Here is a 57671-nt window from a genome sequence, read left to right as displayed (position 1 = left end):
GGATGTTCGCCACGGAGGGCCCGGTGCTCCTTCACGTCGAGCAGGACGGGGCTCTGCTGTGAGGTCGTTCCTCGATGCCTGAGGTCGAGTTCGGGAACCTCCTCGGCGTGCTGGCGATAGCCCTGCTCGCGCCGCTCGCGCTCGGGTTCGTCCCGAGGCTCCGGGTGCCGGCCGTCGTGCTCGAGATCGTGCTGGGGATCGTCGTGGGTCCGGCGGTCCTCGGCTGGCTCGAGGCTGACCTGGCGGTGCAGGTGATCGCGCTGGTCGGGCTGGCCATGCTCCTGTTCCTGGCCGGCCTCGAGATCGACCTCGCCAGCCTCCGGGGGCGTGTCCTCGGCGTCGCGGTGGCGGGATACGCCATCTCGCTCGGGATCGGGCTCGCGGGCGGGCTCGCGCTCGACTCCGTCGGCTGGGTCGACCACCCGCTGCTGGTCGCCGTGACGCTGTCTGCGACCTCCCTGGGCCTGGTGGTGCCGGTTCTCAAGGATGCCGGGGCCGTCGACGGTCGCCTGGGACAGGCCGTGATCGCGGCGTCCTCGGTCGCTGACTTCGCCGCCGTGCTGCTGCTCTCCCTGCTCTTCTCCGGAGGCGATACCGACACCGGAGCGAAGGTCGCCCTGCTGGTCGCCTTCGTCGTGCTCGTCGTGGTGGTCGCCGCGGCGGTCCGTTGGTCGGGGCGGTCGATGCGGCTCGGCGACGTACTGGTGAGGCTGCAGGACACGACGGCGGAGATCCGGGTGCGAGCCGCGATGGTGCTGCTGCTGGCCTTCGTGGTGCTCGCCGAGCAGTTCGGGCTCGAGAGCATCCTCGGCGCCTTCATGGCCGGGGCGGTCGTGGGGCTGATCGACCGCGGCTCGACGACCCATCCGCAGTTCCGGACCAAGCTGGAGGCCGTCGGTTACGGGTTCCTGGTCCCCGTGTTCTTCGTCTCGAGCGGGCTGCGCCTGGACGTCGCCGGCCTCGTGGACAGCCCGGCCGCGCTGGCCCGCGTCCCGGCGTTCGTCTGCGTGCTGCTGCTGGTCCGCGGCGTGCCGGCCCTGCTGTCGTTGTCGGTCTTCGGTGCCCGGCGTACGGCTGCGGTCGCGTTGCTGCAGGCGACCTCGCTCCCGTTCATCGTCACGGCGACGCAGATCGGCGTGGTGACCGGCAGGCTCGACCAGGTCAATGCCGCGGCCCTCGTCTGTGCAGGCCTGGTCTCCGTGCTCGTGTTTCCGCTCGGCGCGACGACGCTGGGCGTGCGCGACCCCGGCCCGGATCGCGAGGGCGACCCGGTAGCCTGAGCCGGCCATGCTCGAGAGATTCCGCCAGTTCTGGACCAACGTCTGGGCGCCGCTGGGCAACCTGTTCCTCCGCTGGGGGATCAGCCCGAACACCGTGACCTTCGTCGGCACCCTCGGCGTCGTAGCGGGTGCGGTGATCTTCTTCCCGCAGGGCCAGCTGTTCGTCGGGGTGCTGGTCATCACCGCGTTCGTCTTCAGCGACATGATCGACGGCTACATGGCGCGCACGTCGGGCCAGGTCACCAAGTTCGGAGCCTTCTGGGACTCCACCCTCGACCGGGTCGGTGACGCCGCGATCTTCGGCGGGCTCGCGATGTACTACGCCGGTCCCGGGGACGACAACTGGTTCGCGGCACTGGCCATCTACTGCCTCAGCATGGGCTCGGTCACCTCCTACGCCCGTGCCCGGGCGGAGTCGCTCGGCATGCAGGCGAAGGTCGGCATCGCCGAGCGCGCCGATCGGCTGGTCTCGATCCTGGTGGTCACGGGCGCCGCCGACCTGGTGAACCGGCTCGGGGTGGGGGAGGACGCGCTCTGGGCGATCCCGGTCACGCTCGGCGCCCTGGCGCTGGCCAGCACGGTGACCGTGGTCCAGCGGGTCCTGGTGGTCCGCGACCAGGCGCGCGCGATCGCCGAAGAAGCCGACGGCAACGCCTGATCGGTGGCAGGCCCCAGGGGAAATCGGGTGGCTCCCCGGACGTAGGCTTGGCGTCATGGCACCTGAGCTGAACCAGACCCCCGAGAACGCCTCCGACACCGAGACCACCGGCACCTCCCGCGTGAAGCGCGGCATGGCCGAGATGCTCAAGGGTGGCGTGATCATGGACGTGGTCACCGCCGACCAGGCGAAGATCGCCGAGGACGCCGGCGCGGTCGCGGTGATGGCGCTCGAGCGGGTGCCCGCCGACATCCGCGCGCAGGGCGGGGTGAGCCGGATGAGCGACCCCGACATGATCGACGGGATCATCGAGGCGGTCTCGATCCCGGTGATGGCCAAGGCCCGGATCGGCCACTTCGCCGAGGCCCAGGTGCTGCAGAGCCTCGGCGTGGACTACATCGACGAGTCCGAGGTGCTGACGCCGGCCGACTACGCGAACCACATCGACAAGTGGGGCTTCCGGGTCCCGTTCGTCTGCGGTGCGACGAACCTCGGCGAGGCGCTGCGCCGGATCACCGAGGGTGCCGCGATGATCCGCTCGAAGGGCGAGGCCGGCACCGGTGACGTGTCCAACGCGGTCACCCACATGCGCACCATCCGTGGCGAGATCCGCCGCCTCGGCGCGTTGTCCGAGGACGAGCTGTACGTCGCGGCGAAGGAGCTGCAGGCGCCGTACGACCTGGTCGTCGAGGTCGCGCGCGCGGGCAAGCTGCCCGTCGTGCTCTTCACCGCGGGTGGCATCGCCACCCCGGCGGACGCGGCGATGATGATGCAGCTGGGCGCCGAGGGCGTCTTCGTGGGCTCGGGCATCTTCAAGTCCGGCAACCCGGCGCAGCGCGCCGAGGCCATCGTCAAGGCGACCACCTTCCACGACGACCCGGACGTCGTCGCCAAGGTGTCGCGCGGTCTGGGCGAGGCGATGGTCGGCATCAACGTGGAGGACATCCCGCAGCCGCACCGGCTCGCCGAGCGCGGCTGGTGAACAAGCCCTGACCCCGCAGCCGGAGGCCACGCGCGCCTGGGTGGCCGACCTTGTGCGCTCGGCGCTCTGGCCCGACGACGAGGTGCGCGCCCAGGCGGTCGCGGCGATCGCGGCCGACCATCCCGAGCTGCCCGCCGCCGACACCGCGGAGCGCTGGATGTCCGAGGCGCGCTCGGCCTGGGAGAAAGATGCAGCGAGCTGGCCGGAGGTCACCGACCACGACCGGCTGGTGCGGGCCTTCGCGCTGCTCGAGCAACGCGGGATCGTGGTGCTCCAGGGGATCGCGGACCACTGGGTGGCCCGCGACGAGCTGCGCCGGCGGGCGCCCGAGCCAGCCGGGGTCGCGTGGTTCACGCCCACCGACGTGTGGCACGCCATCGACGCCGGCATGCTCGAGGTGAACCTCTGGCACGCGAGCACCGCCAATGCCGCTCCGGGGGACCCGCTGCTCGCGGAGGCCCTGGACTGCTTCGCCACGGCTGGTATCGACGCGCACTTCGACGAGGGCCGGATCGAGGTCAGAGCGCGCTGGGAGCGGCGTCCGCCCGGCTGATCCGCCCTATGGTCCGAAAGGACTATTTTTCCGGCAAAAGTCCCTAAAATGGACAAAAGCCGTGCAGACTCGGCCTGCTGGGTCGAGGGAGGTCCGGCAGGGGGAGACCGAGGGAGCTGCACCGTCATGACCATTACCACCGAACGCCCACCCACCGAGCCGCGTGAGCGCCGGCGGCGCCCGTCACTGCTGTGGTTCGGCGGAGCCGTCGCGGCCGCCATCCTGGTGCTCGCCGTCAACGGGACGCTCTCGTCCTGGACCACCGCGATCATCGACAACACCAACAACGATGTCGCCGTCACCGGAGCCGTCGCCCTGGTCGAGACCGGGCCCAACGGCACCACGACCTGCGACACGGGCACGTCGAGCGACAACGTCTCGACCTGCTCCTCGATCAACAAGTACGGCGGCACCTCGACGGCGCTGGACCCGGACGGGACCAACACCCGGACTGTGTCGGTGAACCTGAAGAACACCGGCACCGTCGCGGGTGGACTGGTGTTGAGCGCCGATCCGTGTGCGTCCTCGTCCGCCGCCGGCTCGACCGGCGCCGACCCTTCGGGCCACCCTGTCTGCGACAAGGTCACCGTCGCGGTCAGCTGCAGCACTCCGGCGACTCTGAGCACCGGTGCGGCCGCCCTCAGCGACTTCGCAGGTGGTGCGGTCGGGACGCTGGCAGCCGGTGAGGACACCGACTGCGTCTTCACCCTGACGCTGCCGGCGAGCACTCCGTCGTCGTACGCCAGCCAGGTGGCGACGCAGGTCCTCCACTGGACCCTGACGGCGAGCTGACCATGGCCGGCCACCGCTCGACGAAGCCGGCCAGGCGACGTCGGGGGATCCCCCTGCTCTGGAGCGCGGGCGCCGTCGCGGCGCTGCTGATGGTCCTGAGCACCAGCGGAACCCTCTCGTCCTGGACCAGTGCTGTCCTCACCAACGACTCCAACACCGTGGCGACCGCCTCTGCGGTCATCCTCAAGGAGGTCGGCTCCTCGGCCACCTGCCTGTCCAGCAGCGGCACGGGCAACTCCTTCACCTGCAGCACGGTCAACAAGTACGGCGGCACCGCGTCGCCGCTCAACCCCGGCGGCAGCCAGGTCACCGACATCGTGTTCACCAACGCCGGCGCCTCTGCGGCCTCGACCTTCGTGCTGACCACCGGTGCCTGCTCGCAGAACCCGGTCGCAGGTTCGGGCACGCCCGCTGCGGCGAACATCTGCACCAACGGCGACCTGACGGTGGCGATCTCGTGCTCCAACGGATCGTCGTACGCCTCGGGCAGCGCCTGGGTCGACCTGGTCCGGACGGCGGTCGCTCCGTCGAGCATCGGCGCGACGCTCACCCACACGGCGGCCCTTGCCGCTGGGTCGTCGTTCACCTGCCGGTTCACGGTCGCCCTCGCGGCAGCCGCGAGCGTGCTGGACCAGGGCATCACGGCCAGCCAGCCGCTGACCTGGACGCTGAACCAGTAGTCGGCGGTGAAGCACCCGGGTCCTCGTCGCGCAGCAGCCGGCCGCCTGGTCGCGCTGCTGGCGACGGGCGCCCTCGTGCTGGTCTGGTCGGGGACGAGCGGCACCCAGTCGTCCTGGACGTCGGCGCAGGTGGCGAACTCGGCAAACTCGGCGCTTGCGAGCACCCTGAGCTTCGCGCACGCCTACCCGTCGGGCGCGAGCAGCTGCTCACTGACGGGGCCGGCCAGCACGACCACGTGCACCGGGACGATCTGGGCCACGAGCGCGGCCAGCACGTCGGTGGCCACGAAGAGCGACACGATCACCGACAGCAGCGGGGCGCCGACCGGGACGGCGATGTACTCGCAGGGAGAGGTCGTCAGCTGTCGTCCCGTCCAGCTCGCCAATGCCAAGACGGCGACCGACCCCCTGCTCCCGCGCTACGCGACGACGTTCCGGCAGACAGATCCCTGGGGCACCACGAGCGCGGTGAGCCTGAGCGGCGGAACTGCCTACGCCGGGGAGGTCGTGCAGACGAACACCGGGACCGTGCTGGGAAGCAACTTCTCGATCGGCGTCTGGTTCAAGGTGGCCAGCGGCTACGCGACGGGCGGCGCCCTGATCGGCCTCGACGTGAGCGCCAACAGCACCGCTTCGATCGCGGGTGACCCGCAGGTCTGGATGGACCCGACCGGGCACATCCGCTTCCGGGTCGCTGCGACCACCCCGATGTCGGGCGTCTCGACGAGCACGTACGCCGACGGCGGCTGGCACCTGGCGACGCTCACGATCTCCTCGGCGGTCGTCTCGACCTCGACCCTCTACGTCGACAGCACGAGCGTCGCGAGCTCGGGTGGGATCGCCCTGCTGACCGGCAACACCGGCTACTGGCACGTCGGCTGGGGCGACTTCACCTCGATCGCCAACGCCCCGACGACCCCCGGCCTCACCGGGTCGCTGTCCGGCGCCTTCGTCACCGCCAACGCCCTTACCGGCGCGCAGGTGACCGCCCTTCGCTCGTCCGCGTCGGCGTCGGCGTACCAGACGACGACGACCGGCTACACCGGCGCGAAGCACGTGTGGATGCTCGGGGACTCGGGGATCACGACGTTCGCCACGAGCATCTCCTGGGTGACCGGCGGAGACCCGTGCACGATGGTCACGCTGGCCTGGACCCTGGGTGGATCGAGCGTCTTCGCCACCACGACACTCAGGGCCCTCGTGACCTCTGCCTGGCTACCCGTCACGCCGGTCGCGGCGCCGACGCCCGGCAACACGCAGGCCTCGGTCACCAGCTTCGCGAGGGTGGCCTCCGGGTACGACGCGGACGTTGCCGGCCTGCACCTCTACGCGCCGCTGGCCTACCGGGTCGGACTCGTCTCGCCGCCCTCGAGCGGCTGGAGCCTGACCTTCACCTGGTCGGGCGACCCGAGCGGGGTGTTCCTGGCATGACGGTCGTCCTCGAGGCTCGCCCCCTTCGCGTCGGCCGGCCGGTCCCGGCCCGGATCATCTCGACCCTCGCCCTCGTGGTGGCCTTCGGCTTCCTGACCTTCGGTGCGGCATGGCGCATCGACGGGGGCACCTGGGAGCGCGTCGAGACACCGTCCATGGGAACGGTCGCGCCGGTCGGCACCTTGCTGTGGGTCAAGCCGGTGGACTTCGACAGCCTGAGGCCCGGGGACTTCATCTCGTTCCGCCCGCCCGGTTCGACCGGTCAGACCTACAGCCACCGAGTGCTGGCGCGGCAGGCTGACGGGCGGATCACCACAAAGGGCGTGCTGAGCTCGCCCGACCCGTGGGTCCTGAGCGAGGAGGACGTGGTCGGCTCCGTCCGGATGCGCTGGCCGGGAGTCGGCTGGCTGGTCGAGGCTGCGCCGGTCGGGATCGCCGCCGGGTTCCTGGTGATGCTGGTCGCGCAGCTCGCCCGCCCGCGGTGGAGGGCTCCGCTCGTGGTGGTGGTCATCGCCGTCGCCCTGAGCGCGATCATCGCCTGGTACCGGCCGCTGGTGAACGCCGAGCAGCTCGCCTTCGCGCCCACCCCTGGGGGTGGCGCGGACGCGACGTACGTCGGCACCGGGCTGCTCCCGATCCGGCTCACCGCCCATGACGGACCGAGCGTGGTGATGCGGGCCGGTCAGGTCGGCACCGTGCACGTGGGCACTGCCGACGAGGCCGGCAAGCTCCGGCTCACGCTGGCGCCTGCGGTCCCGCTGTGGTGGTGGGCCGTCCTGGTGGGCGCGTGCTTCGTCCCGGCTGCCGGAGCCGCGTCCTCGTCCTCGGGTCGTCGGCCGGCTCCCGGGGTTTCGCCCCCGCCGGGCAGACGGGGCAACCGCGGCCGTTGCGACCACGCCGCATAATCGCTAGCGCGTCGATGCGCAGCGCAATTGCACGAATGTCGCTTTCGCCCATCTTTCGGCCTAGACCGTCTGGAACTGAACGGTCGAGGATCCATAGCCCGCACGGGTCATATCGGGTCTCTGTGGCGAAGCGGGCGAAATGCGCGTCGTTAGGTGGTGGTCGCAAGTTCATCGACCCCTCTCCAGGAGGAACCACCATGAAGAAGACCACCAAGGGCGCGCTCGCCGCAGCCGCCGCCGGCACCCTGCTCGTCGGCGGCGCGGGCACCCTCGCGTTCTGGACCGACGCCACCGACGTCTCTGGCGGCACGTTCACCAGCGGCCACCTGAAGCTCACGGACAGCACCTGCACGTCGGCCGACTGGACCATCGACACCAGCGACGCCGTCGTGGACGCGAACACACGGATCGTGCCCGGCGACACGCTGACCAAGGTCTGCACGTTCAAGATCAACGCCGCGGGCGACCACATCAAGGTCAACCTCAGCACCGCGACGCCCGACTGGAATGCAGCCTCGAGCAGCGCTCTGACCGACGAGCTGACTGTTGGCGCCACGTTCAAGCAGGGCACCACCGTGCTTGCTGACGGAGACGAGGTCACCCCGAACGCGACGATCACCGCGACCATCACCGTCGACTTCCCGGGTGACGACGCCACGAACGGTTCCAACAGCCTGACCGGACTCAGCGCGGTCCTCGACGGCATCACGCTGACGGCTTCGCAGAGCCACAACGCCTGAGCTGACTGGGACTGAGGAGCGATTTCGATGAGCCTGCGCAATCTGCGCACCGTGGCCGGCAGGGCACTCGCCCTGCTGGCCGCGGGGCTCGTCGTGCTCGTCCTGGCCCTCGTCGTGGTGATCCCCAGGCTGGGCGGCGCCACGGCGTACACCGTGCTCACCGGCTCGATGCGACCCTCGATGCCACCCGGGACCCTCGTGGTCGTCAAGGCGGTCAAGCCCGAGCAGATCGCGGTGCGCGACGTCGTCACGTACCAGATCCGCTCCGGAGACCCGACGGTCGCCACGCACCGCGTGGTCGCAGTGGGAGTCAACATGAAGGGCGAGTACCGGTTCACGATGAAGGGCGACGCCAACACGGTCGACGATCCGTCGGTCGTCCGCCCGGAGCAGATCCGCGGCAAGCGCTGGTACTCGATCCGCTACCTCGCCTGGCCCACTCTCAAGGTCGGCGGGCACGTGCGACAGCTCGTGGTGTTCGGCGCAGTGGCCGTGCTCATCGGCTATGCGCTGATGTCCTTCGCTGGTGCCCTCCGTGACCGGCGCCGGACGCGAAGCGGTTTGGCCGACGTCGCGGTCGACGAGCGCGAGAGGGCAGAGGTGGCGTCATGAAGCTCCACGCCCTGATCGCGGCCGCACTGCTGACCGTCATGGCCGCGCTCGGCCTCGCCGCGCCGGCGTCCGCAGCCGGCAACCAGCTGCAGGTCAGTGCGGACGGTGTGACCTGGGGAGCCAGTCTGCCGACGCCCCTCTTCAGCCCTTCGTCCCGCTGGATCCCCGGCGACTCGGAGACGCGGTCGTTCTACGTCCGCAACCACACCGGACAGGACGCGGTCCTCGACGTGATCATGCTGCCGGCTCAGTTCGGCGACCTGATGACGAGCGGTGCCCTCACCGTGTCGGCGCAGGTCGACGGCGGCACCTGGGTGAGCGCGACCTCCGCCGACAACTCGCACTTCCTCATCACCAACGCCTCCGTGCCCGGCAAGGCCGTCCGGAAGATCAACGTGCGGATCGCCTTCGCCGCCAGTGCCGGCAACGCGACCCAGGACCGCGAGGTCGGGCTGGCCTTCGACGTGAGCCTGACGCAGGGCCGCGCGATCGTCCTGGCGCCACACGCGGGCAACGGCGGCCCGAAGCACCACCCGGGCTCGCTGCCCAACACCGGCAACGACGTCTCGCCGTCGACCATCGCCCTCGCTGCACTCATGTGCCTGCTCGGAGCAGCCCTGGCCCTGGTCGGCCAGCGCACCTCGAACCACAAGAAGAAGGAAGACTCCCATGCGTAAGCCTCATCTGCTCGCACACCTGCGCAGCACCCGCGTCCGCGCAGCGCTCGGGCTCGGCGTCGTGGTCGCCCTGGGGACGACCGGCACCTTCGCCTTCTGGACCGACAGCGTCGCCGTGTCGGGCACGACGTTCACCTCCGGACGCCTCGACCTGCAGGTCGACAACGCCGACTCCGTCGCCAACGCGTCCGGCACGCTGTCCATGACCAACATGGCTCCGGGCTCGACGTCGGCGCAGATCCTCACGGTGAAGAACAACGGCAACATCCCGCTGAAGTGGACGCTCGCCGGACTGCTGACGGGCGGCGCCGACGACGCCGCGTTCAGCTCCGCCGCGGCAATCAGCCTCACGATCAGGACCGGCGCCACGGTGAGCGGCTCCGGGAACACGGCGACGTGCTCGGGCGGCACCGTGCTGGCCGGCCCGTCGACGCTGACGACCACGAGTGCCGCGCTCGTCGCCACGCCGCAGCCGACGACTGCGGGCAGCGGGTTGGGCGCAGCGGCCACCGTGCCCCTGTGCTTCCAGGTGACGTTCAGCGCCGCCGCCCCGACGACGCTGCAGTCCAAGACGACGAAGGCCACCTTCACGTTCAGTGGGACCTCCGACCTCTCATGACCACAGCTCGCATCGTCCGCCTCTCGCGCGAGGTCCTACTGACCTCGGCGGCGATCCTCGGCGTCCTCGGACTCGTGCTCGTCGTCGCCGGTGCCGCGTTCGGTGTACGTCCGTTGATGTTCCGGTCCGGATCGATGGCACCGACGATCGACACCGGCGACCTCTCGATGTCGCGCACCGTCGGTGCGGCGGACCTCCATCGCGGCGACATCGTCTCGGTGGTCGCCGCCGACGGACAGCGCGTCACCCACCGCGTGGTCACGAACACGGCCATCGACGGGCACTGGGAGCTCACCCTCAAGGGCGATGCCAACCACGTGGTCGACCAGCAGGTCTACGACGTGACGAAGGCGCAGAAGGTGATGTTCACACTCCCGAAGGCCGGCTACGTGGTCGACTGGTTCTCCCGCGCTCCGGGCGTCTACCTCGTTGCCGCGTACGTCGGCCTCCTCCTGATGCTGATCGGTCGCCGCAGCCCACGATCGGGCCATCGCGACAGCGGCGAGGAGCCGGCCGCAAAGCGGGATCCTCCGGCAGGCCCGCCCGATGCCGAGCCGACTGGCGGCCGACATGCGAAGACCGGGATCGTCGCCGCGACCGTGCTCGGTCTCGTGCTGACGGGTGTCGCCGGCTGGACGCTGCCGACCTGGGCAGCCTGGACGGACAGCGCAGCCGTGAACGGCACGACGTTCACAGCCGCAGCCAGTTTCGGGACACCTCCCAACGCACCGCACATCGCCACGTGCACCGTGGGCAACGGCAACAGCGACCCGACGAGCATCACGTGGACCACGAACCCGGTCGGTGCCAACCCGACCACCTTCGAGGTGCGTTACACCGCCGGCGCCAACCCGACGGAGCCGTTCGCCGGCACGCTGCGGAGCGCCGCGCTCGCCGGCGCGGTGAACAACACCTCGGGCAGCTTCTTCATCGTTGCCATCGGGCCCGGTGGTACCTCATCGGCGTCCAACCTGGCCACGTATTCCGGGAACGGCGGCCAGCGCAAGTGCGTGGTCGCTCCGTGAGGAGCGACCGCGTCACCCCGTAGAATTGCGGAGTGAACCCGACCATCGGCGTCTTCGCCCTCCAGGGCGACGTGCGTGAGCACCTGCGCACGCTGAGCGCCCTCGGCGTCCGGGCGATCCCGGTACGCCGGCCGGCCGAGCTCGAGGCCTGCGACGGGCTGGTGCTCCCCGGCGGGGAGAGCACCACGATGTACAAGCTCGCGCGGACGTTCGAGCTGTTCGAGCCGCTGCAGAAGCGGATCCGCGGCGGGATGCCGACGTTCGGCACGTGCGCCGGGATGATCATGCTCGCCGAGCGGATCGAGGGCGGCACCGCCGATCAGGAGACGCTCGGTGGGCTCGACATCACCGTGAGGCGCAACGCGTTCGGCCGCCAGGTCGACTCCTTCGAGGGTGACCTCGACTTCGCCGGCCTCGACGATCCGGTGCACGCCGTGTTCATCCGGGCTCCCTGGGTCGAGCATGCCGGCGCGGACGTCGAGGTGCTCGCGCGTGTCGGTGGCGGCGAGGCCGCCGGTAGGATCGTCGCGGTCCGGCAGGGCGCCTTGATGGCGACGGCCTTCCATCCGGAGGTGGATGGCGACGGCCGGATCCACCAGTTGTTCGTCGATATGGTTTCGACAGGCTCAACCACCGGGAGAGCAGGCTCAACCACCGGGGAACCAGGCCCCGGCACCGAGGCTCCGTAGGAAGGAACCCATGTCCGGCCACTCCAAGTGGGCGACCACCAAGCACAAGAAGGCGGTCGTCGACGCCAAGCGCAGCAAGATGAACACCAAGCTGATCAAGAACATCGAGGTCGCGGCCCGGATGGGTGGCGGTGACCCGGCCGGCAATCCCACGCTCTTCGACGCGATCCAGAAGGCCAAGAAGTCGTCGGTCACCAAGGACAACATCGATCGCGCGGTCAAGCGCGGCTCCGGCGCCGAGGCGGGCGGCGCGGACTACATCACGATCATGTACGAGGGCTACGGTCCCAACGGCGTCGCGATCCTGATCGAGTGCCTGACCGACAACAAGAACCGCGCCGCGATGGAGGTGCGTACGGCGATGAACCGCAACGGCGGCTCGCTCGCCGATCCGGGCTCGGTCGCCTACCTCTTCCAGCGCAAGGGTGTCGTGCTGGTCCCGCTCGAGCAGGACGCACGCAAGGTCACCGAGGACGACGTGCTCGAGGCCGCCCTCGACGCGGGTGCCGAGGAGGTCAACGACCTCGGCGACGCCTTCGAGGTGATCAGCGAGGCGACCGACCTGGTCGCCGTACGGTCCGCGCTCCAGGAGGCCGGGCTGGACTACGACTCGGCCGAGGCCTCGTTCGTGCCCTCGATGCAGGTCGGGATCGACGACCCCAAGGCAGCCGGTTCCGTGCTGCGCCTGGTGGACGCGCTCGAGGACCTCGACGACGTGCAGAACGTCTTCGCGAACTTCGACGTCCCCGACGAGGTCATCGAGGCCATCGAGGCCTGACCGGCTACGGCAGCGGCTCGTCCGGAGCCAGGAGTCCCAGTCGGGTGATGGCCGGGCCGAGCATCTCCCCGGCGTTGCCGCCGGGGCTCCCTGCGGGGACGCCGGTACGCCGCTGCTCGTCGGTGCGCTCGCGCATCGCCGGCACCTCGTCGAACGAGCGGCGCAGCATCTCGAGGGCGACGTCGCGCTCCCCGCGCGAGACCGCCCACTCGACCAGGTGGCGCAGGCTGTTGCGGCGCTCCTGTGCCGGGATGTCGGCCAGAGCACGTGCCGGCGTCTCGAACCAGTCCAGCCGGGGGAGTGCTTCGTCGACGATGAAGGACGGGACCTCGGACAGCGGCCGATGCCGCTCCAACGGTCCGTAGAGCTGGATGCCGGGGCCGAGCCTGCCGTACGTGGTGAGGACGTCGCCGGTGCGCCCTGTGAGCTGCGGGTGGTCGGCGCGCCAGGCACCCAGGGCCTTGTCGTGCACGCTGAGGTTCATGCTGCACCAGACCCCGATGCCACGACGGCTCCGCGTCGATGACTGGAACGACAGGTGGAGCTGCGTCGTACCGCGGCTGCGGCGGAGCAGGTTGCGCGAGCGGACCAGCTGCACATCGGGGACGACGTCGGCGAGGTACTCCAGCGCGCGCCGGAGCGCGTCGCGCGGTGCGTCTGTCGGCGCGAATTTCGGAAGGGACGCCACGGTGTCAGAGCCAGTGGTTGTCGTGACGCAGGTAGAACGCCGCCTTCTCGTCCTCGGTCATGTCCTTGGTGCCGCCGGCGAACAACGTCTCGAAGTACTCCTCGCGGGGGGCGCCGGGGGTGAACAGCAGCAGCATCGAGGCCGGCTCGCCGGAGTCGTTGCGGAAGCCGTGGATGCCGCCCGGCGGGACATGCACGAAGTCGCCGGCGCCGGTCGGCACCCAGCGCGAGCCGTCGTAGATGGAGACCGTGCCGGAAAGCACGTAGAACGACTCGGAGATGGTGCGGTGGAAGTGCGGGTCGGGTCCGCTCACGTGGCTCCCGAAGTTCCAGCGGTACAGGCCGAACCCGCCGGACGTCGAGGCGCTCGTGGCCAGGTAGTCGACCGTGTTGCCCGGGGGAGAGCCCAGGTCGGGCGGCGTGTCCTGCGGTCGGTACGTCGCGGTGACCTCGCCCGCACCCTGGTGGACGGCGGCCGGGTAGGACGTCGGATGTGACATGCGGCCATGCTGGCACCCGCCGGGGCAGTGCTCCTGCGAATATCTGCCCGGCGAGTCGATGCGACGGACGGCGGCCGGCCGGGATAGCGTCGTACGAACATACGTTCGTGTCCCGACGGGGCCTGACCCACGGAGGATCGTTCCATGCGCGTGCTCGGCGTCGACCCGGGACTCACCCGCTGCGGGGTGGGCGTGGTCGAGGGCAGCATCGGCCGGCCGCTCACGATGGTCGACGTGGGCGTCGTACGCACCACCACCGACCTGCCGATCGAGGAGCGACTGCTGCAGATCGTGCGCGCGCTCGACGCGTGGATCGACGCCACCGCGCCAGATGCGATCGCCGTCGAGCGGGTGTTCTCGCAGGCCAACGTGAAGACCGTGATGGGCACCGCGCAGGTCAGCGGCCTGGCCCTGGTGGCGGCCGCGGCTCGCGGGATCCCCGTCACGATGCACACCCCGAGCGAGGTCAAGGCGGCGGTGACCGGGAGCGGCCGGGCCGACAAGGCGCAGGTGGGCGCGATGGTCACCCGCTTGCTGCGGCTCAGCGAGATGCCCAAGCCGGCCGACGCAGCCGATGCCCTGGCGCTGGCGATCTGCCACGTCTGGCGCGGTGCCGCGACCAACCGGATCCAGGCGGCCGTGGCTGCCCAGGCAGCAGCAGGACGAGCACGGTGATCGCGTTCGTGCGGGGCACGGTGGCGTCGCTCGGGCTCAACTCGGCGGTGCTCGAGGTCGGTGGAGTGGGTCTGGAGATCCAGTGCACTCCGAACACGCTGGCCGAGCTGAGACGAGGCACCGAGGCCACGCTGCCGACGAGCATGGTCGTGCGCGAGGACTCACTGACGCTGTTCGGGTTCGCCGACGACGACGAGAAGCAGATGTTCGAGCTGGTGCAGACCGCGAGCGGCGTGGGGCCCAAGCTGGCCCAGGCGATGCTCGCGGTGCACTCGCCCGAGGCGATCCGCCGGGCGGTCGCCTCCGACGACGTCAGGACGCTGACCTCGGTCCCCGGCATCGGGCAGAAGGGCGCGCAGCGGATCATCCTCGAGCTCCGCGACCGGATCGGGGCACCCGGCTCGAGCAGCCAGGGCGTGCCCGCCGGCCCGTCGACCGACAGTGCCTGGCAGGCGCAGGTGCACGGCGGCCTGGTGGGCCTGGGCTGGTCGGGCAAGGAGGCCGACAAGGCCGTCGCCGAGGTCGCTCCGGAAGCCGAGCAGATGGCACAACGGGACGGCGCCCCCGACGTCGCGCGGCTGCTGCGCCTCGCCCTCCAGACCTTGAGCAAGGCCTGAGCCGATGGCCGACGACCTTCGCCACGACCCGCCGCACCACGACTCCGCCCTCGACGACGCGGAGCTCGCCTACCTCGAGCGGCGCACCGAGTCGCTGACCGAGCTCGGCGCCGACCCCGACGAGCGTGCCGTGGAGGCTGCGCTGCGGCCCCGTTCGCTCGACGAGGTGATCGGCCAGCAGCGTGTCCGCGAGCAGCTCTCGCTCGTCCTCGAGGCGGCGCGGGCGCGGGGCCGGACCTCCGACCACGTGCTGCTCTCCGGACCGCCCGGGCTCGGCAAGACCACCCTCGCGATGATCATCGCCGCCGAGATGTCCAGCCCGCTGCGACTCACGTCGGGCCCGGCGATCACCCACGCCGGCGACCTGGCCGCGATCCTCTCCGGCCTCAACGACGGCGACGTGCTGTTCGTCGACGAGATCCACCGGATGTCCCGGCCCGCCGAGGAGATGCTCTACCTCGCGATGGAGGACTTCCGCGTCGACGTGGTGATCGGCAAGGGCCCCGGCGCCACCGCCATCCCGCTGGAGATCCCCCCGTTCACGCTCGTCGGCGCGACCACGCGCGCCGGGCTGCTGCCGGGTCCTCTGCGCGACCGGTTCGGCTTCACCGCCCACCTGGAGTTCTACGAGCCCGAGGAGCTTGACCAGATCGTGCGGCGCTCGGCCGGCCTGCTCGACGTACAGGCCCGGCCGGATGGCACCGCGGAGATCGCGTCGCGGTCCCGCGGCACCCCGCGGATCGCCAACCGGCTGCTGCGCCGGGTCCGCGACTACGCGCAGGTCCGCGGTGACGGCGTCGTGACGCTCGAGACAGCCCGCCGGGCCCTCGACCTCTTCGAGGTCGACGAGTCCGGCCTCGACCGGCTCGACCGCGCGGTGCTGTCCGCGCTCTGCACCCGCTTCGGCGGTGGGCCGGTCGGCATCAGCACGCTCGCCGTCGCCGTCGGCGAGGAGCGCGAGACCGTGGAGGAGGTCGCCGAGCCGTTCCTGGTCCGATCCGGCCTGCTCGCCCGTACGCCGCGCGGACGGGTCGCGACGCCGGCCGCCTGGGCGCACCTGGGCCTCACCGCTCCCGCGGGGGCGCCCTTCGGTGCCGACGAGGCGCTCTTCGACACCGATTGAGCACTGCCGCGGGCGGGGCAGGGCCCCGCCCGGTCTGCTCCCACGGTCCCCGGCCGTTACACTTCACCGGCGGTGGCGTGCCTGCCTGTTTGTGGCGTGCACCACTTCCGACCCCCGTACCCGAACCGAGAGTCCTCCCTGTGTCGTCCGAGCTGCAGCTGCTGGTGATCGTCCTCGCCCTCCTGGGGTTCTGGGCGATCGTGATGCGTCCGGCCCGGGTGCAGCAGCGCCAGGTTGCCCGCCTGCAGGCAGAGCTGGCCGTGGGTGACGAGGTGATCATCTCGGCAGGCGTCTTCGGCACCGTGACGGCGCTCGAGGGCGACCGGGTGAGGCTGGAGATCGCCCCCGGAGTAGTGGTCACCGCGGCCCGCCAGGTCGTCGTACGACGCGCGACCGACGCAAGCCAGGACGTCGCTGCCGACCAGGCGGCCGACGCACCCGACCGTATGACCGAAGAAGACTGAGGAGACGCAGGACCGTGGCCAAGAAGACGTCCCGCCCGGGACGCACCCTGTTGATCTTCTTCATCGCCGTGGCGGTGCTCTACGGGCTCGCCGCGCTCGGCGGCACCGCGAAGCCGCGTCTGGGCCTCGACCTGGAGGGCGGCACCCGGATCACGCTGACCGCCGTCTCGGGAGCGAGCCAGACCAAGCTGTCGCAGGCGCGCAACATCATCGACCAGCGGGTCAACGGAAACGGTGTCAGCGAGTCCAGCGTCACGGTGCAGGGCAACAAGAACATCGTCGTGGAGATCCCGGGCAAGAACCGGAAGAGCCTCGTCGACGCGGTGAAGCGCACCGCCCAGCTCCGCTTCCGGATTCTCGCGGCCGGGCCGGCGCCCGGCCGGCCGGCGACCACGACCCCCTCCGCGAGCCCGACCGGGTCGCCGACGGGCACGCCCACCGGGACGGCGAGCCCCTCCGCGCCGACGACGGCCGGCACGGCGACGCCGAAGCCGCGCGTCGGGCCGCACTACGCCAAGAAGACGCCGACTCCCAGCCCGACCCCGACGGGGACGGCGACCCCGACGCTTCCGACCGCGACGCCGACTGCTCCCGCGACGACCGCGAAGGGCGCCTCGGTCGACGACCCGATCGCGTGGGCGCAGGATCCCGGCGACGAGTGGACGGCGAAGTTCGCGGCATACACCTGCCCGCCCGCCAGCGCCTCGACCACCGTCGTCGACGACCCCAAGACGCCGCTCATCACCTGCGACGACAAGGGTGCGAAGTTCCTGCTCTCCAAGCCGATCATCGAGGGCACCCAGCTCAAGAGCGCCGGCTACGGCATCCCCCAGTCGAGCACCGCCTGGGCCGTCCAGCTGTCGTTCAAGAGCAGCGCCCGCAAGGCCTTCGGCGACGCGACCCGCGCGCTCTACAACAACGGCGGTCAGTTCGCGATCGTGCTCGACGGCCAGGTGATCTCCTACGCCGGGGTCAACAGCCCGATCCTCGACGGCAACGCCGAGATCACCGGCTCGTTCAGTGAGTCCGAGGCGCGGTCCCTGGCCACCTCGCTCAAGTACGGCGCGCTGCCGGTCCGGTTCGCCGACGACCCGAGCGTCGAGGTGATCGGCCCCTCGTTGGCGGGCAGCCAGCTCTCCGCGGGCATCGTCGCCGGCATCATCGGCCTCGCGATCGTGATGATCTACTGCCTGCTCTACTACCGCGGTCTGGGGCTGGTGGTGATCGCCTCCCTGGTGGTGGCCGGCCTGATCACCTACGCCACGGTGCTCGTGCTGGCGAAGGCGGCCGGCTTCACGCTGACGCTGCCCGGCATCGCGGGCCTCATCGTGGCCGTGGGCATCACGGCGGACTCGTTCATCGTCTACTTCGAGCGGATCCGTGACGAGATGCGCGCAGGCAAGTCGATGCGGGTCGCGGTCGAGGCGGGCTGGGTCCGCGCGCGGAACACCTGCCTGGCAGCGGACACCGTGTCGTTCCTCGCCGCGGTCGTGCTCTACATCTTCGCGATCGGCGTCGTGCGCGGGTTCGCGTTCGCACTGGGCATCAGCACGGTGATCGACGTGGTCGTCTTCTTCTTCTTCACCAAGCCGATGGTCACGCTGCTCGCCAGGCGCCAGTTCTTCAGCTCCGGCTCCCGCTACTCCGGCCTGTCGCCGGAGACCCTCGGGATCGACGAGCCAGGGCACCGACAGCCGCAGCTCACCGGAGGGGCAGCCTGATGGGCCGCTACAGCAGGCTGGGCAACGCGCTCTACGAGGGTGACGTCTCGATCGACTTCGTCGGGCGGCGGTGGCTCTGGTACGCCATCTCCGGGGTGATCGTCCTCGCCGCGGCGAGTGGGCTCTTCTTCAAGGGCCTGAACCTCGGCATCGAGTTCGAGGGCGGCGTGGAGTACACGATCTCGGTCCCGCACTCGGCGGTCACCCAGGCCAACGCCGACAAGGTGCGCGAGGCGATCGCCGGCACGGGCTTCCCCGAGGCGAAGTCGCCGACGGTGACCACCTCGGGCACCACCGCCATCCGGGCGGAGACCGAGGAGATGTCCAGCGACGACACCGACAAGGTCATCGCCGCGATCCAGAAGGTCCCGGGACTCAGCAAGGCAGAGATCAACACCGACGAGGTCGGCGCCAGCTGGGGCTCCCAGGTCAGGGACCGCGCGATCACCGGCCTGATCGTCTTCCTGATCTTCGTGATGCTGTTCATCTGGGCTTACTTCCGTGAGTGGAAGATGTCGGTGGGCGGCATGGTCGCGCTCGCCCACGACCTGATCATCACGGTCGGCGTCTACGCCCTCTCCGGGTTCGAGGTGACCCCGGCGACGGTGACCGGCGTGCTGACGATCCTCGGCTTCTCGCTCTACGACACCGTCGTGGTCTTCGACAAGGTGCGCGAGAACACCAAGGACGTCCGGCAGAGCCGCAAGACGTACGCCGAGCTGGCCAACCTCGCGGTCAACCAGACGCTCGTCCGGTCGATCAACACCTCGATCGTCGCGCTGCTGCCGGTCGGCGCCCTGCTCTACGTCGGCATCTTCCAGCTCGGCTCCGGTGCGCTGAAGGACCTCGCGCTGGCCCTGTTCGTCGGCATGGCTGCAGGCGCCTACTCCTCGATCTTCATCGCGACGCCCCTCGTGGCGCAGCTGAAGTCGCGCGAGAAGGCAATCAGCGAGCAGGACTCCCGTGCGCGTGCCCGCGCCAAGCGCGACGCCGACCGCTACGCGAACGTGCCGTCGTTCACCGAGGACATGCCGATCGTCGAGCCGCCCGGCGGTGTCCGCAGCGACGCCGGCGACCCGGACGCACCCGCGGCCCCGCGCACGCCCTTCCGGGCGCCCCGGTCCGGGGGCGAGGCCAGCGGCTCCGGGCGGGTGGTCCCGAACCCCAAGTCGCCGGTGCGCGAGTCGGGCTCCGCGAAGCGCAGCCAGCCGTCACGGCAGCCGCGGTCCAAGCGCGGGAAGTGACCCGATGACGTCGTCGGGCGACCGGCTCGGATCGATGATCGACCGCCTGGTCCGCGACATCCCCGACTTCCCGAAGCCCGGAGTGGTGTTCAAGGACATCACCCCGCTGCTCGACGACCACCAGGGGTTCACGGCGGTGGTCCAGGCGCTCGCCGACGCCGGCCGCGACGCCGCTGGCGCGACGGTGGTCGACAAGGTGATCGGGATGGAGGCTCGCGGCTTCATCCTCGCCGCACCCGTGGCACTGGCGCTCGGCGTCGGCTTCATCCCGGTGCGCAAGCCCGGCAAGCTCCCGGCCGCGACGTACTCGGTCAGCTACACCCTGGAGTACGGCGAGGAGACCCTCGAGATGCACACCGATGCCCTGGCGCCGGGGGAGCGGGTGCTGCTCGTCGACGACGTGCTCGCGACTGGCGGCACGGCGGTCGCGACGGCGCAGCTCGCGGAGAAGTGCGGGGCGACCGTCCACGCAATCTCGGTGCTCATGGAGCTGTCGTTCCTGCACGGCCGGGATGCTCTCGGCGAGCTGCCGCTGACGGCACTGCGGACCATCTGACGATCCACCGTGTCCGTGCACCGGGCCGCCCTAGACTGTCTCAATGGCGGAGGAACCGGTGACCACGCAGCCGGTCCCGACCCTGCCCGAGGACGGGACCGTCGATCCCGTCGCACCGGTCGGACCGAGCGGCGGCCGCGGGGTGCGCGCGCGTCTCGCCCGGATCGGCACCAGCAAGCAGGGCCCGAACCCCGAGCTGGAGCCGCTGTTCCGCGCCGTGCGCGTCAACCACCCGAAGGCCGACCTGGCTCTCCTCGAGCGCGCGTACACCACCGCCGAGCGGATGCACCGCGGCCAGATGCGCAAGAGCGGTGACCCCTACATCACCCATCCGCTCGCGGTGACGACGATCCTCGCCGACATCGGCATGACCGAGCCGACACTCGTGGCTGCGCTGCTGCACGACACGGTCGAGGACACGCCGTACACCCTGGACCAGCTGCGCACCGACTTCGGCGACGAGGTCGCCGTGCTCGTCGACGGTGTCACGAAGCTCGACAAGGTCAAGTACGGCGACTCCGCCCAGTCCGAGACCATCCGCAAGATGATCGTGGCGATGAGCCGCGACATCCGCGTGCTCGTGATCAAGCTGGCCGACCGGCTCCACAACATGCGCACGCTGCGCTACGTCAAGGCCGAGACCCAGGAGCGCAAGTCGCGCGAGACGCTGGAGATCTTCGCGCCGCTGGCCCACCGGCTCGGCATGAACACCATCAAGTGGGAGCTCGAGGACCTCGCGTTCGCCACGCTGCACCCGAAGATCTACGACGAGATCGTCCGGATGGTCGCCGACCGCGCACCGTCGCGCGACCAGTTCATGCGCCAGGTGATCAACGCGGTCGAGGCAGACCTGAAGGTGGCCAAGGTCAAGGCCCGGGTGACCGGCCGCCCGAAGCACTACTACTCGATCTACCAGAAGATGATCCACGGCGGCCGCGACTTCACCGACATCTACGACCTGGTCGGCATCCGGATCCTGGTGGAGAACGACGCCGACTGCTACGCCGTGCTGGGCGTGCTCCACAACCGCTGGAACCCGATCCCGGGCCGGTTCAAGGACTTCGTCGCGATGCCGAAGTTCAACATGTACCAGTCGCTGCACACGACCGTGATCGGCCCGCAGGGCAAGCCCGTCGAGATGCAGATCCGCACCTTCGCGATGCACCGGCGGGCGGAGTACGGCGTCGCCGCGCACTGGAAGTACAAGGAGGACGTCCACGAGGGCCGCGACACCGACAAGTCGCTGACCGACGCGGGACAGGGCGACATGCCGTGGGTCCGGCAGCTGCTCGACTGGCAGAACGAGGTCGAGGACCCGGGCGAGTTCCTGGAGTCGCTGCGCTTCGAGATCAACGCGGCCGAGGTCTACGTGTTCACCCCGCGCGGCGACGTGATCGGGCTGCCGATCGGGTCGACGCCGGTCGACTTCGCCTATGCGATCCACACCGAGGTCGGCCACCACACGATCGGCGCGAGGGTCAACGGCCGGCTGGTGCCGCTGGAGTCGCGGCTCGACCACGGCGACGTGGTCGAGGTGTTCACCTCGAAGTCGCCGAACGCCGGCCCGAGCCGCGACTGGCTGACGTTCGTCAAGTCGCCGCGTGCGCGCAGCAAGATCCGGCACTGGTTCACCAAGGAGCGCCGCGAGGAGGCGATCGAGCAGGGCAAGGACCAGATCGCCAAGCTGATGCGCAAGGAGGGCGTCCCGCTCAAGCGGGTGATGACCCACGAGTCGCTGACCCAGGTCGCCCACGACCTGCGCCTGGCCGACGTGTCCGCGCTGTACGCCGCGGTCGGCGAGGGCAACCTCGGTGCCCAGTCGGTCGTCCGCAAGGTCATCGAGACCTACGGCGGCGAGGAGGGTGCCGCCGAGGACCTCGCCGAGGCGGTCACGATCACACGTCCGCGTCGGCCGGTGAAGTCCGCGGGCGACTCCGGAGTGATCGTGATGGGTGCGTCCGACGTACTCGTGAAGCTGGCGAAGTGCTGCACACCGGTGCCGGGCGACGAGATCCTCGGGTTCGTCACCCGGGGTTCCGGGGTCTCCGTGCACCGCCGCGACTGCACCAACGCGGCGTCGCTGCTCGGCCAGCCCGAGCGCCTGGTCGACGTCGAGTGGGCGCCGACCTCGCAGTCGACCTTCCTCGTGCAGATCATGGTCGAGGCCCTCGACCGTGCCCGGCTGCTCTCCGACATCACCCTGGTCCTCTCCGACCAGCACGTGAACATCCTGTCCGCGTCACTGAGCACCAGCCGCGACCGGGTGGCGAAGAGCAAGTTCACCTTCGAGATGGGCGACCCGAAGCACCTGGGCGCGATCCTCAAGGCGGTGCGCTCGATCGACGGGGTTTTCGACGCCTACCGGGTCACCCACTGAGCAGCCGAAGGCGCGCAGGTGGGTGAGTCGGTAGGGAGTCGAGCGGGCTGAAACGTCCGGGGGAGCGAAGCGGCGGAGGCGTTTGTGCCCGCTCGGCGATCAGGGCGCAGAGCCGGCGATCCAGCAGAACTGCCCGCTGAGCGCGCCTCGTCGCCGCGTTTGTGCCCTCTCGGCGCACTCCGGCGCAGCGTTTCTGCCCTCTCGGCGCACCCCGGCGCAGCGTTTGTGCCCGCTCGCGATCAGCCGAACTCGGCCGCCGTCCTCTCCGCCATCTCCAGGAACGCGCGGCGTGAGGCGAGGTCGGCCTCGAGGTCCTTGACCTTCTTCTCGTTCCCGCCAGCACGCGCCTTCTCGAGGTCACCCTCGAGCTTGGTGATCGCGTCACGCAGCTTGGTCACCATGTCGTCGGCGCGGGCGGACTTCTCCGGGTCGCTCTTGCGCCACTGGTCCTCCTCGAGGCCGCGGATCTCCTGCTCGACCTTGCGGATCCGCGCCTCCAGGGCCTTGATCTGGTCGCGCGGCACCTTCCCCGCGGCGTCCCAGCGCTCGGCGATGTCGCGGAACGCGCGCTTCGCTGCGCCGAGGTCGGTGACCGGGAGGAGCGCCTCGGCCTCCTCCAGGAGCACCTTCTTCTTCTCCGCGTTCGCCGCGAACTCGCGGTCGATCTCGGCGTTCGCCTCGTCGCGCGCCGCGAAGAAGACGTCCTGGGCCCCGCGGAACCGCTTCCACAGCGCGTCGTCGACCTCCTTCGGCGCCGGGCCCGCGGCCTTCCACTCCTGCATGAGGGTGCGGAACCTCGACGCGGTGGCGCCCCAGTCGGTCGAGTCCGCGAGCTCCTCGGCCTCCTTGGCGAGCCGCTCCTTGATGACCCGGGCGCTGTCCCGCTTCTCCGACATCTCGGCGAAGTGGACCTTCCGTGCCCGGGTGTACGTCGTGCGCGCGGTGGAGAACCGGTGCCAGAGCTCGTCGTCGGCGCCCTTCTCGAGCCGCGGCAGCTGCTTCCACTCGGCGAGCAGGTCGCGCAGCCGGTTGGCGCCGTTGCGCCAGTCGCGACCTGCCGCGATCTTCTCCGCCTCGGCGACGATCGCTTCCTTGCGGTCGCGGGCCTCCTCGATCCGGCGGGCGCGGTCCTCACGGCGCTTCTCACGCTGCAGGCCGATCACGGGCTTCAGCGCGTCGAGGCGCCCGGTGAGCGCCTTGATGTCACCGACGCAGTGCGGCTCGACCAGCTGGGCGGAGACCCGGTTGATCGACTCGGTGGCCTCGTCCGGGGCCATCGCACCGCTGCGCACCCGCTGCTCCAGCAGCTGCACCTCGAACGCGAGTGCCTCGTAGCGGCGGGTGAAGAAGGCCAGCGCCTCCTCGGGGGTCCCTTCCGGGTACTGCCCGACGGGGCGTTCCTCGTCGCCCACCCGGACGTAGACGGTGCCGTCCTCGCCGACGCGGCCGAAATCGCCCTCGTTGCCCTGCGCGGTCACGTGTTACCCCTCTGTCGGTGATCGGGGTTCATCGTACGCATGCGGAGCGCCGCTCCCGGGGCCAGTAGGCTGGGCCGCGTTCGCCCCCCAATCCGCTCGCAGGAGACAGATCCGTGCTCATCGCAGGCTTCCCGGCCGGACCCTGGGGCACGAACTGCTACGTCGTGGCCACCGGTCCCGGCGCGGAGTGCGTCGTGATCGATCCGGGCAAGGACGCGGCCGAGGGCGTCGACGAGGTGGTCCGCCAGCACCGCCTCAAGCCGGTCTCCGTGCTGGTCACCCACGGGCACGTCGACCACATGTGGTGCGTCGCCCCCGTGGCGGGCACGTACGACGCGACGGCGTACGTGCATCCGGCCGACCGGCACCTGCTCTCCGACCCGATGGCGGGCATGTCCCGCGAGACGGCCGCGATGATGATCGGCGGCCAGTACTCCTTCGCCGAGCCCGACCGGGTCGAGGAGCTCGCCGACCTGCAGACGATCGAACTGGCCGGGATCGGGTTCACCGTCGACCACACGCCCGGCCACACCCCGGGGTCGATCACCTTCCGCACGCCGTACCCTTCGACAGGCTCCGGGATCGAGGTTCCGGGAGTCTCGGAGGTCATGTTCGCGGGCGACCTCCTCTTCGCCGGATCGATCGGTCGCACCGACCTGCCGGGCGGTGACCACCAGGCGATGATGCGCAGCCTGCGCGACAAGGTGCTCACCCTGCGCGACGACGTGGTGGTGCTGCCCGGACACGGCGAGCAGACCTCGATCGAGCGCGAGCGCGCGACCAACCCGTTCCTGCTCGAGCTGCTCGACGACCAGGGCCCGACCGTCTCGCGCGTCACCCGGGGACTCTGAGGATGAGCAGGCCCACCCCGCTGAGCGGGTTCCCCGAGCTGCTGCCTGCTGCCCGCGTGGTCGAGCGGCAGGTGATCGCGTCGCTGTCGCGGACCTTCGAGCTGCACGGCTTCGCCAACATCGAGACCCGTGCGGTCGAGCCCCTCGACCGGCTCGCCAAGGGCGGCGAGGTCGACAAGGAGATCTACGTGCTGCGCCGGCTCCAGGCGGGGGAGGGCGAGGGCGACGCCGGCCTCGGGCTCCACTTCGACCTGACCGTGCCCTTCGCGCGCTACGTCCTCGAGCACGCCGGGCACCTCGAGTTCCCCTTCCGCCGCTACCAGATCCAGCCCGCCTGGCGCGGCGAACGCCCCCAGGAGGGGCGCTACCGCCAGTTCACCCAGGCTGACGTGGACATCGTGGGCAAGGACTCGCTGCCGTTCCACCACGACGTCGAGGTGATGCGGGTGATGGTCGATGCGCTCGACGCCCTGCCGGTCCCCCCGGTGAGCTTCCAGTTCAACAACCGCAAGCTGATCCAGGGCTTCTACCGGGGCCTCGGACTTCCCGACGTCACCGCCGCGATCCGCGCGATCGACAAGCTCGACAAGCTCCCGGCCGAGTCGGTGGCCGCGCTGCTGGTGAGCGAGGCAGGCGCGACGCCCGACCAGGCGGAGCGTTGCCTCGAGCTCGCGACGATCCGGGTGCCGGACACCAGCTTCGTCGGCGCGGTGCGCGCCCTCGGGGTCCAGGACGACCTGCTCGACGAGGGCTTGGCGGAGCTCGCCGCCGTGGTCGAGGGCTGCTCGGCCGTCGAGCGGGACAAGGTGACCGTCGAGGCCAACCTGCGCATCGCGCGCGGCCTCGACTACTACACCGGCACCGTCGTGGAGATCTTCATGTCCGGCTACGAGCGGCTCAAGTCGGTGGGCGGCGGCGGCAGGTACGACGCGCTGGCCTCCGACGGCCGCTCGACCTACCCGGGCGTCGGCGTGTCCTTCGGGGTCTCCAGGACGCTGATCCCGCTGATGGCCGACGGCGTGCTCGCGGGCAGCCGGCCGGTGCCCAGCGCCGTCCTGGTCGCCGTCGCCGACGAGGAGTCCCGTGCGGCCAGCGAGGTGGTCGCGACCGCCCTGCGTGCGCGCGGCGTGCCGTGCGAGGTCGCGGCCGGCGCCCAGAAGTTCGGCAAGCAGATCCGCTACGCCGAGCGCCGCGGCATCCCGTGGGTGTGGTTCCTGGGTGACCCGCACGAGGTCAAGGACATCCGCTCCGGAAACCAGGTGGAGGCCGACCTGCAGACGTGGCAGCCTCCCGAAGCAGACCTGCACCCCCGGGTGTCGACAGTCTCGAACAGCACGACCACCGAAGAGGAGCAACTCCCGTGATCCGCACCCACGACGCCGGCGCACTGCGCGCCGAGCACGTCGGCCAGAACGTCTCGCTCGCCGGATGGGTGGCCCGGCGACGCGATCACGGGGGAGTGGCCTTCATCGACCTGCGTGAGGCCAGCGGCGTGGTGCAGGTGGTCATCCGCGACGAGGCGGTCGCCCACAACCTGCGAGCGGAGTACTGCCTGCGGATCGTCGGCGACGTGGCGCTCCGTCCCGAGGGCAACGCCAACCCGAACCTCCCCTCCGGTGAGATCGAGGTGATCGCCGCGGACGTCGAGGTGCTCAGCGAGTCGGCGCCGCTGCCGTTCCCGATCGACGACGCGGCCTCCTCGAAGGGCGGCGACGTCAACGAGGAGGTCCGGCTCAAGCACCGCTACCTCGACCTGCGCCGATCCGGGCCCAACGCCGCGCTGCGGCTGCGCAGCAAGGTGAACAAGGCGGCCCGCGACGTGCTCACAGACCACGACTTCGTCGAGGTCGAGACCCCGACGCTGACGCGCTCGACGCCCGAGGGTGCGCGCGACTTCCTGGTCCCTGCCCGGCTCCGGCCGGGCAGCTGGTACGCCCTCCCGCAGAGCCCGCAGCTGTTCAAGCAGCTGCTGATGGTCGCCGGCATGGAGCGCTACTTCCAGATCGCCCGCTGCTACCGCGACGAGGACTTCCGCGCCGACCGGCAGCCCGAGTTCACCCAGCTCGACGTCGAGATGAGCTTCGTCGAGCAGGACGACGTGATCGCGCTGACCGAGGAGATCCTGGTCGCACTGTGGAAGCTGGTCGGGTACGACGTACCGACCCCGCTGCCGCGGATGACCTATGCCGAGTCGATGGCACGCTACGGCTCCGACAAGCCCGACCTGCGGATGGGCCAGGAGCTCGTCGAGTGCACCGACTACTTCAAGGACACCCCGTTCCGCGTCTTCCAGGCGCCCTACGTGGGCGCCGTCGTGATGCCGGGCGGCGGCAGCCAGCCGCGCAAGCAGCTCGACGCCTGGCAGGAGTGGGCCAAGCAGCGAGGTGCCCGCGGGCTCGCCTACGTGCTGGTCGGCGACGACGGCGAGCTCAGTGGCCCGGTCGCGAAGAACATCACCGACGAGGAGAAGGCGGGTCTGGCCGCGCACGTGGGCGCCGCCCCCGGCGACTGCATCTTCTTCGGTGCCGGCGACCCGCGCTCCAGCCGCGCGCTGCTGGGTGCGGCGCGCGTGGAGATCGGGCACCGCTGCGGGCTGATCGACGAGGACGCCTGGAGCTTCCTCTGGGTCGTCGACGCGCCGCTCTTCGAGCCGTCCGCCGAGGCGAAGGCGTCGGGCGACGTCGCGCTCGGCTACAGCGCCTGGACCGCGGTCCACCACGCGTTCACCAGCCCCAAGGACCTCGACGGGTTCGACCAGGACCCCGGCAACGCGCTCGCGTGGGCCTACGACATCGTCTGCAACGGCAACGAGATCGGCGGGGGCTCGATCCGGATCCACCGCGAGGACATCCAGAAGCGGGTCTTCGCCGTCATGGGCATCGGTGAGGCCGAGGCCGAGGAGAAGTTCGGCTTCCTCCTCGAGGCGTTCAAGTACGGCGCACCGCCGCACGGCGGGATCGCGCTGGGCTGGGACCGCATCTGCGCACTGCTCGCGCAGGCGGACTCGATCCGCGACGTGATCGCCTTCCCGAAGAGCGGCGGAGGGTTCGATCCGCTCACCTCGGCGCCCGCGCCCATCACCCCGGAGCAGCGCAAGGAAGCCGGAGTCGATGCCCGTCCGGCGGAGGATGTTGCGCCGAAGGGCTGACCGACCGGCATTCCGCCACCTCGGGTCGTGACTGGATCGTTACGCCACAGTGATCATCGATGCAGTCCAGATCACATAGAGTCGCCGACGGCGAAGGCTCTCGACGATCTCGGGGGACCCCGCCGGGCCCCACCCGGATCCGTCGACGAGAGGTGACTATGTCCCTGCCTGAGTCACAGCTGGAGCGGCTCGAGACCACGGTTCCGATCGACGTGGCAGACCCTGAGGCCGTCCTCGGGAAGTCTCCGACCCAGCTGGCGATCGGGCGGTTCCGCCGCGACAAGCTCTCGATGGTCGCCTTCGTCATCGTGGCGACGTACCTCATCGGTGCGCTCCTCGCACCGCTCCTCGTCAAGGTGGGCTACCTCAAGCCGACCAAGGGCCACCAGGAGCTCCTCGACCCCAATCTGGGCAGCGTCCCGAAGGGCAGCTTCGGGGGCATCAGCTGGTCCCACCCGCTGGGTGTCGTGCCCGGCTCGGGCTGGGACGTGCTCTCCCGCCTGTGGTACGGCATCACGTTCTCCCTGACCATCGCGCTCACCGCGAGCCTGCTCGCGATCGTGCTGGGGACCATCCTGGGGATCATCTCCGGGTTCACCGGTGGCTTCGTCGACTCGGCGGTCGGACGCCTGGTCGACCTCACGCTCTCGTTCCCCCAGACGCTGATGCTGCTGGCCCTGTCGGCCACCGGCGTCGCGCTCTCGGCCAAGGCGCTCCCCGGGACCGCCTCCGACCCTCTGCCGAACGGCTTCTACGAGGTGCTCGTCCTCGGGCTCTTCGGCTGGCCACCGATCTGCCGCCTGATCCGCGGCCAGGTGCTGTCCATCCGCGAGCGTGAGTTCGTCGATGCCGCCAGGCTGCTGGGCGCCTCCCGGATGCGGCTGTACTTCCGCGAGATCCTGCCGAACCTGTGGGCGCCGGTGCTGGTGTCGTTCACCCTCACCATGCCGGCCTACATCTCCGCGGAGGCCGCGCTGGCCTTCCTGGGCGTGAGCATCCCGCCCCCGTTGCCGACCCTGGGCAACGTCCTGGTCGACTCGATCAACTACTCGGTGGCCGACTTCACGTACTTCTTCTTCCCGGCTCTGCTGATCGCGATCATCGTGGTCAGCTTCAACCTGCTCGGTGACGGCCTGCGTGACGCTCTCGACCCGAAGGCCGACCGATGACCCACGAAGACTTCGGCAACACATCGTTGCCGGATGTGCCGCCACACTCGGCGCGACACACAATGGAGGAGAGGTAATGGCTAGCTATCGAAAGAAGGCGCTCGCGGTCCTGGCCGCGGCGTCGATGTCGATCGCGCTCGCCGCTTGCGGTGGGGGAAGCGACAACAACAAGTCGAGCTCGGGTAGCACGTCAGGGGCGTCGAAGGGCGGGACCCTGACCTACTACATCCGCTCGGCGCTCGAGCACACAGACCCCCAGCGCACCTACATCGGCCGCGACATCACCAACTGGAGCCGCACGGTCTACCGCAGCTTGGTGGCGTTCCCGATCTCCAAGGACGTGCAGGAGTCGACCACCCCGGTCCCTGACCTCGCCACCGACACGGGCACCTCGTCCGAGGGCGGCAAGATCTGGAAGTTCACCGTCAAGGACGGCGCGAAGTGGGAGGACGGCAAGCCCGTCACCTGCGAGGACTTCAAGTACGGCGCCTCGCGCGTGTTCGCGACCGACGTGATCACCGGTGGTCCGAACTACCTGCTGACCTACCTGGACATCCCGACCGACCCGAAGACCGACCTGCCGAGCTACACCGGGCCCTACAACAGCACGCCCGACGGCAAGGCAGCCTTCGACAAGGCCATCACCTGCGACGGCAGCACGATCACCTACAACTTCAAGAAGCCGTGGGCGGACTTCCCGCTGGCGATCGCCTCGCTGCACATGATGGACCCGTACCGCCAGGACAAGGACCAGGGCGAGAAGTCGAACTACGTGATCTTCTCCAACGGCCCCTACAAGCTCGAGGGCGGCACGTGGGACAAGAACAAGGGCGGCACGCTGATCCGCAACGACAACTACGACCCGTCGACCGACTCGACCAAGGTCCGTCAGGCCCTGCCGGAGAAGATCACCTTCGACATCGGCAAGACCGCGGAGCAGATCACCGACCAGCTGATCGCTGACAGCGGCGCGGACAAGGCCGCCGTCACCGAGGCGCGGATCCCGTCGTCGTACTACAGCCAGATCACCGGCAACATCGCCGACCGGTCGGTCACGGTGACCTCGCCGTACACCGACTACCTGGTGCCGAACTTCAACCGCCTGACGAACCTCCAGGTCCGTCAGGCTCTGGCAGCCTCGACCGACGACACCGCATGGGTCGCGGCCGGTGGTGGCGACAAGGCCTACACCGAGGCCACCGACATCGTGAACCCGGCGGTGAAGGGCTACCTCAAGGACCTGTTCCCGGGCGGCTCCGGTGACCCGGACAAGTCCAAGCAGCTGCTGCAGCAGGCCGGCGTGCAGACGCCGTACCCGCTGACCTTCACCTACCCGAGCACCCCGACTGCTGACAAGCAGGCCTCGGCGCTCAAGGAGGGCTGGGAGAAGGGTGGCTTCAAGGTCACCCTGAAGGGTGTCGCCAACCAGGACGTCTACTACACCAACATCCAGAACCCGGGCCAGGACGCAGACCTCGTCTGGGCCGGCTGGGGTGCTGACTGGCCGTCCGCGATCACGGTGACCGCACCGCTGTTCGACAGCCGTCCGAACCTGACCAAGAACTCCAACGGTCAGGACTACGGTCACTACAAGAGCGACGAGTTCAACGCGCTCGTCGACCAGGCACAGGCGGCAACGGACCTGGATGAGCAGACCCGGGTCCTGCAGGATGCGGACAAGGTGCTCGCGAAGGATGTCGCGTACATCCCGATCGACACCGCGATCTTCTACTTCCTGCGCGGATCGGCTGTGAAGAACTACATGAACACCGCTGCATCGAACGGGTACCCGGACCTCGGTCCGATCGCGGTGCAGTAACACGCACCGGCAGCACAACTGATTGACTGCTGGGTGGGCGGCGTCACCGTCGCCCACCCAGCAGTGCCCGGAGAGGGGGCCGCCAACCCGGCCCTCTTCTCGATGCAACGACGGCGGCGGCCGATCCCGTCACGTCCTGTCCGTGAGCGGCCCCACGGCCTCCAAGGTGGTAGTACGAGATGTTCGCCTACATCGTCCGGCGCCTCTTCGCCGGCGTGATCATGCTCATCGCGATGAGCATCGTCACCTTCGCTCTCTTCTTCGCGACGCCGATCGACCCGGCGAAGTTCGCCTGCGGCAAGATCTGCTCTCCCGAGCAGATCTCCCAGGTGCGCAAGGGTCTCGGCTACGACAAGCCCTGGCCCGAGCAGTGGAAGAACTTCGCTGTCGGCGTGTTCAAGGGCCGCGACTTCCCCGACGACCCGGCGCTGCGCAAGTCCGCGCCGTTCCTCATCTCGCACTGCACCAAGCCGTGCCTGGGCTACTCCAAGGTGAACACCCAGAACGTCACGCACCTGCTCAAGACCCGGATACCGGTGTCGTTCTCCCTGGCCATCATGGCCTTCATCATGTGGATCGTCGGCGGAGTCGGTCTGGGGGTGATCGCCGCTCTGACCAAGGGGTCGATCATCGACCGGGGCCTGGTCGGCATCAGCCTGATCTTCTATGCGTTCCCGACGTTCTTCGTCGGCCTGTTCCTGCTGAAGTTTTTGGCGATCAAGTGGGGCTTCTTCCCGGTGCCGAACTACATCAGCATCGCCGACGGCGGCGTGTGGAACTGGATGACGAACCTCGTCCTGCCCGGCCTCACGCTCGCGCTGTTCTTCATGGCCGGCTACGTCCGGATGTCGCGCGCGTTCGTGCTGGAGTCCATGGGCGAGGACTACCTGCGCACGGCGAAGGCGAAGGGGCTGGCTCCGCGCCGGATCCTCTTCAAGCACACGATGCGCGCGGCGCTCACGCCCCTGGTCACGATGGCCGGGCTCGACCTCGCCGGGTTGCTCGGTGGCGCGATCATCACCGAGCGGGTCTTCAACTACAACGGGCTCGGCAAGCTCGCCGTCGACTCGATCTCCACCTACGACCTGCCGACGATCGTCGGACTGGTACTCCTGCTGGGATCGTTCGTGATCCTGGCCAACATCATCGTGGACATCCTGTACGCCTTCATCGACCCGCGCGTCCGGGTCGGGTAGGAAGATAACGACATGAGCTTTCTGTCCGTGCGCGACCTTGTCGTGCACTTCAAGACCGTGGACGGCGTGGTCAAGGCCACCGAGGGTCTGTCCTACGAGGTCGAGCGAGGCAAGACGCTCGGCATCGTCGGCGAGTCCGGCTCCGGCAAGTCGGTGTCGAGCTCGGCGATCCTGGGGCTGCACCGCGGCACCAACGCCCAGGTCAGCGGGGAGATCCTGCTCGACGGGGTCGACCTGCTGAAGATCAACGACGAGTCGATCCGGCGCAAGCGCGGGCGCGAGGTCGCGATGATCTTCCAGGACCCGCTCTCGGCGATGCACCCCTACTACACGGTCGGCAACCAGATCGCCGAGGCCTACCGGGTGCACAACGACGTCAGCAAGAAGCAGGCGCGGACGCGGGCCATCGAGATGCTCGAGCGCGTCGGCATCCCGCAGCCGGACCGCCGCGTCGACGACTACCCGCACCAGTTCTCGGGCGGCATGCGGCAGCGGGCGATGATCGCGATGGCGCTGATCAACGACCCAGGGCTGCTGATCGCCGACGAGCCCACGACGGCCCTCGACGTGACCGTGCAGGCGCAGATCCTCGACCTGCTCCAGGACCTGCAGCGCGAGTTCAACTCCGCGATCATCATCATCACCCACGACCTCGGGGTGGTCGCCGAGATGGCTGACGACGTCCTGGTGATGTACGCCGGCCGTGCGGTCGAGTACGGCCCGACCAAGGAGATCCTGGTGCACCCGGAGATGCCCTACACCTGGGGACTTCTCTCCAGCGTGCCGGACGTCGTCGGTGACACGGACGCGAAGCTGATCCCGATCCGGGGCAACCCGCCGAGCCTGCTCACACCGCCCTCGGGCTGTCCGTTCCACCCGCGGTGCGACCACCGCGACAAGGTGCCCGGCGACCTGTGCCGCACCACCCTGCCCGACCTGACCCCGGCGAAGGCGGGTGGCAACCACACGAAGCGCTGCCACATCGCCAACCCGGACGAGGTGTACGCGACCGAGGTCCTTCCGGAGATCTCCCCGATCGTCGAGGAGCAGCCATGAGTGAGAGGGAGACCGGAGTGCCCGTGCCCGTGGCGGAGCACCAGCACGAGACGAGCCGGGCCCACGCCGCCTCGCGCCTCGACCCGAACGCCAAGCAGGTGCTCTCGGTCGAGAACATGCGGATGTACTTCCCGGTCAAGGCCAACGGCCTGATCCGGCGGACCGTCGGCCATGTGCAGGCGGTCGACGGCGTCTCGTTCCAGGTGCCGCAGGGTGGCTCCCTGGGCCTCGTCGGCGAGTCGGGCTGCGGGAAGTCGACGACCGGGCGTCTCATCGCCCGGCTGCTCGAGCCGACCGGCGGGCGGATCATGTTCGACGGCAACGACATCGCCCACCTGAGCCAGCGGCAGCTGCTGCCGCTGCGCCGGGAGATCCAGATGATCTTCCAGGACCCGGCCACCTCTCTGAACCCCAGGCACACCGTCGGCGCGATCGTGGGCGCAGCCCTGGAGATCCACAAGGTGCTGCCGAAGGACAAGATCCTCCCGCGGGTCCAGGAGCTGCTGGAGATCGTCGGGCTCAACCCCGAGCACTACAACCGCTACCCGCACGAGTTCTCCGGCGGCCAGCGCCAGCGCATCGGCATCGCCCGCGCCCTCACGCTGCAGCCCAAGCTGCTGGTGGCCGACGAGCCGGTCTCTGCGCTGGACGTGTCGATCCAGGCGCAGGTGATCAACCTGCTCCAGGACGTGCAGCGCGAGTTCGGGATCGGCTTCCTCTTCATCGCCCACGACCTGGCCGTCGTCCGCCACTTCTGCCCCGAGGTGGCGGTGATGTACCTCGGCAAGATCGTCGAGATCGCCGACCGCGAGACGCTCTACAACCGTCCGCACCACCCCTACACCCAGGCGCTGCTCTCGGCGGTGCCCGACGTGAAGCAGGCGGCGATCGGTGGACGCCGGGAGCGGATCCGGCTCGAGGGTGACGTACCCAGCCCGATCCTGCCTCCTTCGGGCTGCCGGTTCCGGACCAGGTGCGCCCTTGCGCGCGAGATCTGCGCGAAGGTCGAGCCACCGCTGCTGCAGATCGGTCCGCGGCACAAGGTCGCCTGCCACTTCGCCGGCGAGCTCGGTCAGGCGCCGCCGAAGCCGGTCACCATGGACATCTGCGGGGTCGACGAGCACGGCTCGCCGGTCGAGGGCGCGACACCGGAGGTCCAGCTGAACCAGCCGGACTTCCAGGACCGCTGGTTCGACCTGAAGTCCCAGCGGATGACCGGTGCGTGACGGCCGCTGACGGCCGGAGCCAGATGACCCAGGTCGAGGAACGCACGGTCACGCTGCGGGACGGCCGCGAGCTCGCGGTCGCAGTGTCGGGTCCACCGGACGGCGTACCGCTGCTGTACCACCACGGGACGCCGGGCTGCCTGTCGCAGGCTGCCGCGAGCCGGGCGGAGTGCGCCTCCCGCGGCCTGCGCTTCCTCACCTACAGCAGGGCGGGGGTGCAGGGCTCGACACGCAACCAGGGCCGCAGCGTCGGCGACGTGGCGGCCGACATGGAGGACGTGCTCGACGCCCTCGGTGTCGACCGCTGCCTGGTCGCGGGCAAGTCCGGCGGCGGCCCGCACGCGCTGGCGACGGCGGCGCTGCTGCCGGATCGCGTCGCGGCGGTGATCAGCATCGCCGGGTGCCGCCCGTACGGAGATGGATTCCTCGACGGCATGGGTGCGGACAACATCGAGGAGTTCGAGCTCGCGCTCCAGGGTGAGGAGGCGCTGCGCCCGTTCGTGCTCAAGCACCGCGAGGCCCTGAAGGACGCCGACGCGGAGACGCTGGTGCGTGACCTCGCGACGTTGCTGCCCGAGGTCGATCGGCTGGTGCTGACCAGCGACGCCGGTGCCGCCGCCGTGGCCAACATGGTCGGTGGCGTCCAGGTGCCGGACGGCTGGATCGACGACGACCTCGCCTTCGCCCGGGACTGGGGCTTCGACCTCGCCGCCATCACCGTGCCGACGTACGTGTGGCAGGGGAGTGACGACCTGATGGTCCCGTTCCACCACGGGGAGTGGCTTGCCGAGCACCTGCCGGGGGCCGTCGCGCACCTCGAGCAGGGCGAGGGCCACTTCTCCGTCGCCGTGGGCGCCCTCGGGCGGATGCTCGACGAGGTCCTGGTGCACGTCGAGACCTGACCGCTCCACGGCCGGTCGATACCGGTCGGAGGGCGTCCGTAGGCTGACCAGGTGGACGACGCGCTCTTCGAGGCCGCTCCGGCGGCGCCCGCGCCCGGTGGCGGTGCCCTGGCCGGCAACGCCCACGCCTCGGCGCCGTTGGCCGTGCGGATGCGTCCGCGCACCCTCGACGAGCTCGTCGGCCAGCAGCACCTGCTCGCCGAGGGCTCGCCGCTGCGACGGCTGATCGAGGGCGACCAGCCGATGTCCTTGCTGCTGTGGGGGCCTCCGGGCACGGGCAAGACGACGATCGCCGCCATCCTCTCGGCGCAGACCGACCGGGTCTTCGTCGAGGTCTCCGCGGTCTCTGCCGGTGTGAAGGAGGTGCGCGCCGCGATCGACGGTGCCCGCGCCCGGCTGGTGGCGACGGGGCAGGAGACGGTGCTCTTCGTCGACGAGGTGCACCGCTTCTCCAAGGCGCAGCAGGACGCGCTGCTGCCCGGCGTCGAGAACCGCTGGGTCACCCTGGTCGCGGCCACCACGGAGAACCCCTTCTTCTCGGTGATCTCGCCGCTGCTCTCGAGGTCCCTGCTCCTCACCCTGGAGCCGCTCACCGACGACGACGTCCGCGAGGTCGTACGCCGGGCGCTGGCCGACGAGCGCGGCCTCGGGGCCCGCCTGGCCATGGACGACGACGCGCTCGACCACCTGGTCCGCCTCGCCGGCGGCGACGCGCGCCGGTCGCTGACCTACCTGGAGGCCGCGGCGGGAGCCGCCTCTGGCGGCGTGATCGACCTGCCGACGGTCGAGAAGGCGGTCGACCGGGCGGCGGTGCGCTACGACCGTCAGGGCGACCAGCACTACGACGTGATCAGCGCCTTCATCAAGTCCGTGCGCGGCTCCGACGTGGACGCGTCGCTGCACTACCTCGCCCGGATGATCGAGGCCGGCGAGGACCCGCGGTTCATCGCGCGGCGGCTGGTGATCCTCGCCAGCGAGGACGTCGGGCTCGCCCATCCCTCCGGCCTGACCACCGCCGTCGCAGCCGCGCAGGCAGTGCAGCTGATCGGCATGCCCGAGGCCCGGCTCAACCTCGCGCAGGCGACGATCGAGCTGGCGTTGGCGCCCAAGTCCAACGCGGTGATCAAGGCGATCGACGCGGCGACTGCCGACGTCCGCGCCGGGAAGATCGGGCACGTGCCGCCGCACCTGCGCGACGCGCACTACGCCGGCTCGAAGAAGCTGGAGCACGGTGTCGGCTACGCCTACTCGCACGACGCGCCGTTCGGGATCGCCGAGCAGCAGTACGCCCCGGATGTGGTCCTCGACGCCGAGTACTACCGGCCGACGAACCTCGGCGCCGAGGCCGCGATGAAGGAGCGCTGGGAGCGGATCCGCCAGATGATCCGCGGCAGGTAGGGTCAGCAGCCATGGAGAGCGCGATCCTGGCTGCCGCCGCCGGCGCCGCAACGATGTTGCTGCTGGTCGTGGCGGTGCAGACCGTGACCCGTCGACGGCGGTCGCGGCACGACCTGGAGTCGATGCTCGCCGCTTCCCAGCGGGAGAGCGACCTGCTGCGCCAGCGGCTCGAGGAGCTCACCGGAGGACCCGTCAGGCGGGCTGGGGACACGCCGGCCGGCCCGGCGTACCTGGAGGAGCTGTTCGGCGGAGCGGGAGTCCCGCAGCAGCGCGAGGCCGCGGATGCGGGGGTCCCCGAGCAGGCCGACTTCGTGATCACCCACGTCGGAGAGCCCGGCGAGGACGCGACCGAGACGTCCGCGGGCGTCGCGGTGCCCGACCGGCTGGTGCTCAGCGCGACGCTCGGGGAGCCGCTGGTCAAGGTCGCGGCCCTCTCGCACGGCGTACGCCGCGCCCTGTCGCCCGAGTCCCGCAACCGGATCTGGTTCGAGATGCGCAGGGAGGTCCGCGCCTCCCGTCGACGGCGGCGCCAGCTGCGCAAGCGTCTCGAGCGCGACCATCGCGCGCGGGTGCGTGCGGGCGGCGACCTTCCGTTGCAGAAGCTGGCTGCGGAGGACCCGGCGTGAGACGCGGCTTCTGGTTCGTCGCCGGTGCGAGTGCCGGCGTCTACGCGGTCTTCAAGGCACGCCGCGCTGCCGAGACGTTCACCCCTGACGGCCTCCGCGACCGCGTCGCCGGCCTTGCCGTGGGTGCGCACCTGTTCGCCGACGAGGTGCGCACCGGCATGACCGAGCGTGAAACCGAGTTGCGCGAACGCCTCGGTCTGGCGCTTGATGCTGGTCCCGCTGTCGCCCAGCTCGGCGGCCAGCCTGCCCGCGCGACAGCACTCACGAGCCAGGCACTCACAGAACTGGAAGGCACGCACTGATGGACCCGGGGACAGGCTCAGGGATGAGCTCAGGCGAGATCCGCCGCCGCTTCGTCGCGCACTTCGAAGCTGCCGGTCACCGCGCGGTGCCCTCCGCACCCCTGCTCGTCGACGATCCCAACCTGCTGTTCGTCAACGCCGGCATGGTGCAGTTCAAGCCGTACTTCCTCGGCCAGGAGACTCCGCCGTACTCCCGTGCCGTGAGCATCCAGAAGTGCGTCCGGACGCCCGACATCGAGGACGTCGGCAAGACGACCAGGCACGGCACCTTCTTCGAGATGTGCGGCAACTTCTCCTTCGGCGACTACTTCAAGCAGGGCGCGATCGAGCTCGCGTGGGACCTGGTCACCAAGCCCCTCGACCAGGGCGGGTTCGGGCTCGAGGAAGGGCGGCTCTACCCGAGCGTCTACGACGGTGACCCCGAGGCTGCGGAGCTCTGGCGACGGGTCTCCGGCCTGCCCGACGAGCGGATCGTGCGGCTGGGGAAGAAGGAGAACTACTGGTCGATGGGCATCCCCGGCCCGGGTGGCCCCTGCTCGGAGATCCTCTACGACCGCGGCCCGGAGTACGGCGCCGACGGTGACTTCGGTGCCGAGGACCGCTACCTGGAGATCTGGAACCTGGTCTTCATGCAGGACGAGCTGAGCGCCGTCCGCAGCAAGGAGGACTTCGACATCGCCGGGTCGCTCCCGCAGCAGAACATCGACACCGGCATGGGCCTCGAGCGGGTCGCCTTCCTGCTCCAGGACAAGCCGAACATGTACGAGATCGACACGCTGTTCCCGGTCATCGCACGTGCCGAGGAGCTGACCGGGCGTCGCTACGGCGCAGATCATCAGGACGACGTCCGGTTCCGCGTGGTCGCCGACCACGTCCGCAGCTCGATGATGCTGATCGGTGACGGCGTGGTCCCGGGCAACGAGGCGCGCGGCTACGTCCTGCGCCGGCTGCTGCGCCGCGCGATCCGCTCCGTGCGCCTCCTCGGGTTCGAGGACCGGGTGCTGCCCGAGCTGTTCCCGGTCAGCCGCGACAGGATGGCCGAGGGCTACCCGGAGATCGCGGGCGACTGGGAGCGCATCTCCGCGATCGCGTACGCCGAGGAGGACGCCTTCCGGCAGACGCTGCGCACCGGCACCCAGATCTTCGACGTGATGTCCGACAACGCCCGAGCCAGCGGCTCCGCACAGCTCGGCGCATCGGACGCCTTCGCATTGCACGACACCTACGGCTTCCCGATCGACCTGACGCTGGAGATGGCCGCGGAGAAGGGCCTCGCGGTCGACGAGGAGGGCTTCCGCCGGCTGATGGACGAGCAGCGGCAGCGGGCCAAGGAGGACGCCAAGTCCAAGAAGGGCCTCCACGTCAGCACCGCGGCGTACCGGCAGGTCGCCGACACCCTCGGGCGCCCGGTCGAGTTCACCGGCTACGACGACGTCGTCTCCGAGAGTGCCGTGCAGGGGCTGATCTCCGCGGACGGCAGCGTCGTGGGCGCCGCCGGCGCGGGCGAGGTGCTCGAGGTCGTCCTCGACCGCACGCCGTTCTACGCCGAGGGCGGCGGCCAGCTGGCCGACGAGGGCGTGATCGAGCTCGACAACGGCGCGCGCCTGGAGGTGCTCGACGTGCAGAGCCCGATCAGCGGGCTGGTCGTCCACCGGGTCAAGGTCGTCGAGGGAGAGGTGGTCGCGGGGGCGGCGGCGCACGCGCTCGTCGACACCGAGCGCCGGCGCTCGATCAGCCGCTCGCACACCGCCACGCACATGGTGCACAAGGCCTTCCGGGAGGCGCTGGGCGAGACCGCGACGCAGGCGGGCTCGGAGAACTCCCCGGGCCGGTTCCGGTTCGACTTCTCGGCGACCGGTGCGGTGCCGGAGAGCGCGATGGCGGACGTGGAGGCACGTGTCAACGACCTGATCCTCGCCGACCTCTCCGTGCACGCCGAGCAGATGTCGCAGGCCGACGCGGTCAAGTCGGGCGCGATGGCGCTCTTCGGCGAGAAGTACGGCGACACCGTCCGGGTCATCTCGGTCGGCGACTGGGCGCGAGAGCTCTGCGGGGGCACGCACGCGCTCCGGTCCGGCCAGCTCGGCGTCGTGAAGCTGCTCGGTGAGTCCTCGATCGGCTCCGGCGTACGCCGGGTCGAGGCGCTCGTCGGCGGCGACGCGTACCGCTTCCTGGCGCGTGAGCACGTGCTGGTCGCGCAGCTCAGCGAGGCGCTGAAGGTGCGCCCCGAGCAGCTGCCCGAACGGGTGAGCGACCTGGTCGACCGGCTGCGCACTGCGGAGAAGGAGATCGAGAAGGTCCGCCTGCAGCAGCTGCTCGCCGGTGCCGGTGAGCTCGCGGGTCGCGCGGAGGACGTCAACGGCGTGGCCTTCGTCGGCCAGGTCGTCGAGGGCGCCGGTGGCGGCGATGCCCGCACGCTGGCGCTGGACGTGCGCGGGCGGCTTCCGGCCGACCGGCCCGGTGCGGTCGTCGTCGTGGGCGTCCAGGACGGCAAGCCGTCAGTCGTCGCCGCGGTCAACGACCGCGGCCGCGACGCCGGCGTCTCCGCCAACGCGCTGGTGCGCGCCGCGGCCGCCGTGCTCGGCGGCAAGGGCGGTGGCAAGGACGACGTCGCCCAGGGCGGTGGCTCGGACGCATCCCGCGCGAGCGAGGCGCTCGACGCGGTCCGCCGCGAGCTGTCCACGCGCTGACCATGACGCCGGGCGAGGGTTTCGACAGGCTCGACCACCGGGAGGGCCCGATCGGCGCACGCCTGGGGATCGATCCGGGCGACGCCCGGATCGGGGTCGCGTCCAGCGACCCGCACGGGATCCTCGCGACCCCGGTCGAGACCGTCCCGCGGGGCGACGGTGACCTGGACCGGATCGTGGCGATCGCCGAGGAGCACGGCGCCGACGTCGTCTACCTCGGCCTCCCACGCTCGCTCAGCGGGGGCGAGGGACCAGCGGCCGGTAGGGTGCGAGAGTTCGCCCAGACGCTCGCTGCCCGGCTCGCGCCGCGTCAGCTGCGCCTGGTCGACGAGCGGCTCACCACGGTCACGGCCGAGGCGGTGCTGCGCGATCGGGGGAAGAAGGGCAGGAAACGACGTGCCGTGGTCGACCAGGCCGCAGCCGTGGTGATCCTGCAGGGAGCGATCGACACCGAGCGGCGCAGGGGGGCACCGGTCGGCGAGCCGGTGGATCCCGCCTGACGACACGGAGACTGGCGAGATGAAGGGCTGGGCGTGAGCAACCTCGGACTCGACTTCGGCGACGGTGCGGACGACGCGCGGGGGGATGCAACCGACGAGGCCCGGACGGGCTCGCGCGGCGGAGGGCGGCGGATCGACCGCCGCAGCCGTCGTCGGCGCGGCGGCTGCCTCCCGCTGCTGCTCGTGCTCGCCATCGTGCTCGTGGCCGCCTGGTTCGGCGGCGGCGCGGCCGTCGACAAGGTCAAGTCGCTGGTCGGCCAGAACCCTGACTACTCCGGGTCCGGCAGCGGGTCGGTCACCTTCCAGGTGCATCAGGGCGACAGCGCCGCGGCGATCGGCCGCAACCTCAAGGCAGCCGACGTGGTGAAGTCCGTCGGAGCGTTCACCGACGCGGCGATGGCCGACGACCGCTCGCGCAGCATCCAGGTCGGGTACTACCAGCTGAAGAAGCAGATGAAGGCCTCCGACGCCCTGGCCGTCCTGGTGGACCCGAAGAACCTCATCCAGGCCCGGGTGACGATCCCCGAGGGCTACCGGGTCAAGGACATCGTCAAGGCGATCGCCACCAAGACCGACATCACCGCTGCCCAGGTCAACGCGGCCCTCAAGGACACCAACGCCCTGGGCCTGCCGCCCGCGGCCGGTGGGAAGGTCGAGGGTTACCTGTTCCCGGCGACCTACACGGTGGTGCCGGGCGAGACCGCCGCGCAGCTGCTCAAGCAGATGGTCGCGAAGACCGTCGCGGTCCAGAAGCAGCTCGACCTCGAGGCGAAGGCCAGGGCCCTGGGCTACACGCCCGAGCAGATCATGACCATCGCGAGCATCCTGGAGTACGAAGGAAGCCGCGACGAGGACTACCCGAAGATCGCCCGGGCGATCTACAACCGGCTGGACAAGGGCATGGCGCTGCAGTCCGATGCGACCGTCGCGTACGCGAACAACCTGTCCGGGACGGTGTGGACGACGCAGGCGCAGCGGGACAACCCCTCGCCGTACAACACCTACGTGCACCCCGGGCTGCCACCCGGCCCGATCGGCTCGCCCGGGGAGAAGACGCTCGAAGCGGCGCTCGAGCCGGCCGACGGGCCGTGGCTGTACTGGCTGGTGGTGAACCTCAAGACCGGTGAGACCCGGTTCAACACCACGCTCGAGGGCCACAACCAGGACAAGGCGCTGCTCGACCAGTACTGCCAGACCTCGGACGCCTGCTGACGGCCTGCTGATGACCCGTTGCGCCGTGCTCGGCTCGCCGATCGCACACTCGCTCTCGCCCGCCCTGCACCGGGCGGCGTACGCCGAGCTCGGGCTCGACTGGACGTACGACGCGGTCGAGGTCGACTCCGCCGGGCTGGCGCAGTTCGTCGCCGGCCTCGACGGCAGCTGGCGAGGCCTGTCGCTGACGATGCCGCTCAAGCGGGCGGTGATGCCGCTCCTCGACCAGGCGGACCGGTGGGCGGAGGTGTCCGGAGCGGCCAACACGGTGGTGCTCGAGGGCGGCCGGCTCCTCGGGCACAACACGGACGTCCCGGGAGCGGTGGCCGCGCTGGAGGAGCGTGGTCCGACTGCCCTGCGCCGGGCCGTCGTCCTCGGTGGGGGCGCCACAGCCGCGTCCTTGCTCCTCGCCCTGTCGGAGCTGGGCTGCACGGAGGCCCAGCTGCTGGTCCGGAATCCCTCGCGCGCCGTGGACACGCTCGCCGCGCTCGACCGGCACGGACGCGGGCCCGGGATCCGGGTCGGGCGCCTGACCGACCCCTTCGAGGCGCCGGACATCGTCGTGTCGACGATCCCCGCAGCGGCGCAGACCCCCGACCTGACCGCCGCGGCCGGCGCGGCGGACGTCGTCTTCGAGGTGCTCTACGACCCGTGGCCGACACCGCTGGCCGAGGCGGCTCAGGCGAACGGCAGGCTCCTCGTCGGTGGCCTCGACCTCCTCGTGCACCAGGCGGCCCTCCAGGTCCGGCTGATGACCGGGTGCGACGCGCCCGTCGCGACCATGCGGGCTGCGGGGGAGCGGACACTCGCGGAGCGTGCAGGTCCGACGTCATGAACGACGCGCTGGCGGTGCTGGTCTCCCTCGTCCTCGCGGCAGCGGCCGGCTGGTGGTGTCCGCAGCTCGTCGGGCGGATCCCCGAGCCCGACCCCGACCCGGACGAGGTCGAGCCGGAGCTCTCGGCCGGTGTGCCGGGGGACGCTCCTGCGGATCGGCCGACCCTTCCGCCGGCGCCGCCGAAGGAGCCCTACGCCGACATCGCCGCGCTGCCGGGCCTCGCGTGGAAGACCGCCATCGCCTCGGGACTGGTCGCCGCCGTTCTCGCCGCCAGCGTCGGCTGGTCGTGGTCGCTGCTCTTCCTGCTGCCGCTGGCGCCGATCGGGGTGACGCTCGCGCTGGTGGACTGGCGCACCACGCTGCTGCCGACCCGCATCATCGCGCCGACGTACGGGCTCACGATCGCGGGCGTCCTGCTGGCCGCACTGGGCGAGCACACGCGCGACGGCCTCGTGCACGCGGCGATCGGCTGGGCCGTCATGGGTGGCCTCTTCTTCGTGCTCTGGTTCATCTACCCGCGGGGTCTCGGCTACGGCGACGTGCGACTGTCGGGCGTCCTCGGGATCGCTCTGGGCTACCTCGGCTGGCCCGAGCTGCTCACCGGCGTCTACGGCGCCTTCCTGCTCGGTGGCCTGGGCGGCGGGCTCCTCAGCCTGCTGCGCATCGTCAACCGCAAGCGGTTCCCGTTCGGTCCGTTCATGCTGGTCGCGGCCCTGGTGGCCGTCGCGTTCGGTCCGTGGCTCACCACGCGTCTGGGCTACTGACGATCTCGGAGCGTGACGACCGCGGCCGGGCCCGACCGCCCCGCGTGAAACACTTGCGCCATGCTGCGCTGGCTCACCGCGGGGGAGTCCCACGGACCCTCGCTCGTCGCGATCCTCGAAGGCCTGCCTGCCCATGTGCGGGTGACCTCCGGCGACATCGCCGACGCCCTGGCCCGGCGACGGCTGGGCTACGGCCGCGGCGCGCGGATGAAGTTCGAGCAGGACGAGGTCACGATCACCGGCGGCATCCGGCACGGCGAGACGCTGGGCGGCCCGATCGCGATCGAGATCGGCAACACCGAGTGGCCCAAGTGGGAGAAGGTGATGTCGGCCGACCCGGTCGACCAGGACGAGCTCGACGCCCTCGCGCGCAACGCTCCCCTGACCCGGCCCCGCCCGGGGCACGCCGACCTCGTCGGCATGCAGAAGTACGACTTCGACGAGGCCCGACCGATCCTCGAGCGCGCCAGCGCCCGCGAGACGGCTGCCCGGGTCGCGCTGGGACGAGTGGCGTCGGCCTTCCTCGAGCAGGCCGCCGGCGCCCGGATCGTCTCGCACGTCGTGGAGCTGGGCGGAGTGGCGGCGCCGGCCGGCTCCGTGCCCACCCCGGACGACCTGACGACCGTCGACGACGACCCGGTGCGCTGCCTGGACCCCGACGCCTCCAAGCAGATGGTCGCCGCGATAGACCAGGCCCACAAGGACGGGGACACCCTCGGCGGGGTGGTCGAGGTGGTCGTCCACGGACTTCCGCCGGGCCTCGGGTCACACGTCCACTGGGACCGGCGCCTCGACGCGAGGCTGGCAGGCGCCTTGATGGGCATCCAGGCGATCAAGGGCGTCGAGGTCGGCGACGGCTTCGCGCTCGCCGCGTCGCCCGGGTCCCTGGCGCATGACGAGATCGAGGCGGGTGACGAGGGCATCCGCCGCACGTCGGGACGCTCCGGCGGGACCGAGGGCGGCATGTCGACCGGCGAGGTCCTGCGCGTGCGCGCTGCGATGAAGCCGATCGCCACCGTGCCGCGGGCGCTGCGCACGATCGACGTGGCGACCGGCGAGGCGGCGGTCGCGCACCACCAGCGCTCGGACGTCTGCGCCGTACCGGCTGCCGCGATCGTCGCGGAGGCGATGGTCGCGCTCGTGCTCGCCGACGCCGTGCTCGAGAAGTTCGGCGGCGACTCGGTGAAGGAGACGCAGCGCAACGTCGAGAGCTACCTCGACACGCTGAGGTTCAGGTGACCGGGCCGCGCGTCGTGCTGGTCGGCGCGATGGGCGCGGGCAAGACGACCGTGGGCCGGCTCGTCGCCGACGCGCTCGGCGTGGACTTCCTCGACACCGACCAGGTCGTCGAGCGCGAGGCGGGCAAGACGGTCTCGGAGATCTTCGTCGACGACGGGGAGGCGCACTTCCGCGCGCTGGAGCGCCGTGCGGTGGCGACCTCGCTCGCCACCCACGACGGCGTCCTGGCCCTCGGAGGCGGCGCGGTCCTCGACGTGGCGACCCGCGAGCTGCTCGACGGCCACCGGGTGGTCTTCCTGCGGGTCGGACTGAGCGACGCGGCCCAGCGCGTCGGCCTCGGCGTCACGCGGCCGCTGCTGCTGGGCAACGTGCGTGGACGGATCAAGCAGCTGCTCGACGAGCGCACCCCGGTCTACGAGTCCGTCGCGGCCGGCGTCGTCGACACCGACGGGCTGACCGCGCAGGACGTTGCACAGCGCGTGCTCGCAGTGGTGGAGGATGGCGGCCATGACTGAGTCCCGTCCGCTGGTCTCTCGGTTGCCGGTCCGCGGCGCGTCGCCGTACGACGTCGTGGTCGGCCACGACGTGCTCGACGAGCTCCCGGCGATCCTCGGTGAGCGTCCGGAGCGGGTCGCCGTGTGCTTCTCCGAGCCGCTCGCGGGCCTCGCCGCGCGGGTGATCGCCCTGCTCGGCGACTACGAGGTGCTCCGGATCCCGCTGCCGGACGGTGAGGTGGCCAAGACCGGGCCGGTGGCCCTCGAGGCCTGGGAGCGGCTCGGGTCCGCGGGCTTCACCAGGTCCGACGCGGTCGTCACCGTGGGTGGAGGCGCGACCACCGACATGGGCGGCTTCATCGCGGCCACCTGGTTGCGCGGGGTCCGCGTGGTCCACGTGCCCACCACGCTGCTCGCGATGGTCGACGCGGCGGTCGGCGGCAAGACCGGCATGAACACCGGCGCCGGCAAGAACCTCGTGGGCGCGTTCCACGAGCCGGCCGGCGTGCTCTGCGACCTGGACCTGCTCGGCACGCTCCCCGAGCCTGAGCTGATCGCCGGCCTGGGTGAGGTCGTCAAGTGCGGCTTCATCGCCGACCCGGAGATCCTGGCGCTCGTCGAGCGGTGCCCGGCCGACGCGCTGGAGCCCCGCTCGGGGGAGCTGCGCGAGTTGGTCGAGCGGGCGATCGCGGTGAAGATCGCGGTCGTGCAGGACGACCTCCACGAGACCGGCCCAAGGGCGGACACTGCCGGCATCGGACGCGAGCTGCTCAACTACGGCCACACGATGGCCCACGCGATCGAGCGCGCGACCGGCTACCGGGTGCGCCACGGCGAAGCGGTCTCCCTGGGCATGGTCTACGTCGCGGAGCTGGCCCGGCTCGCGGGACGTCTTCCGGACGAGGACGCCGACCTGCACGAGCGGGTGCTCGCCTCGGTCGGCCTGCCGACCCGGTTCGGCGGCGCGCCGTTCGAGGACCTGCTCGCCACCATGCGGGTGGACAAGAAGTCGCGCGGGTCGCAGCTGCGGTTCGTCGTGCTCGAAGGGATCGCGCGGCCGGCCATCCTGACCGACCCCTCCGAGGAGCTGCTGCGGGCCGCGTACGCACACCTGGCGGGCGTCCGATGAGGCCGGTGCTGGTCCTCAACGGCCCGAACCTGGGACGGCTCGGTCGCCGTCAGCCCGAGATCTACGGCTACACCAGCCACGACGAGCTGGCCGGCCTCTGTGTCGGCTGGGGCCGCGACCTCGGCATGGAGGTCGAGGTGCGGCAGACCAACCACGAGGGCGAGCTGCTGGACTGGCTCAACGCCGCCGCCGACGACGAGGTGCCGGTGGTGCTCAACGCCGCGGCCTGGACGCACTACTCCTACGCGCTGTTCGACGCGTGTGCGCAGCTGGTGGCGCCGCTGGTCGAGGTGCACCTCTCCGACCCCGAGCAGCGCCCGGAGGTCTTCCGGCACACCTCGGTGGTCTCGCCCCACGCCGCCGCGGTGATCGCCGGCTACGGCATCGACGGCTACCGGATGGCGCTGGAGCACCTCGCCCGCTCGGGCCGCTAGACTCTCCCGTCGGCGCGGACGCGGTCCGCCCACTCACACCACACTGAAACGACAGGTTCCCGCACGCATGGCAACGACGAACGATCTCAAGAACGGCATGGTGCTCAACATCGACGGCCAGCTCTGGGCCGTGGTGGAGTTCCAGCACGTGAAGCCCGGCAAGGGCCCGGCCTTCGTGCGCACCAAGCTGCGCAACGTCGAGTCGGGCAAGAACGTCGACAAGACGTTCAACGCGGGCACCAAGGTGGAGACCGCCAACGTCGACAAGCGCACCATGCAGTACCTCTACAACGACGGCACGTCCTACGTCTTCATGGACACCGGCACCTACGACCAGCTGGAGATCTCGCCGGAGATCGTCGGGGACGCGAAGAACTTCCTCCTCGAGAACCAGGAGGCGATCGTCGCGACCAACGAGGGCCGGGTGCTGTTCGTCGAGCTGCCGGCCTCGGTCGAGCTCGTGATCACGTTCACCGAGCCCGGGCTCGCCGGCGACTCCGCGACCGGGCGCACCAAGCCGGCGACGCTCGAGACCGGGCACGAGATCCAGGTGCCGCTGTTCATCAACCAGGGCGAGAAGGTCAAGGTCGACACCCGCGACTCGTCGTACCTGGGCCGCGTGAAGGGCTGATGTCGGCCCGCTCCAAGGCCCGCAAGCGGGCGCTCGACCTGATCTTCGCTGCCGAGGCCCGTGGCCGGGCGCCGGGTGACTTCCTCGCCGACCAGGTGGCGGCGGGTGAGACCCCGACGAACGACTACACCGTGACGCTCGCCCAGGGCGTCGCCGACCACCTCGCGCGCATCGACGAGCTGATCACGACGTACGCCGAGGGCTGGAGCCTGGCCCGGATGCCGGCGGTCGACCGCAACGTGCTGCGGCTCGCGGTCCTCGAGGTCCTGTGGATCGACGACGTGCCGGACGCGGTCGCGGTCAGCGAGGCGGTCAACCTGGTCCGCGAGCTCTCGACCGACGAGTCGCCCTCCTTCGTCAACGGGGTCCTCGGCAACATCGTGCGCGACAAGGAGCGGCTCACCGTCGAGCAGTGAGCCGCCCCTCAGGATGTCGCCGGCCCGTCAGTCCGTGGGCCGGCCGTTCTCGTAGAGACGCGGGATCGCGTGGTTCGCGAGGAACACTCCGTGCTCGTCGACAGCGCAGCGGATCCCCTTGAGCTGCAGCCACGTGTCGTCCCCGTACGCCGATCGCGGCTCGGTGGGACGCTCGGCGAAGTTGAGGTAGGACCGGCCGTTGGCGAACGGCGCCAGTGCGGTCGCGAGCCGGTGGGCGTCCGCCTGTCCCTGCGCGGCGAGCTCGGGGGTCGCTGCGATCGCGGCGGCGAACATCGCGAAGTCTCCGTCGACGTGCGAGAGTGCTCCGCCGCCCTCGTCGGGCCTGCCGAGGGCACCGCCGAGCTGGCGCAGCTCGGCGATCAACAGGGAGGTGCCCGAGTCCGGGCCTGCTGCCTCGAGGAACGCCTGCAAGGCGTCCTCGGGGAACCCGCCGAGCACGGAGCTGTCGGAGACTGCAGGCGTGTTCCCCTCGGGGTCCATGTGCAGCCGGACCAGCGACTTCGCGGGCACGCGCCCGAAGGTGTCCAGCTCCGGGCGGAGCGCACGCAGGCCGGCCAGCAGCGCCTCGGCGCGCTCGTCGGTGTCGAGCACGGCGCCGTCGATGACGACCAGCGACCGGCCCCGGAACCCCTCAGGAATCTCGGGGACCGGGGGCAGGTTCATCAGCCGGAACGAGGTGGTGATCTCGTCCGGAGCGCCCGGAGCCCACTGCGACCAGGCGCGGAGCACCGTCTCGGCGTCTGCCTGGTCCCAGACCAGCATGCCGGCGTACGCCGTCTCGATCGGGAACATCCGGAACTCCAGGGCGGTGACCACGCCGAAGTTGCCGCCGCCGCCACGGACCGCCCAGAACAGCTCGGGATTGTGTACCGCGTCCGCCCGGACCAGGGTCCCGTCGCCGATCACGACCTCGACGGCGGTGAGGCTGTTGGCGGCCAGCCCGAGCTTGCGGGCATACCAGCCCATGCCGCCACCGAGGGAGTAGCCGGCGATGCCGACGTCGGGTGAGGAACCGTGCAGCACGGCGTGGCCGACCGCCGCAGCGGCGTCGACGGCCGGCTCCCACAGGGTTCCGCCCCCGACCCGGACGATGCCGCGGTCGGTGTCGACCTGGACGTCGGTCAGCGCAGAGGTGCGCACGATGACGACGTCATCGAGGCCCTGGGCGGCGAGCGGCCCGGCGTTGTGGCCGGTCGACTGGGGTGCGACGCGCAGCCCGGCCGCGGCGGCGGCCCGGACGACCGCGGAGACGTCTGCTGCGTCGCGTGGGATCGCGACGGCCGCAGGCAGCTGCCGTACGGCGACGTTCCACGGCGTGCGGGCGGCGTCGTACCCGGGGTCGCCGGGAAGGTGGACGTGGCCTCCGCAGAGACCGCGCAGGCTCTCCGCGCGGCCGGTGTCGAGCGTGAGGGTTCCGGACGTGTTCATGGTGTGGCTCCTTGGTCGTTCCCGTGTCTTGGTGACCACACCGTGCCGAGAGGCGCTGGTGAACGACTTGGAGCCGACTTGGAGCACTCGGTCGGAATCGCCGGTGACGAGCGGCGCCGGCTCCTATGCTGCGCGGGTGGAGGAGGTCCTGGTGCTCGGCCCGATCGAGGCACGGCTGGCGGGCGCGAGCGTGGATCTCGGGACCCCCAAGCAACGGGCCCTCGTCTGTGCCCTTGCGCTCTCCGTCGGCCGCCCCGTGGCGGTGGACACGATCGTCGACCTGTTGTGGGGTGACGACCCGCCGCCCGGGGTTGCCGGCACGTTGCAGAGCTACGTGTCCGGTCTCCGCCGCGTCCTGGAGCCGCAGCGCGAGCGCCGACGCCCTGCCGAGGTCCTGGTCACGGTGGCGCCCGGCTATGCGCTGCGGGTCGAGCCGGGCGCGACCGACGCGGGCCGGTTCGTCGCGATGGTCGGCGCGCGGCACCGCGCGCTGGCCGGCGCGCCGCTCACCGGTCGCACGCGGCTGGACCGGGCCACGCTGACGGAGACGGTCGAGAGCCTGGACGAGGCCCTCGGCCTGTGGCGCGGCAGACCGTATGCCGAGCTCGACGACGCTCCGGACGCGGCTGCCGAGCGTGCCCGGCTGGACGACCTCAGGCTCGTCGCGCTCGAGGACCGGGCCGTCGCCGCGCTCGCGCTCGGCCACCACGCCACCGTCGCGGCCGAGCTCGAGGCGCTCACTGCGGCGCACCCCTTGCGCGAGCGGATGTGGGGTCTGCGGGCCGTCGCACTTGCGCGCTCGGGGCGTCAGGCGGACGCGCTCGAGGCGCTCAGCGCCGTGCGCAACGTCCTCGCCGACGAGCTCGGCCTCGAGCCCGGCATCGAGCTGCGTGAGCTGCAGGGAGCGATCCTGCGCCAGGATCCGGCGCTGGCCTGGGTCGAGCCGGCAGCGGCCGAGCAGGCGGTCGAGGAGGCGGCCAGGATGGTGGCGCGCCCGGTCGAAGGGGCAGCCGGTGCGGAGAGGGCGGAACCCTCCGCCGTGACGACGCTGGTCGGGCGGGCCGATGAGCTCGCCGTCCTCGTGGGCCGGCTCGAGGAGGCTCGATCCGGCGCGGCGTCGTACGTCGCGCTGGTCGGGGAGCCCGGCATCGGCAAGAGCCGCCTTGCCGACGAGTTGGTTCGGCTCGCGCGCGCCCAGGGCTGGACCGTTGCGACCGGGCGCTGCTCGCCCGATGACGGCGCACCGCCGCTGTGGCCGTGGGCGGCCGCGCTCGCCGACCTCGGCGGGACCCTGAGCGAGGAGACGACGGCCGAGGCCGGTGACCCCGGTGCCCGGTTCCGCGCGTGGGAGAGGATCGCGCGTAGGGTCCGGGAGCTCGCGTCGGCGGACCCCGTGCTGCTGGTCGTCGAGGACCTGCAGTGGGCGGACGCCTCCAGCCTCGGCGCGCTCCGGGTGCTGGTCGAGTCGATGGACCGCGAACGGCTCCTCGTGCTCACGACCCGCCGCAGCCATCCCGAGCCGACCGGTCTGCTCGCGGACCTCGCAGAGACCGCGGCGCGCCGCCACGGGGTGCGGCTCGACCTGACCGGTCTCGATCTCCTCGACGCGGCGAGGCTGGCCGAACAGGTGGCCGGGAATCGGCCGAGCCGGTCGGAGTCAGAAGCGCTGCGCGCACGCACGGAGGGCAACCCGTTCTTCGTGGTCGAGTTCGCTCGCCTCGCGGGTCGTCGCGGCGACCTCGGCCGACTCCTCAACGAGGGAAACCCGCCGACCGCGGTCACCGACGTCGTCGGCCGTCGGATCGACCGGCTGCCCGCCGACACCGTGGGCGTCCTGCGGACCGCCGCGGTGATCGGGCGTGACTTCGACCTGACCACGCTCGCTCGGTCGGCCGGCATCGACGAGGACGACGTGCTCGACATCATCGACCCGGCCCAGGCTGCCGGCCTGCTCGTCGAGGACGCCTTCGACCGGTTCACGTTCGCACACGCCCTGGTGGTGGACACCCTCCTGGCCGGGCTGCGTCCGTCGCGACGCGGCCGGGTGCACGCGCGGGTCGCCGAAGCGCTGGCGGACGGTGCCGGCCGGGAGACGGAGCTGGCTCGGCACTGGCTGGCGGCCGGGCCAGCGTACGCCGCGCAGGCGTGGCGCGCGGCGGTGGCGGCCGCCGCCCAGTCGGCCCGGCTGCACGACCACGAACGCGCGACGGAGCTCCTGCGTGCAGCCGAGGCCCTCCAGGAGAAGGACGACTCTGCGGGGCCGCGCGACCGGTACGACCTGCTGCTCGACCTGATCGACGGATACCGCTGGAGTGCGCACTGGCCCGAGCTGGTCGGCTGCGTCGAGCAGGCGGTCGCCGTTGCCCGTCAGATCGGGGACGTGGAGCTGGTCGCCCGGGCAGCCATCTCCACGAACCAGGGTGCGCTGTGGCAGTCGGCGCCGTACGGCGAGGTCCACGAGGGAGTCGTCGGGGCGCTCCGCGACAGCCTCGCGGGTCTGCCTCCCGGTGACGGCCCGCTGCGGTGCCGGGTCCTGCTGGGGCTGGCGAACGAGCTCTACTACATCGCCTCCTACGACGAGCGTCGCGAGCTGGTCGACGAGGCGATCGCGATGGCCGAACGGCTCCACGACGACCGCCTTCTCGTGGAGGCGCGGCAGGGCAGCTGGATGGCGCTGTGGTGCCGGCGCAACACCGAGGAGGCGTTCGAGCGCATCACGGCGGCGCGGGACGTCGCCCGCAGGCTCGGCGACGAGCGCTCGTCAGTCGTGAGCAGCTGCCTTCGGTGCGTCGCACTCAACGAGCTCGGGCGACCGGCAGAGATGTTCGCCGAGATCGAGAGCGCGCGGCTCGAGGCCGAGCGGCTCCGGATCCCCTACGGACTGATCGTCCTGGACGGCCTGTACCTCTCGTGGCTGGTCCTCGCCGGACGCTTCGAGGAGTGCGACCAGGTGCTCGAACGCATCGAGCGGCTCGACGAGCAGATGTCGCTGGAGCACTCCGGGGACGCGAAGGCGACGGCCTATCTGTCCCTGATGCGCTGGCAGGGGCGGGACGGGGAGCTCGCCGCGGTCCTCGAGTCGGTTGCGGACGGCCCGTTCCCGGTGAGCGCGAGCGTGGCCGCCGCGATGTGGCGAGCCGGCGACCACGAGCGAGCGGCGGAGTACGCCGCGGCGCACCCGGCGCAGCTCGACCACGACGACTGGTTCTCGGTGTTCGCCTGGGCGGCCGCGGCAGAGCTGGCGCTGTACCTGGGCGATGCGGACCTCGGCCAGCGGGTCGGCGAGCTGATGAAGCCGTACGCGGGCGAGAGCGTGAGCGCAGGCTCGGTGCTCGCGTCCGGCCCGGTCGACCTCTTCCTCGCGCTGGCGGTCCGTGCGACCGGCGACGCCGATGCGGCGACCCAGCACGCCGACCGCGCGGCGGAGCTGTGCAAGGCCTGGGAGATCCCGTTGGTGGCCGAGTGGCTCGACCGTCTCCGCGCCCAGTACGCCTTCTGACGTTCTTTCGTCCAGATGCGGCAGAGTGTGCGCATGGAGACATGTGACGTGGTGGTCGTCGGGCTCGGTCCCGGCGGTGAGTACGCAGCGGGCGAGCTCGCGAAGGCCGGTCTCGACGTCGTCGGCGTCGACGAGCGCCTCGTGGGTGGCGAGTGTCCCTACTTCGGCTGCATCCCCACCAAGATGATGATCGCCGCGGCGACGACCCTGCACGAGGGCGGCCGGATCTCCCGGATGGCGGGGTCGGCGCAGGTCCAGTCGTCCTGGGAGCCCGTGGCGCGGCGCATCCGCGACGAGGCGACCGACGACTGGGACGACACCGTCGCGGTGAAGCGCCTCGAGGACGCCGGCGCGCGGTTCGCGCGCGGGCACGGCGTGATCACGGCACCCGGTCAGGTCACCGTCGCCGGCACGACGTACGCCGCACGCAAGGGCATCGTCCTGAACACCGGCACGGCTCCAGCCGCGCCGCCGATCGACGGGCTCGCCGGGCTGGACTACTGGACCAACCGCGACGTCGTCCGGCTGACCGAGCTGCCGCGCTCGATCATCGTGATCGGCGGTGGGCCGATCGGCTGCGAGATGGCGCAGGTGCTGGCGCAGTTCGGCGTCGAGGTCACCGTCGTGGAGGTCGCCGACCGGCTGGTCGCGGTCGAGGAGCCCGAGGCCTCCGAGATCATCGCCAAGGCCTTCGCCGACCTCGGCATGCAGGTCGTGACCGGCGCGAAGATCCTCAGCGTGGCCAAGGACGACGCCGGCTTCGTCGTCGAGCTCCCCGACCGCTCGTTGCGCGCTGAGCGGCTGCTGGTCGCCGCCGGCAGGCGCAACAACCTCGCCGGCATCGGCCTGGAGCACGTGGGGCTCGAGGCCGAGCCACGCGTCCTGGCGCCCGACGAGCGGATGCGCGTCGCCGAAGGCGTGTGGGCGATCGGCGACATCACCGGCAAGGGCGCCTTCACGCACATGTCGATGTACCAGGCAGCCGTCGTCGTGCGCGACCTCCTCGGCAAGGACGGTCCCTGGGCCGACTACCGCGCGGTGTCCCGGGTCACCTTCACGGGCCCGGAGATCGGGTCGGTCGGGCTGAGCGCGTCGTCGGCACGACAGCAGGGGATCGACGTACGGACCGCGACGGGCGACATGGGCACCCGCGGCTGGATCTCGGCGGAGCCGGGACTGATCAAGCTTGTCGCCGACGCCGCTCGCGGGGTGCTCGTGGGCGGCACGGCCGTCGGACCGTCGGGAGGTGAGGTGATCTCCATGATCACCGCGGCCGTCCACGCCGAGATCCCGATCGCCACGCTCGCGGACATGCACTTCGCCTATCCGACCTTCCACCGGGGCATCCAGCCGGTGCTGCAGCAGCTCCTGTAGCGCGGGGTCATCCCAGCGCGGCCTCCAGCTCCTCGAGCGCGTCCGCGGTGTACACGGCGAGCCGCTGGAGGTGCGGGATCGTGTCCCGGCAGCCGACGAACCCGAGCGTCACCTTGTCGCCGTACCCGACGAGCGTGACGTTGAGGCCGTACCCGTCGGCGAGGAACGAGATCGGGACCAGGCTGACGAGCTCGGCTCCGGCGAGGTAGAGCGGCTCGCGCGAGAGCACGAGGTTCGAGACGACGAAGTTGAACAACGGCGGGAGTGTCCGCACGCGCTGGGAGAAGGCGATCGGCAGCAGCCCGACGAGCGTGAACTGCTGCAGCGCTCCGGGGGACAGCGAGACCAGGTCCTTCTTCCCGCGGGAGGTGACTGCGTGGATGCCGCGCAGCCGGGCCAGCGGGTCGTCGAGGTCGGTGCGCAGTGGACAGACGAAGCCGGCTGCCGCGTTGATCGTGGTCTCGTCGCGGTCGATGCCGACCGGGACGGAGGCTGTCAGGCTGCTCTTCGGCAGCGAGTCCTGCTCCAGCAGGTAACGACGCACCGATCCGCTGACGCTGGCGAGCACGACGTCGTTGAGCGTGGTCCCGGTCGCGGCGGCCACCGCCTTCAGCCGGGCCAGCTCGAGCTCCTGGATCGCGAGCCGGCGGTTGCGGGTGACCTTGCGGTTGAACGGCGTCCGGGGTGTGCCGAGCGCGGAGAGGACGCCGCTGTTGGCGCCGAACGCCATCGAGACCACCTTGCCGGCCATCTCCCCGCCGGCGCCGACGCTGCCGACGACCGACCGCACGACTGCCCGGGCGATCCGGATCGCTGCCACGTCCGCGCGTTCGAGCTCGGCCTTCTCCGCCGGCGTGGTCGCGTCCGGTCCGGCTGCGCCCCGCGGGTCGGTGCTCAGCCACTGCCGGATCGTGCGTACGCCGCCGAGCCCGTCGGTCGCGCCGTGGTGCGCCTTGAAGTAGAACGCGAACCGCCCCTCGGAGAGACCCTCGATCACGTGCGCCTCCCAGAGCGGCTTGGTCAGGTCGAGGGGCTGGGAGTGCAGGCGCTCGATCAGCTGGCCGAGCTCGGCGTCCGAGCCGGGAGCGGGGAGGGCGTCGAGCCGCACGTGGTACGTCGGGTCCGGGTCCACCTTGCGCCACGACGACAGCGCGTTGGCCGGTCCGTGGTCGACGACGCTGTCGTAGGGGAAGGGCAGCCAGGCGAGCGTCGAGAACGCCTGGTGCAGGTCGCGCACGAAACCCGGCCCGGCGTCCTCCGGCAGCCGGAAGATCGCGAGGCAGCCGATGTGCAGCGGTGCGCGGGTCGTCTCCATCCGCACGAACATGCTGTCGACGGGGCTCAGCAGCCTCATCCGGGCATCGTAGGGCTCGCCGCGGGTACCGGGCGCCATGGCGCAGACTTCAGCGGAACCCAGGGGCGGCCGGATCGAGCGGGCCGGAGAGGAGGCCGACCACAGCGACTGGCTCGACCGGGCCGTCAGGTTCGGCCTGGTGGCGTACGGGGCCGTCTACCTGATGATCGCCTGGGTGGCCGGCGAGCTGGCGCTCGGGAACCGCTCAGGCAGGCCCTCGCCGCAGGGAGCACTCGCCAAGCTGGCCGGCCAGCCCTTCGGCCACGTCCTGCTCTGGGCAGTCGCCGTGGGCCTGTTCGTGCTGGTCGTCTGGCGGGTGCTGGAGGCGTTCGCGGGCCACCGCGGCGCCGACGGCGCAGAGCTCGTGCGCAAGCGTGGTCTCTCGCTCGGCAAGGCGGTGCTCTACGGCGCCCTCGGGGTGAGCGCCGTCCGGGTCGCGCTCGGAGGCGGCCAGTCCCCGCGCGCCCCGAAGACGATGACGGCGAAGGTCATGGACTGGCCCGCCGGTCAGTGGATCGTCGGTCTGGCGGCGCTTGCGATCGTCGGGTACGGCGTCGCGATGATCTGGAGCGGCTGCACCGACCGGTTCCTCGAGCACCTCGACGGCCGCGGACGCACCGGAGAGGCCGGGCGCGCGTACACCTGGTTCGGCCGCGTCGGGCACGTCGCCAAGGGGATCGCCTTCGGGATCGTCGGCGGCCTCGTCGGCTACGCGGCGCTCACCCACGAGCCGCAGAAGTCCGGCGGGCTCGACCAGGGCCTCGAGAAGGTGCTGCACCAGCCCTTCGGCCCGTGGCTGCTGCTCGCCATCGCGATCGGCATCGGCTGCTACGGGCTCTTCTGCTTCGCCTGGGCGCGGCACCGGTCACGCTGAGCCCTCACGCCTTCGTGGACAGCCCGTCGGGGTCGACGACCGGGCGGAGGGACACCGAGACCGGCGACCTGGCGCCACCCACGTCGATCTCGTACGCCGCGCCGAGCAGCCACTCCTTCTCCACGACGCCACCCGCGGGATCCCACACGTAGGCGAGCCCGACGCCGGCCCCGATCGTCGCGCCCCACGCGGCGGACATGACCTGCCCGGAAGGGACGCCCTCCCGCAGGATCAGCTCGCCGCCCCACGGCATCACGTCGGGATCGCGGACGGCGAACGACACCAGCTTCCGCCGCGGCCCGGAGGCGCGGACCTCCTCGACCGCGGCACGTCCGAGGAAGTCGACGCCGGTGCGCAGCTTGCACGCGAAGAGCAGACCGGCCTCGACCGGCCCGTAGTCGGGGGTGAGCTCGCGGCCGAACGCGCGGTAGCCCTTCTCGAGGCGCAGTGAGTCGATCGCGTAGTAGCCGCCGAGGGTGACCCCGAGGTCAGCACCTGCCGAGACGAGGTCGTCGTGGACGCCCACGGCGAACTCGGCCGGGACGTAGAGCTCCCAGCCGAGCTCGCCCACGTAGGTCATCCGGGTGGCGCGCACCGTGGCATGACCGAGGTCGATCTCGCGGCTGGTGGCGAAAGGGAAGTCGACGAGGTCCGCGCGGGTCAACCGGGACAGCAGCGTGCGCGACCTCGGACCCATCACGCCGAGCACCGCGTAGGCGGAGGTCAGGTCGACCACCCGGGTCGTCGATCCGGCAGACAGGTGCCGGCGGAGGTGGTCCTGGTCGCGCTCGGTGGTCGCCGAGCTGCTGACCAGCAGGAACTCGGTCGGCGACAGCCGGGTGACCGTGAGGTCGGACTCGTAGGTGCCGCGGGCGTTGAGCAGGCCGGTGTACACGACCCGGCCCGGGGCGACGGCGACGTCCGCGGTGCACAGCCACTGCAGGTCGGCCTCGGCGTCGGGCCCGGTGACCAGGTACTTGGAGAACGACGTCTGGTCGAACACGGTGACCGCCGTGCGCGTCGCGACGTGCTCCGCAGCGACGTACGGCAGCCAGGCGGGCCTCTCCCACGTGTGCACCGGCTCGAAGCCGGGGGGAGCGAAGTAGTTCGGCCGCTCCCAGCCCATCTTGCTCCCGAAGCGCGCACCGGCCGACTCGACCAGGTGGTGGACCGGCGAGCGCCGGAACGGCCGGGCGGTCCGCATCTCCCGGTCGGGCCAGG

At 70.9% G+C, this 57671-nt stretch carries 56 protein-coding genes (2 of these 56 only partly in view); 50 read left to right on the top strand and 6 right to left on the bottom strand.

The window, feature by feature from the left end; genetic code table 11:
- From ACVW00_RS11030 to ACVW00_RS10955, 16 genes are all read left to right on the top strand, one after another.
- On the top strand, positions 1-62 hold the final stretch of the coding sequence (locus tag ACVW00_RS11030) for a thiamine pyrophosphate-binding protein (RefSeq protein WP_457110943.1). The gene continues 1879 nt to the left of window position 1, outside the view; the window shows 62 of its 1941 coding nt (coding positions 1880-1941); the start codon falls outside the window, past its left edge; the stop codon is at positions 60-62.
- 12 nt (positions 63-74) lie between these two features.
- Positions 75-1280 (top strand): cation:proton antiporter, encoded by a 1206-nt coding sequence (locus tag ACVW00_RS11025; RefSeq protein ID WP_457110942.1) that lies wholly within the window; start codon positions 75-77, stop codon positions 1278-1280.
- Between the two features lie 7 nt (positions 1281-1287).
- The gene (gene pgsA, locus ACVW00_RS11020) at positions 1288-1938 is read left to right on the top strand and encodes a phosphatidylinositol phosphate synthase (RefSeq protein WP_457110941.1); all 651 of its coding nucleotides are present in this window, start codon (positions 1288-1290) and stop codon (positions 1936-1938) included.
- Positions 1939-1993: 55 nt separating this feature from the next.
- On the top strand, positions 1994-2920 hold the full coding sequence (pdxS, locus tag ACVW00_RS11015) for a pyridoxal 5'-phosphate synthase lyase subunit PdxS (protein WP_457110940.1): 927 nt from the start codon (positions 1994-1996) through the stop codon (positions 2918-2920).
- Positions 2921-2927: 7 nt separating this feature from the next.
- Positions 2928-3473: a DUF6891 domain-containing protein gene (locus tag ACVW00_RS11010; RefSeq protein WP_457113103.1), complete on the top strand. Its 546-nt coding sequence runs from the start codon at positions 2928-2930 to the stop codon at positions 3471-3473.
- 126 nt (positions 3474-3599) lie between these two features.
- Complete coding sequence (locus tag ACVW00_RS11005; RefSeq protein ID WP_457110939.1) at positions 3600-4265, top strand: hypothetical protein; 666 nt, start codon at positions 3600-3602, stop codon at positions 4263-4265.
- A gap of 2 nt (positions 4266-4267) precedes the next feature.
- The gene (locus ACVW00_RS11000; RefSeq protein WP_457110938.1) at positions 4268-4945 is read left to right on the top strand and encodes a hypothetical protein; all 678 of its coding nucleotides are present in this window, start codon (positions 4268-4270) and stop codon (positions 4943-4945) included.
- Positions 4946-4951: 6 nt separating this feature from the next.
- Entirely contained in the window at positions 4952-6376 is a 1425-nt protein-coding gene (locus ACVW00_RS10995; RefSeq protein ID WP_457110937.1) for a hypothetical protein, read from the top strand.
- Positions 6373-7281, top strand: a complete 909-nt coding sequence (locus ACVW00_RS10990) for a S26 family signal peptidase (RefSeq protein WP_457110936.1) — start codon at positions 6373-6375, stop codon at positions 7279-7281. The genes ACVW00_RS10995 and ACVW00_RS10990 overlap by 4 nt, the downstream gene beginning before the upstream one ends.
- A 197-nt stretch (positions 7282-7478) precedes the next feature.
- Positions 7479-8021: an alternate-type signal peptide domain-containing protein gene (locus tag ACVW00_RS10985; RefSeq protein ID WP_457110935.1), complete on the top strand. Its 543-nt coding sequence runs from the start codon at positions 7479-7481 to the stop codon at positions 8019-8021.
- A gap of 27 nt (positions 8022-8048) precedes the next feature.
- On the top strand, positions 8049-8633 hold the full coding sequence (locus ACVW00_RS10980) for a signal peptidase I (protein WP_457110934.1): 585 nt from the start codon (positions 8049-8051) through the stop codon (positions 8631-8633).
- Positions 8630-9310: an LPXTG cell wall anchor domain-containing protein gene (locus tag ACVW00_RS10975; protein ID WP_457110933.1), complete on the top strand. Its 681-nt coding sequence runs from the start codon at positions 8630-8632 to the stop codon at positions 9308-9310. Before ACVW00_RS10980 ends, ACVW00_RS10975 begins: the two co-directional genes overlap by 4 nt.
- Entirely contained in the window at positions 9303-9929 is a 627-nt protein-coding gene (locus ACVW00_RS10970; protein WP_457110932.1) for a TasA family protein, read from the top strand. Before ACVW00_RS10975 ends, ACVW00_RS10970 begins: the two co-directional genes overlap by 8 nt.
- Positions 9926-10954, top strand: a complete 1029-nt coding sequence (locus tag ACVW00_RS10965; protein WP_457110931.1) for a signal peptidase I — start codon at positions 9926-9928, stop codon at positions 10952-10954. The genes ACVW00_RS10970 and ACVW00_RS10965 overlap by 4 nt, the downstream gene beginning before the upstream one ends.
- 32 nt (positions 10955-10986) lie before the next feature.
- Positions 10987-11643: a pyridoxal 5'-phosphate synthase glutaminase subunit PdxT gene (gene pdxT / locus ACVW00_RS10960; protein WP_457110930.1), complete on the top strand. Its 657-nt coding sequence runs from the start codon at positions 10987-10989 to the stop codon at positions 11641-11643.
- Between the two features lie 10 nt (positions 11644-11653).
- A complete protein-coding gene (locus ACVW00_RS10955; RefSeq protein WP_457110929.1) occupies positions 11654-12421 on the top strand; it encodes a YebC/PmpR family DNA-binding transcriptional regulator in 768 nt (255 codons plus the stop codon).
- 4 nt (positions 12422-12425) lie between these two features.
- Here ACVW00_RS10955 and ACVW00_RS10950 read toward each other — a convergent pair whose 3' ends face one another.
- Together ACVW00_RS10950 and ACVW00_RS10945 are read right to left on the bottom strand one after the other, a co-directional pair.
- Positions 12426-13109 carry a hypothetical protein gene (locus tag ACVW00_RS10950; RefSeq protein ID WP_457110928.1) on the bottom strand — a complete coding sequence of 228 codons (684 nt, stop codon included), beginning with the start codon at positions 13107-13109 and terminating at the stop codon, positions 12426-12428.
- Between the two features lie 4 nt (positions 13110-13113).
- Entirely contained in the window at positions 13114-13608 is a 495-nt protein-coding gene (locus ACVW00_RS10945) for a cupin domain-containing protein (protein WP_457110927.1), read from the bottom strand.
- 144 nt (positions 13609-13752) lie between these two features.
- Here ACVW00_RS10945 and ruvC point away from each other — a divergent pair, with 144 nt between their 5' ends.
- The 8 genes from ruvC (at position 13753) to ACVW00_RS10905 (ending at position 22385) form a co-directional block, all read left to right on the top strand.
- A complete protein-coding gene (gene ruvC / locus ACVW00_RS10940) occupies positions 13753-14283 on the top strand; it encodes a crossover junction endodeoxyribonuclease RuvC (protein WP_457110926.1) in 531 nt (176 codons plus the stop codon).
- Complete coding sequence (ruvA, locus tag ACVW00_RS10935; protein ID WP_457110925.1) at positions 14280-14900, top strand: Holliday junction branch migration protein RuvA; 621 nt, start codon at positions 14280-14282, stop codon at positions 14898-14900. Before ruvC ends, ruvA begins: the two co-directional genes overlap by 4 nt.
- A gap of 4 nt (positions 14901-14904) precedes the next feature.
- Positions 14905-16023, top strand: a complete 1119-nt coding sequence (gene ruvB, locus ACVW00_RS10930; protein ID WP_457110924.1) for a Holliday junction branch migration DNA helicase RuvB — start codon at positions 14905-14907, stop codon at positions 16021-16023.
- A gap of 140 nt (positions 16024-16163) precedes the next feature.
- Positions 16164-16487, top strand: a complete 324-nt coding sequence (yajC, locus tag ACVW00_RS10925; protein WP_457110923.1) for a preprotein translocase subunit YajC — start codon at positions 16164-16166, stop codon at positions 16485-16487.
- Between the two features lie 14 nt (positions 16488-16501).
- On the top strand, positions 16502-18208 hold the full coding sequence (secD, locus tag ACVW00_RS10920) for a protein translocase subunit SecD (RefSeq protein ID WP_457110922.1): 1707 nt from the start codon (positions 16502-16504) through the stop codon (positions 18206-18208).
- On the top strand, positions 18208-19452 hold the full coding sequence (gene secF / locus ACVW00_RS10915; RefSeq protein ID WP_457110921.1) for a protein translocase subunit SecF: 1245 nt from the start codon (positions 18208-18210) through the stop codon (positions 19450-19452). Before secD ends, secF begins: the two co-directional genes overlap by 1 nt.
- Before the next feature lie 4 nt (positions 19453-19456).
- Positions 19457-20008: an adenine phosphoribosyltransferase gene (locus tag ACVW00_RS10910; protein ID WP_457110920.1), complete on the top strand. Its 552-nt coding sequence runs from the start codon at positions 19457-19459 to the stop codon at positions 20006-20008.
- Positions 20009-20051: 43 nt separating this feature from the next.
- The gene (locus ACVW00_RS10905; protein WP_457110919.1) at positions 20052-22385 is read left to right on the top strand and encodes a RelA/SpoT family protein; all 2334 of its coding nucleotides are present in this window, start codon (positions 20052-20054) and stop codon (positions 22383-22385) included.
- A 239-nt stretch (positions 22386-22624) separates the two neighbouring features.
- On the opposite strand, the gene ACVW00_RS10900 is transcribed toward ACVW00_RS10905, so the two are convergent.
- Positions 22625-23863 (bottom strand): DUF349 domain-containing protein, encoded by a 1239-nt coding sequence (locus tag ACVW00_RS10900; protein ID WP_457110918.1) that lies wholly within the window; start codon positions 23861-23863, stop codon positions 22625-22627.
- A 113-nt stretch (positions 23864-23976) separates the two neighbouring features.
- On the opposite strand from ACVW00_RS10900, the gene ACVW00_RS10895 reads away from it, so the two are divergent.
- From ACVW00_RS10895 to nusB, 23 genes are all read left to right on the top strand, one after another.
- Positions 23977-24714 (top strand): MBL fold metallo-hydrolase, encoded by a 738-nt coding sequence (locus ACVW00_RS10895; RefSeq protein ID WP_457110917.1) that lies wholly within the window; start codon positions 23977-23979, stop codon positions 24712-24714.
- 2 nt (positions 24715-24716) lie between these two features.
- Positions 24717-26078, top strand: a complete 1362-nt coding sequence (gene hisS / locus ACVW00_RS10890) for a histidine--tRNA ligase (RefSeq protein ID WP_457110916.1) — start codon at positions 24717-24719, stop codon at positions 26076-26078.
- Positions 26075-27862, top strand: coding sequence for an aspartate--tRNA ligase (gene aspS, locus ACVW00_RS10885; RefSeq protein ID WP_457110915.1), 1788 nt, complete (start codon positions 26075-26077; stop codon positions 27860-27862). Before hisS ends, aspS begins: the two co-directional genes overlap by 4 nt.
- A gap of 158 nt (positions 27863-28020) precedes the next feature.
- Positions 28021-29031 carry an ABC transporter permease gene (locus ACVW00_RS10880; protein WP_457110914.1) on the top strand — a complete coding sequence of 337 codons (1011 nt, stop codon included), beginning with the start codon at positions 28021-28023 and terminating at the stop codon, positions 29029-29031.
- A 76-nt stretch (positions 29032-29107) separates the two neighbouring features.
- Positions 29108-30850, top strand: coding sequence for an ABC transporter substrate-binding protein (locus ACVW00_RS10875; RefSeq protein WP_457110913.1), 1743 nt, complete (start codon positions 29108-29110; stop codon positions 30848-30850).
- A gap of 179 nt (positions 30851-31029) precedes the next feature.
- The gene (locus ACVW00_RS10870; protein WP_457110912.1) at positions 31030-32046 is read left to right on the top strand and encodes an ABC transporter permease; all 1017 of its coding nucleotides are present in this window, start codon (positions 31030-31032) and stop codon (positions 32044-32046) included.
- A 12-nt stretch (positions 32047-32058) separates the two neighbouring features.
- Positions 32059-33102 (top strand): ABC transporter ATP-binding protein, encoded by a 1044-nt coding sequence (locus tag ACVW00_RS10865; RefSeq protein ID WP_457110911.1) that lies wholly within the window; start codon positions 32059-32061, stop codon positions 33100-33102.
- Positions 33099-34328, top strand: a complete 1230-nt coding sequence (locus ACVW00_RS10860) for an ABC transporter ATP-binding protein (protein ID WP_457110910.1) — start codon at positions 33099-33101, stop codon at positions 34326-34328. The genes ACVW00_RS10865 and ACVW00_RS10860 overlap by 4 nt, the downstream gene beginning before the upstream one ends.
- Positions 34325-35230: an alpha/beta fold hydrolase gene (locus ACVW00_RS10855; protein ID WP_457110909.1), complete on the top strand. Its 906-nt coding sequence runs from the start codon at positions 34325-34327 to the stop codon at positions 35228-35230. The genes ACVW00_RS10860 and ACVW00_RS10855 overlap by 4 nt, the downstream gene beginning before the upstream one ends.
- A 51-nt stretch (positions 35231-35281) precedes the next feature.
- Complete coding sequence (locus ACVW00_RS10850) at positions 35282-36628, top strand: replication-associated recombination protein A (RefSeq protein WP_457110908.1); 1347 nt, start codon at positions 35282-35284, stop codon at positions 36626-36628.
- Between the two features lie 11 nt (positions 36629-36639).
- A complete protein-coding gene (locus tag ACVW00_RS10845; protein ID WP_457110907.1) occupies positions 36640-37254 on the top strand; it encodes a hypothetical protein in 615 nt (204 codons plus the stop codon).
- Entirely contained in the window at positions 37251-37556 is a 306-nt protein-coding gene (locus tag ACVW00_RS10840) for a DUF6167 family protein (RefSeq protein ID WP_457110906.1), read from the top strand. Before ACVW00_RS10845 ends, ACVW00_RS10840 begins: the two co-directional genes overlap by 4 nt.
- Positions 37557-37579: 23 nt before the next feature.
- Positions 37580-40246 carry an alanine--tRNA ligase gene (gene alaS, locus ACVW00_RS10835; RefSeq protein ID WP_457110905.1) on the top strand — a complete coding sequence of 889 codons (2667 nt, stop codon included), beginning with the start codon at positions 37580-37582 and terminating at the stop codon, positions 40244-40246.
- Positions 40247-40248: 2 nt separating this feature from the next.
- Positions 40249-40746, top strand: coding sequence for a Holliday junction resolvase RuvX (ruvX, locus tag ACVW00_RS10830; RefSeq protein WP_457110904.1), 498 nt, complete (start codon positions 40249-40251; stop codon positions 40744-40746).
- A gap of 33 nt (positions 40747-40779) precedes the next feature.
- Positions 40780-41958, top strand: coding sequence for an endolytic transglycosylase MltG (gene mltG, locus ACVW00_RS10825; protein ID WP_457110903.1), 1179 nt, complete (start codon positions 40780-40782; stop codon positions 41956-41958).
- Positions 41959-41968: 10 nt separating this feature from the next.
- On the top strand, positions 41969-42793 hold the full coding sequence (locus tag ACVW00_RS10820) for a shikimate dehydrogenase (RefSeq protein ID WP_457110902.1): 825 nt from the start codon (positions 41969-41971) through the stop codon (positions 42791-42793).
- Entirely contained in the window at positions 42790-43557 is a 768-nt protein-coding gene (locus tag ACVW00_RS10815) for a prepilin peptidase (RefSeq protein WP_457110901.1), read from the top strand. The genes ACVW00_RS10820 and ACVW00_RS10815 overlap by 4 nt, the downstream gene beginning before the upstream one ends.
- 60 nt (positions 43558-43617) lie before the next feature.
- On the top strand, positions 43618-44796 hold the full coding sequence (gene aroC / locus ACVW00_RS10810; protein WP_457110900.1) for a chorismate synthase: 1179 nt from the start codon (positions 43618-43620) through the stop codon (positions 44794-44796).
- Positions 44793-45311, top strand: a complete 519-nt coding sequence (locus ACVW00_RS10805) for a shikimate kinase (RefSeq protein ID WP_457110899.1) — start codon at positions 44793-44795, stop codon at positions 45309-45311. The genes aroC and ACVW00_RS10805 overlap by 4 nt, the downstream gene beginning before the upstream one ends.
- Positions 45304-46419 carry a 3-dehydroquinate synthase gene (aroB, locus tag ACVW00_RS10800; RefSeq protein WP_457110898.1) on the top strand — a complete coding sequence of 372 codons (1116 nt, stop codon included), beginning with the start codon at positions 45304-45306 and terminating at the stop codon, positions 46417-46419. Before ACVW00_RS10805 ends, aroB begins: the two co-directional genes overlap by 8 nt.
- Entirely contained in the window at positions 46416-46853 is a 438-nt protein-coding gene (locus ACVW00_RS10795) for a type II 3-dehydroquinate dehydratase (protein ID WP_457110897.1), read from the top strand. Before aroB ends, ACVW00_RS10795 begins: the two co-directional genes overlap by 4 nt.
- A gap of 67 nt (positions 46854-46920) precedes the next feature.
- Positions 46921-47484, top strand: coding sequence for an elongation factor P (gene efp, locus ACVW00_RS10790; RefSeq protein WP_457110896.1), 564 nt, complete (start codon positions 46921-46923; stop codon positions 47482-47484).
- Positions 47484-47900: a transcription antitermination factor NusB gene (nusB, locus tag ACVW00_RS10785; protein WP_457110895.1), complete on the top strand. Its 417-nt coding sequence runs from the start codon at positions 47484-47486 to the stop codon at positions 47898-47900. The genes efp and nusB overlap by 1 nt, the downstream gene beginning before the upstream one ends.
- A 27-nt stretch (positions 47901-47927) precedes the next feature.
- Here the strand turns inward: nusB and ACVW00_RS10780 are convergent, their stop codons facing one another.
- Positions 47928-49349, bottom strand: coding sequence for an FAD-binding oxidoreductase (locus tag ACVW00_RS10780; protein ID WP_457110894.1), 1422 nt, complete (start codon positions 49347-49349; stop codon positions 47928-47930).
- A gap of 136 nt (positions 49350-49485) precedes the next feature.
- Here ACVW00_RS10780 and ACVW00_RS10775 point away from each other — a divergent pair, with 136 nt between their 5' ends.
- The gene (locus ACVW00_RS10775; protein WP_457110893.1) at positions 49486-52848 is read left to right on the top strand and encodes a BTAD domain-containing putative transcriptional regulator; all 3363 of its coding nucleotides are present in this window, start codon (positions 49486-49488) and stop codon (positions 52846-52848) included.
- 33 nt (positions 52849-52881) lie between these two features.
- On the top strand, positions 52882-54222 hold the full coding sequence (locus ACVW00_RS10770) for a dihydrolipoyl dehydrogenase family protein (protein ID WP_457110892.1): 1341 nt from the start codon (positions 52882-52884) through the stop codon (positions 54220-54222).
- A 7-nt stretch (positions 54223-54229) separates the two neighbouring features.
- Here ACVW00_RS10770 and ACVW00_RS10765 read toward each other — a convergent pair whose 3' ends face one another.
- On the bottom strand, positions 54230-55576 hold the full coding sequence (locus ACVW00_RS10765) for a WS/DGAT/MGAT family O-acyltransferase (RefSeq protein ID WP_457110891.1): 1347 nt from the start codon (positions 55574-55576) through the stop codon (positions 54230-54232).
- 37 nt (positions 55577-55613) lie between these two features.
- On the opposite strand from ACVW00_RS10765, the gene ACVW00_RS10760 reads away from it, so the two are divergent.
- Positions 55614-56450, top strand: coding sequence for a DUF1206 domain-containing protein (locus tag ACVW00_RS10760; protein ID WP_457110890.1), 837 nt, complete (start codon positions 55614-55616; stop codon positions 56448-56450).
- 4 nt (positions 56451-56454) lie between these two features.
- On the opposite strand, the gene ACVW00_RS10755 is transcribed toward ACVW00_RS10760, so the two are convergent.
- A protein-coding gene (locus ACVW00_RS10755; protein WP_457110889.1) for a GcvT family protein crosses the window boundary here: on the bottom strand, positions 56455-57671 show its 3' portion. The gene runs 1225 nt beyond the window's last position; only the last 1217 of its 2442 coding nucleotides appear in the window; the start codon falls outside the window, past its right edge; it ends in the stop codon at positions 56455-56457.

The organism is Marmoricola sp. URHA0025 HA25 (assembly GCF_054059435.1).
This window is presented reverse-complemented; position numbering and strand designations above follow the sequence as displayed.

Bases quoted from the DNA above. Each gene is read 5' to 3' on its own strand.
- ACVW00_RS11025 (WP_457110942.1), top strand. From the start codon at position 75: ATGCCTGAGGTCGAGTTCGGGAACCTCCTCGGCGTGCTGGCGATAGCC.
- pgsA (WP_457110941.1), top strand. From the start codon at position 1,288: ATGCTCGAGAGATTCCGCCAGTTCTGGACCAACGTCTGGGCGCCGCTG.
- pdxS (WP_457110940.1), top strand. From the start codon at position 1,994: ATGGCACCTGAGCTGAACCAGACCCCCGAGAACGCCTCCGACACCGAG.
- ACVW00_RS11005 (WP_457110939.1), top strand. From the start codon at position 3,600: ATGACCATTACCACCGAACGCCCACCCACCGAGCCGCGTGAGCGCCGG.
- ACVW00_RS11000 (WP_457110938.1), top strand. From the start codon at position 4,268: ATGGCCGGCCACCGCTCGACGAAGCCGGCCAGGCGACGTCGGGGGATC.
- ACVW00_RS10990 (WP_457110936.1), top strand. From the start codon at position 6,373: ATGACGGTCGTCCTCGAGGCTCGCCCCCTTCGCGTCGGCCGGCCGGTC.
- ACVW00_RS10985 (WP_457110935.1), top strand. From the start codon at position 7,479: ATGAAGAAGACCACCAAGGGCGCGCTCGCCGCAGCCGCCGCCGGCACC.
- ACVW00_RS10980 (WP_457110934.1), top strand. From the start codon at position 8,049: ATGAGCCTGCGCAATCTGCGCACCGTGGCCGGCAGGGCACTCGCCCTG.
- ACVW00_RS10975 (WP_457110933.1), top strand. From the start codon at position 8,630: ATGAAGCTCCACGCCCTGATCGCGGCCGCACTGCTGACCGTCATGGCC.
- ACVW00_RS10970 (WP_457110932.1), top strand. From the start codon at position 9,303: ATGCGTAAGCCTCATCTGCTCGCACACCTGCGCAGCACCCGCGTCCGC.
- ACVW00_RS10965 (WP_457110931.1), top strand. From the start codon at position 9,926: ATGACCACAGCTCGCATCGTCCGCCTCTCGCGCGAGGTCCTACTGACC.
- ACVW00_RS10955 (WP_457110929.1), top strand. From the start codon at position 11,654: ATGTCCGGCCACTCCAAGTGGGCGACCACCAAGCACAAGAAGGCGGTC.
- ACVW00_RS10945 (WP_457110927.1), bottom strand. From the start codon at position 13,608: ATGTCACATCCGACGTCCTACCCGGCCGCCGTCCACCAGGGTGCGGGC.
- ruvC (WP_457110926.1), top strand. From the start codon at position 13,753: ATGCGCGTGCTCGGCGTCGACCCGGGACTCACCCGCTGCGGGGTGGGC.
- ruvB (WP_457110924.1), top strand. From the start codon at position 14,905: ATGGCCGACGACCTTCGCCACGACCCGCCGCACCACGACTCCGCCCTC.
- secF (WP_457110921.1), top strand. From the start codon at position 18,208: ATGGGCCGCTACAGCAGGCTGGGCAACGCGCTCTACGAGGGTGACGTC.
- ACVW00_RS10910 (WP_457110920.1), top strand. From the start codon at position 19,457: ATGACGTCGTCGGGCGACCGGCTCGGATCGATGATCGACCGCCTGGTC.
- ACVW00_RS10905 (WP_457110919.1), top strand. From the start codon at position 20,052: ATGGCGGAGGAACCGGTGACCACGCAGCCGGTCCCGACCCTGCCCGAG.
- hisS (WP_457110916.1), top strand. From the start codon at position 24,717: ATGAGCAGGCCCACCCCGCTGAGCGGGTTCCCCGAGCTGCTGCCTGCT.
- ACVW00_RS10880 (WP_457110914.1), top strand. From the start codon at position 28,021: ATGTCCCTGCCTGAGTCACAGCTGGAGCGGCTCGAGACCACGGTTCCG.
- ACVW00_RS10875 (WP_457110913.1), top strand. From the start codon at position 29,108: ATGGCTAGCTATCGAAAGAAGGCGCTCGCGGTCCTGGCCGCGGCGTCG.
- ACVW00_RS10870 (WP_457110912.1), top strand. From the start codon at position 31,030: ATGTTCGCCTACATCGTCCGGCGCCTCTTCGCCGGCGTGATCATGCTC.
- ACVW00_RS10865 (WP_457110911.1), top strand. From the start codon at position 32,059: ATGAGCTTTCTGTCCGTGCGCGACCTTGTCGTGCACTTCAAGACCGTG.
- ACVW00_RS10860 (WP_457110910.1), top strand. From the start codon at position 33,099: ATGAGTGAGAGGGAGACCGGAGTGCCCGTGCCCGTGGCGGAGCACCAG.
- ACVW00_RS10845 (WP_457110907.1), top strand. From the start codon at position 36,640: ATGGAGAGCGCGATCCTGGCTGCCGCCGCCGGCGCCGCAACGATGTTG.
- alaS (WP_457110905.1), top strand. From the start codon at position 37,580: ATGAGCTCAGGCGAGATCCGCCGCCGCTTCGTCGCGCACTTCGAAGCT.
- ruvX (WP_457110904.1), top strand. From the start codon at position 40,249: ATGACGCCGGGCGAGGGTTTCGACAGGCTCGACCACCGGGAGGGCCCG.
- ACVW00_RS10820 (WP_457110902.1), top strand. From the start codon at position 41,969: ATGACCCGTTGCGCCGTGCTCGGCTCGCCGATCGCACACTCGCTCTCG.
- ACVW00_RS10815 (WP_457110901.1), top strand. From the start codon at position 42,790: ATGAACGACGCGCTGGCGGTGCTGGTCTCCCTCGTCCTCGCGGCAGCG.
- aroC (WP_457110900.1), top strand. From the start codon at position 43,618: ATGCTGCGCTGGCTCACCGCGGGGGAGTCCCACGGACCCTCGCTCGTC.
- aroB (WP_457110898.1), top strand. From the start codon at position 45,304: ATGACTGAGTCCCGTCCGCTGGTCTCTCGGTTGCCGGTCCGCGGCGCG.
- ACVW00_RS10795 (WP_457110897.1), top strand. From the start codon at position 46,416: ATGAGGCCGGTGCTGGTCCTCAACGGCCCGAACCTGGGACGGCTCGGT.
- efp (WP_457110896.1), top strand. From the start codon at position 46,921: ATGGCAACGACGAACGATCTCAAGAACGGCATGGTGCTCAACATCGAC.
- nusB (WP_457110895.1), top strand. From the start codon at position 47,484: ATGTCGGCCCGCTCCAAGGCCCGCAAGCGGGCGCTCGACCTGATCTTC.
- ACVW00_RS10780 (WP_457110894.1), bottom strand. From the start codon at position 49,349: ATGAACACGTCCGGAACCCTCACGCTCGACACCGGCCGCGCGGAGAGC.
- ACVW00_RS10770 (WP_457110892.1), top strand. From the start codon at position 52,882: ATGGAGACATGTGACGTGGTGGTCGTCGGGCTCGGTCCCGGCGGTGAG.
- ACVW00_RS10765 (WP_457110891.1), bottom strand. From the start codon at position 55,576: ATGAGGCTGCTGAGCCCCGTCGACAGCATGTTCGTGCGGATGGAGACG.
- ACVW00_RS10760 (WP_457110890.1), top strand. From the start codon at position 55,614: ATGGCGCAGACTTCAGCGGAACCCAGGGGCGGCCGGATCGAGCGGGCC.